Origin of the sequence: Streptomyces sp. NBC_00005 (assembly GCF_045160215.1) — a bacterium.
Classification (GTDB): domain Bacteria; phylum Actinomycetota; class Actinomycetes; order Streptomycetales; family Streptomycetaceae; genus Streptomyces.
Genome location: NZ_CP108316.1, coordinates 4,443,819 through 4,499,559 on the forward strand (window position 1 = coordinate 4,443,819; position 55,741 = coordinate 4,499,559).

The 55,741-nt window shown below is 71.3% G+C and carries 54 protein-coding genes and 1 riboswitch (2 of these 55 only partly in view); of the genes, 26 read left to right on the plus strand and 28 right to left on the minus strand.

Going from position 1 to position 55,741, the window contains the following annotated elements; genetic code table 11:
- Window positions 1–775, minus strand: the beginning of a protein-coding gene (locus OG303_RS20295; protein ID WP_405869831.1) for a DUF4132 domain-containing protein. 1,715 nt of this gene lie to the left of the window's left edge; the window shows 775 of its 2,490 coding nt (coding positions 1–775); its start codon is at window positions 773–775; the stop codon falls past the left edge of the window.
- Entirely contained in the window at window positions 775–1,167 is a 393-nt protein-coding gene (locus OG303_RS20300) for a hypothetical protein (RefSeq protein ID WP_405869833.1), read from the minus strand. The genes OG303_RS20295 and OG303_RS20300 overlap by 1 nt, the downstream gene beginning before the upstream one ends.
- A gap of 68 nt (window positions 1,168–1,235) precedes the next feature.
- Here OG303_RS20300 and OG303_RS20305 point away from each other — a divergent pair, with 68 nt between their 5' ends.
- The 4 genes from OG303_RS20305 to OG303_RS20320 all read left to right on the plus strand — a co-directional run bounded on the left by OG303_RS20305 (window position 1,236) and on the right by OG303_RS20320 (window position 3,410).
- Complete coding sequence (locus OG303_RS20305) at window positions 1,236–1,646, plus strand: VOC family protein (RefSeq protein ID WP_405869834.1); 411 nt, start codon at window positions 1,236–1,238, stop codon at window positions 1,644–1,646.
- A gap of 143 nt (window positions 1,647–1,789) precedes the next feature.
- On the plus strand, window positions 1,790–2,185 hold the full coding sequence (locus OG303_RS20310) for a hypothetical protein (RefSeq protein WP_405869836.1): 396 nt from the start codon (window positions 1,790–1,792) through the stop codon (window positions 2,183–2,185).
- A gap of 5 nt (window positions 2,186–2,190) precedes the next feature.
- A complete protein-coding gene (locus OG303_RS20315; RefSeq protein WP_405877386.1) occupies window positions 2,191–2,667 on the plus strand; it encodes a thiol-disulfide oxidoreductase DCC family protein in 477 nt (158 codons plus the stop codon).
- Between the two features lie 11 nt (window positions 2,668–2,678).
- Window positions 2,679–3,410: a TetR/AcrR family transcriptional regulator gene (locus OG303_RS20320; protein ID WP_405869838.1), complete on the plus strand. Its 732-nt coding sequence runs from the start codon at window positions 2,679–2,681 to the stop codon at window positions 3,408–3,410.
- A gap of 10 nt (window positions 3,411–3,420) precedes the next feature.
- Here the strand turns inward: OG303_RS20320 and OG303_RS20325 are convergent, their stop codons facing one another.
- A complete protein-coding gene (locus OG303_RS20325; protein WP_405877388.1) occupies window positions 3,421–5,823 on the minus strand; it encodes an MMPL family transporter in 2,403 nt (800 codons plus the stop codon).
- 166 nt (window positions 5,824–5,989) lie between these two features.
- Here OG303_RS20325 and OG303_RS20330 point away from each other — a divergent pair, with 166 nt between their 5' ends.
- Both OG303_RS20330 and OG303_RS20335 read left to right on the plus strand, forming a co-directional pair.
- Entirely contained in the window at window positions 5,990–6,679 is a 690-nt protein-coding gene (locus OG303_RS20330) for a response regulator transcription factor (RefSeq protein WP_405869839.1), read from the plus strand.
- The gene (locus tag OG303_RS20335) at window positions 6,676–8,133 is read left to right on the plus strand and encodes an ATP-binding protein (RefSeq protein ID WP_405869841.1); all 1,458 of its coding nucleotides are present in this window, start codon (window positions 6,676–6,678) and stop codon (window positions 8,131–8,133) included. Before OG303_RS20330 ends, OG303_RS20335 begins: the two co-directional genes overlap by 4 nt.
- Before the next feature lie 15 nt (window positions 8,134–8,148).
- On the opposite strand, the gene OG303_RS20340 is transcribed toward OG303_RS20335, so the two are convergent.
- The 4 genes from OG303_RS20340 to OG303_RS20355 form a co-directional block, all read right to left on the minus strand.
- Window positions 8,149–8,550 (minus strand): ATP-binding protein, encoded by a 402-nt coding sequence (locus tag OG303_RS20340; RefSeq protein WP_405869843.1) that lies wholly within the window; start codon window positions 8,548–8,550, stop codon window positions 8,149–8,151.
- A 95-nt stretch (window positions 8,551–8,645) separates the two neighbouring features.
- The gene (locus OG303_RS20345; protein WP_405869844.1) at window positions 8,646–10,202 is read right to left on the minus strand and encodes an ABC transporter substrate-binding protein; all 1,557 of its coding nucleotides are present in this window, start codon (window positions 10,200–10,202) and stop codon (window positions 8,646–8,648) included.
- Between the two features lie 217 nt (window positions 10,203–10,419).
- Window positions 10,420–11,658 (minus strand): metallophosphoesterase, encoded by a 1,239-nt coding sequence (locus OG303_RS20350; RefSeq protein ID WP_405869846.1) that lies wholly within the window; start codon window positions 11,656–11,658, stop codon window positions 10,420–10,422.
- A 51-nt stretch (window positions 11,659–11,709) separates the two neighbouring features.
- Window positions 11,710–11,949 (minus strand): SCO4848 family membrane protein, encoded by a 240-nt coding sequence (locus OG303_RS20355; RefSeq protein WP_405869848.1) that lies wholly within the window; start codon window positions 11,947–11,949, stop codon window positions 11,710–11,712.
- A 91-nt stretch (window positions 11,950–12,040) separates the two neighbouring features.
- Between OG303_RS20355 and OG303_RS20360 the strand changes: the two genes are divergently transcribed.
- Window positions 12,041–13,318 (plus strand): D-alanyl-D-alanine carboxypeptidase family protein, encoded by a 1,278-nt coding sequence (locus tag OG303_RS20360; protein WP_405869849.1) that lies wholly within the window; start codon window positions 12,041–12,043, stop codon window positions 13,316–13,318.
- On the opposite strand, the gene OG303_RS20365 is transcribed toward OG303_RS20360, so the two are convergent.
- On the minus strand, window positions 13,266–14,183 hold the full coding sequence (locus OG303_RS20365) for a YihY/virulence factor BrkB family protein (protein ID WP_405869851.1): 918 nt from the start codon (window positions 14,181–14,183) through the stop codon (window positions 13,266–13,268). The genes OG303_RS20360 and OG303_RS20365 overlap by 53 nt on opposite strands.
- Window positions 14,184–14,365: 182 nt before the next feature.
- Between OG303_RS20365 and OG303_RS20370 the strand changes: the two genes are divergently transcribed.
- Together OG303_RS20370 and OG303_RS20375 are read left to right on the plus strand one after the other, a co-directional pair.
- Entirely contained in the window at window positions 14,366–15,739 is a 1,374-nt protein-coding gene (locus OG303_RS20370; RefSeq protein WP_405869852.1) for an FAD-binding protein, read from the plus strand.
- 8 nt (window positions 15,740–15,747) lie between these two features.
- Window positions 15,748–16,503 (plus strand): decaprenylphospho-beta-D-erythro-pentofuranosid-2-ulose 2-reductase, encoded by a 756-nt coding sequence (locus tag OG303_RS20375; RefSeq protein ID WP_405869853.1) that lies wholly within the window; start codon window positions 15,748–15,750, stop codon window positions 16,501–16,503.
- On the opposite strand, the gene OG303_RS20380 is transcribed toward OG303_RS20375, so the two are convergent.
- Together OG303_RS20380 and trpS are read right to left on the minus strand one after the other, a co-directional pair.
- Window positions 16,504–17,079, minus strand: coding sequence for a 2'-5' RNA ligase family protein (locus tag OG303_RS20380; protein ID WP_405869854.1), 576 nt, complete (start codon window positions 17,077–17,079; stop codon window positions 16,504–16,506).
- Between the two features lie 137 nt (window positions 17,080–17,216).
- On the minus strand, window positions 17,217–18,230 hold the full coding sequence (gene trpS, locus OG303_RS20385; protein ID WP_405869856.1) for a tryptophan--tRNA ligase: 1,014 nt from the start codon (window positions 18,228–18,230) through the stop codon (window positions 17,217–17,219).
- Window positions 18,231–18,361: 131 nt separating this feature from the next.
- Here trpS and OG303_RS20390 point away from each other — a divergent pair, with 131 nt between their 5' ends.
- The 4 genes from OG303_RS20390 (at window position 18,362) to OG303_RS20405 (ending at window position 21,583) form a co-directional block, all read left to right on the plus strand.
- Window positions 18,362–18,922, plus strand: a complete 561-nt coding sequence (locus OG303_RS20390; protein ID WP_405869858.1) for an RNA polymerase sigma factor — start codon at window positions 18,362–18,364, stop codon at window positions 18,920–18,922.
- Complete coding sequence (locus OG303_RS20395; protein WP_405869859.1) at window positions 18,909–19,850, plus strand: hypothetical protein; 942 nt, start codon at window positions 18,909–18,911, stop codon at window positions 19,848–19,850. The genes OG303_RS20390 and OG303_RS20395 overlap by 14 nt, the downstream gene beginning before the upstream one ends.
- A 95-nt stretch (window positions 19,851–19,945) precedes the next feature.
- Window positions 19,946–20,701 (plus strand): hypothetical protein, encoded by a 756-nt coding sequence (locus tag OG303_RS20400; RefSeq protein WP_405869861.1) that lies wholly within the window; start codon window positions 19,946–19,948, stop codon window positions 20,699–20,701.
- A gap of 63 nt (window positions 20,702–20,764) precedes the next feature.
- Window positions 20,765–21,583, plus strand: coding sequence for a hypothetical protein (locus OG303_RS20405; protein WP_405869863.1), 819 nt, complete (start codon window positions 20,765–20,767; stop codon window positions 21,581–21,583).
- A gap of 116 nt (window positions 21,584–21,699) precedes the next feature.
- Here the strand turns inward: OG303_RS20405 and OG303_RS20410 are convergent, their stop codons facing one another.
- Window positions 21,700–23,151 (minus strand): glycine hydroxymethyltransferase, encoded by a 1,452-nt coding sequence (locus OG303_RS20410; protein WP_405869865.1) that lies wholly within the window; start codon window positions 23,149–23,151, stop codon window positions 21,700–21,702.
- Between the two features lie 43 nt (window positions 23,152–23,194).
- Window positions 23,195–23,283, minus strand: a riboswitch (ZMP/ZTP riboswitch).
- A 104-nt stretch (window positions 23,284–23,387) separates the two neighbouring features.
- Between OG303_RS20410 and rocD the strand changes: the two genes are divergently transcribed.
- Window positions 23,388–24,593 carry an ornithine--oxo-acid transaminase gene (gene rocD, locus OG303_RS20415; protein WP_405869866.1) on the plus strand — a complete coding sequence of 402 codons (1,206 nt, stop codon included), beginning with the start codon at window positions 23,388–23,390 and terminating at the stop codon, window positions 24,591–24,593.
- 7 nt (window positions 24,594–24,600) lie between these two features.
- On the opposite strand, the gene OG303_RS20420 is transcribed toward rocD, so the two are convergent.
- Complete coding sequence (locus OG303_RS20420) at window positions 24,601–25,785, minus strand: glutathionylspermidine synthase family protein (RefSeq protein ID WP_405869868.1); 1,185 nt, start codon at window positions 25,783–25,785, stop codon at window positions 24,601–24,603.
- Window positions 25,786–25,840: 55 nt separating this feature from the next.
- Entirely contained in the window at window positions 25,841–26,191 is a 351-nt protein-coding gene (locus OG303_RS20425; protein WP_405869869.1) for a hypothetical protein, read from the minus strand.
- Window positions 26,192–26,349: 158 nt separating this feature from the next.
- Here OG303_RS20425 and OG303_RS20430 point away from each other — a divergent pair, with 158 nt between their 5' ends.
- A complete protein-coding gene (locus tag OG303_RS20430; RefSeq protein WP_405877390.1) occupies window positions 26,350–27,189 on the plus strand; it encodes a DMT family transporter in 840 nt (279 codons plus the stop codon).
- A gap of 351 nt (window positions 27,190–27,540) precedes the next feature.
- Here OG303_RS20430 and OG303_RS20435 read toward each other — a convergent pair whose 3' ends face one another.
- Window positions 27,541–28,299, minus strand: coding sequence for a DUF3050 domain-containing protein (locus OG303_RS20435; RefSeq protein ID WP_405869871.1), 759 nt, complete (start codon window positions 28,297–28,299; stop codon window positions 27,541–27,543).
- A 240-nt stretch (window positions 28,300–28,539) separates the two neighbouring features.
- Here OG303_RS20435 and OG303_RS20440 point away from each other — a divergent pair, with 240 nt between their 5' ends.
- From OG303_RS20440 to OG303_RS20465, 6 genes are all read left to right on the plus strand, one after another.
- Window positions 28,540–29,118: a hypothetical protein gene (locus OG303_RS20440; protein ID WP_405869872.1), complete on the plus strand. Its 579-nt coding sequence runs from the start codon at window positions 28,540–28,542 to the stop codon at window positions 29,116–29,118.
- A 29-nt stretch (window positions 29,119–29,147) separates the two neighbouring features.
- Window positions 29,148–31,340 carry an aminodeoxychorismate synthase component I gene (pabB, locus tag OG303_RS20445; RefSeq protein WP_405869873.1) on the plus strand — a complete coding sequence of 731 codons (2,193 nt, stop codon included), beginning with the start codon at window positions 29,148–29,150 and terminating at the stop codon, window positions 31,338–31,340.
- A complete protein-coding gene (locus OG303_RS20450) occupies window positions 31,337–32,860 on the plus strand; it encodes an AMP-binding protein (protein WP_405869874.1) in 1,524 nt (507 codons plus the stop codon). The genes pabB and OG303_RS20450 overlap by 4 nt, the downstream gene beginning before the upstream one ends.
- A gap of 88 nt (window positions 32,861–32,948) precedes the next feature.
- Window positions 32,949–34,517, plus strand: a complete 1,569-nt coding sequence (locus OG303_RS20455) for a class I adenylate-forming enzyme family protein (RefSeq protein WP_405869875.1) — start codon at window positions 32,949–32,951, stop codon at window positions 34,515–34,517.
- Window positions 34,514–35,692: an FAD-dependent monooxygenase gene (locus OG303_RS20460; protein WP_405869877.1), complete on the plus strand. Its 1,179-nt coding sequence runs from the start codon at window positions 34,514–34,516 to the stop codon at window positions 35,690–35,692. The genes OG303_RS20455 and OG303_RS20460 overlap by 4 nt, the downstream gene beginning before the upstream one ends.
- A gap of 52 nt (window positions 35,693–35,744) precedes the next feature.
- Window positions 35,745–36,539 (plus strand): aminotransferase class IV, encoded by a 795-nt coding sequence (locus OG303_RS20465; RefSeq protein ID WP_405869878.1) that lies wholly within the window; start codon window positions 35,745–35,747, stop codon window positions 36,537–36,539.
- A gap of 97 nt (window positions 36,540–36,636) precedes the next feature.
- Here the strand turns inward: OG303_RS20465 and OG303_RS20470 are convergent, their stop codons facing one another.
- Together OG303_RS20470 and OG303_RS20475 are read right to left on the minus strand one after the other, a co-directional pair.
- Complete coding sequence (locus tag OG303_RS20470) at window positions 36,637–37,122, minus strand: carboxymuconolactone decarboxylase family protein (protein ID WP_405869879.1); 486 nt, start codon at window positions 37,120–37,122, stop codon at window positions 36,637–36,639.
- A 49-nt stretch (window positions 37,123–37,171) separates the two neighbouring features.
- On the minus strand, window positions 37,172–38,587 hold the full coding sequence (locus OG303_RS20475; protein ID WP_405869881.1) for a PLP-dependent aminotransferase family protein: 1,416 nt from the start codon (window positions 38,585–38,587) through the stop codon (window positions 37,172–37,174).
- Between the two features lie 46 nt (window positions 38,588–38,633).
- On the opposite strand from OG303_RS20475, the gene OG303_RS20480 reads away from it, so the two are divergent.
- The 3 genes from OG303_RS20480 to OG303_RS20490 are packed head-to-tail and all read left to right on the plus strand — an operon-like array spanning window position 38,634 to window position 40,359.
- Window positions 38,634–39,167, plus strand: a complete 534-nt coding sequence (locus OG303_RS20480) for a carboxymuconolactone decarboxylase family protein (protein WP_405869883.1) — start codon at window positions 38,634–38,636, stop codon at window positions 39,165–39,167.
- Window positions 39,164–39,613 (plus strand): carboxymuconolactone decarboxylase family protein, encoded by a 450-nt coding sequence (locus OG303_RS20485; protein WP_405869884.1) that lies wholly within the window; start codon window positions 39,164–39,166, stop codon window positions 39,611–39,613. The genes OG303_RS20480 and OG303_RS20485 overlap by 4 nt, the downstream gene beginning before the upstream one ends.
- Before the next feature lie 23 nt (window positions 39,614–39,636).
- Window positions 39,637–40,359, plus strand: coding sequence for an isocitrate lyase/phosphoenolpyruvate mutase family protein (locus OG303_RS20490; protein ID WP_405869885.1), 723 nt, complete (start codon window positions 39,637–39,639; stop codon window positions 40,357–40,359).
- A gap of 3 nt (window positions 40,360–40,362) precedes the next feature.
- Here OG303_RS20490 and OG303_RS20495 read toward each other — a convergent pair whose 3' ends face one another.
- The 6 genes from OG303_RS20495 to OG303_RS20520 all read right to left on the minus strand — a co-directional run bounded on the left by OG303_RS20495 (window position 40,363) and on the right by OG303_RS20520 (window position 48,238).
- Window positions 40,363–41,304, minus strand: a complete 942-nt coding sequence (locus tag OG303_RS20495) for an ABC transporter substrate-binding protein (protein WP_405877392.1) — start codon at window positions 41,302–41,304, stop codon at window positions 40,363–40,365.
- A gap of 55 nt (window positions 41,305–41,359) precedes the next feature.
- Window positions 41,360–43,297, minus strand: a complete 1,938-nt coding sequence (locus tag OG303_RS20500; RefSeq protein ID WP_405869887.1) for an ABC transporter permease — start codon at window positions 43,295–43,297, stop codon at window positions 41,360–41,362.
- A complete protein-coding gene (locus OG303_RS20505; RefSeq protein ID WP_405869888.1) occupies window positions 43,297–44,358 on the minus strand; it encodes a glycine betaine/L-proline ABC transporter ATP-binding protein in 1,062 nt (353 codons plus the stop codon). The genes OG303_RS20500 and OG303_RS20505 overlap by 1 nt, the downstream gene beginning before the upstream one ends.
- Window positions 44,355–45,887 carry a GMC family oxidoreductase gene (locus tag OG303_RS20510; RefSeq protein ID WP_405869890.1) on the minus strand — a complete coding sequence of 511 codons (1,533 nt, stop codon included), beginning with the start codon at window positions 45,885–45,887 and terminating at the stop codon, window positions 44,355–44,357. Before OG303_RS20510 ends, OG303_RS20505 begins: the two co-directional genes overlap by 4 nt.
- 48 nt (window positions 45,888–45,935) lie before the next feature.
- Window positions 45,936–47,465, minus strand: a complete 1,530-nt coding sequence (locus OG303_RS20515) for an aldehyde dehydrogenase family protein (protein WP_405869892.1) — start codon at window positions 47,463–47,465, stop codon at window positions 45,936–45,938.
- Window positions 47,466–47,686: 221 nt separating this feature from the next.
- Window positions 47,687–48,238: a DinB family protein gene (locus OG303_RS20520; protein ID WP_405869894.1), complete on the minus strand. Its 552-nt coding sequence runs from the start codon at window positions 48,236–48,238 to the stop codon at window positions 47,687–47,689.
- 95 nt (window positions 48,239–48,333) lie between these two features.
- Here OG303_RS20520 and OG303_RS20525 point away from each other — a divergent pair, with 95 nt between their 5' ends.
- Window positions 48,334–49,251, plus strand: a complete 918-nt coding sequence (locus OG303_RS20525; RefSeq protein ID WP_405869895.1) for a GNAT family N-acetyltransferase — start codon at window positions 48,334–48,336, stop codon at window positions 49,249–49,251.
- 91 nt (window positions 49,252–49,342) lie between these two features.
- Window positions 49,343–50,065: a siderophore-interacting protein gene (locus OG303_RS20530; protein WP_405869896.1), complete on the plus strand. Its 723-nt coding sequence runs from the start codon at window positions 49,343–49,345 to the stop codon at window positions 50,063–50,065.
- Window positions 50,066–50,068: 3 nt separating this feature from the next.
- Here the strand turns inward: OG303_RS20530 and OG303_RS20535 are convergent, their stop codons facing one another.
- The 6 genes from OG303_RS20535 to OG303_RS20560 all read right to left on the minus strand — a co-directional run.
- Window positions 50,069–51,034: a hypothetical protein gene (locus tag OG303_RS20535; RefSeq protein ID WP_405869898.1), complete on the minus strand. Its 966-nt coding sequence runs from the start codon at window positions 51,032–51,034 to the stop codon at window positions 50,069–50,071.
- 143 nt (window positions 51,035–51,177) lie between these two features.
- Complete coding sequence (locus tag OG303_RS20540; RefSeq protein ID WP_405869899.1) at window positions 51,178–52,167, minus strand: malate dehydrogenase; 990 nt, start codon at window positions 52,165–52,167, stop codon at window positions 51,178–51,180.
- 327 nt (window positions 52,168–52,494) lie between these two features.
- The gene (locus tag OG303_RS20545; RefSeq protein ID WP_405869901.1) at window positions 52,495–53,745 is read right to left on the minus strand and encodes a DUF2690 domain-containing protein; all 1,251 of its coding nucleotides are present in this window, start codon (window positions 53,743–53,745) and stop codon (window positions 52,495–52,497) included.
- A 365-nt stretch (window positions 53,746–54,110) separates the two neighbouring features.
- A complete protein-coding gene (locus tag OG303_RS20550) occupies window positions 54,111–54,578 on the minus strand; it encodes a helix-turn-helix domain-containing protein (RefSeq protein WP_405869902.1) in 468 nt (155 codons plus the stop codon).
- A gap of 266 nt (window positions 54,579–54,844) precedes the next feature.
- Window positions 54,845–55,324: a DUF3017 domain-containing protein gene (locus OG303_RS20555; protein ID WP_405869904.1), complete on the minus strand. Its 480-nt coding sequence runs from the start codon at window positions 55,322–55,324 to the stop codon at window positions 54,845–54,847.
- Window positions 55,314–55,741 carry the 3' portion of a bifunctional methylenetetrahydrofolate dehydrogenase/methenyltetrahydrofolate cyclohydrolase gene (locus tag OG303_RS20560; protein WP_405869906.1) on the minus strand. 427 nt of this gene lie beyond the right edge of the window, so 428 of the gene's 855 nt are visible here — the last part of the coding sequence; the start codon falls outside the window, past its right edge; the stop codon is at window positions 55,314–55,316. The genes OG303_RS20555 and OG303_RS20560 overlap by 11 nt, the downstream gene beginning before the upstream one ends.

Sequence of the window (55,741 nt, forward strand, 5' to 3'; positions counted from 1 at the left end):
TCGGGTCGGCGCCCCAACCCCGGTCGAGCAGGGGGCGCGTGCGGGCCCGGCCCACCAGCGGCAGCCAGGCGGTCAGCCGCTCACGCACGTCCTCGGCACCGACCGTCTCGATCAGCGCGCGTCCCGTCTGCTCCCACTTGGCGGAGGGACGGGCGGCGGTGGCGGTGGCCGCGTGGGCGAGCAGGTGCCGCCACTGCTCGCCGAGCCCGGACACCTCGTCCAGGGCGCGGTCCGCCCAGGCCTCCCCCGGGTTCAGGACGGGGTCGCTCAGCTGTCCCACCACAGCGGCCAGCTCCTTCTTGCCGTTCCACAGCGTCAGGTGCGAGCGGCGGATCACGGCGACGAACTCCCCGGGCAGCTCACGGCCGTCGGCCAGCTCCAGTTCGACGAGCCGGACCAGTTGCCCCATGTCGTAGTGCACGTCCTGCTCGCCGGCCAGGCGGATCAGCACGGAGCGCGTGTCGAGAGGCTGTCCTTCGGTCGAAGGCCGCATCTCCCGGAGGCCGGCGAGCAGGGCGACGATGCTGCGCCGCTCACGGGCACCGTGCTCCAGCTCGTGGTACCGGGCGGCGAGGGCGTGCAGCAGCCGGGCCTGGAACCCGCCGTCCGCAGCGCACAGCGCGTCGGTCACCTTGCGGTGCTCCCAGCCCCAGTGGTCGTCGATCATCTCGGCGTGCGCGAGCAGTTGGGGTACGAGGCGCTCGGTGTCCTCGGCGGCGACCAGACCGAGGATGTCGCGGACCAGCCCGGCGTATGCGGAAGGCGACGTGATCATCAGCCACCCACCAGCGGTACGAGCTTCAGGAACGTCACCTCGGTACCGAGCGGCAGCTCGATCTCCTCGGCCGGGTCGGTGATCTGGCGGTCCCCCACGAGCACCAGGAAACCGTTGCCCGCAAAGGCCTTGAGCGCCAGCTCGGTCTGCGCCTGCGGGTCCATCCGGCGGGACGTCCGCAGCGCATACCCGTTCAGCACGCGCTCCGCGTCCTCCGGCTGCACGAGCCCCTGGAACACCCCCGGCGTACGCGCGTTGTACTCGGCGACCTCCTGGAACACCCGGCGCCGGATCAACTCACCCACCGTGAGCCGCTCCTCGGCGACCTCGAGCTCCCAGCCCGCGCCCCGCTCCCCCGCAGTCGTCTCGTCGACGAACGTCACGTTTCCCATGCCGACGACAGTACGAGGCACCACTGACAATCACCGGTTCCGGCCGGTCGGGCACCTATTCTGACGGTATGTCAGATGACCAGTCGTACGAACTGCTCGGATTCGACAACGTCCTGCTGCCCGTCGGGGACCTCGGCGCGGCGGTCGACTTCTACGAACGCGCAGGGTTCGCGGTGGGCTTCCGGTTCGACGAGGCCGGGATCGCGCTGCTCAAGGTCGGGGGCGAGACGCCCGGGATCCTGCTGCGACAGGAGGACGAGCTCGGGCACCGCCCGCCGCCGTGGCCCTCCCCCCGGGTGTGGATCGAGGTGGCCGACGCCCGCACGGCGGCCGCGTCCCTGCGCGCGGCCGGCATCCCCCTGCTCGACGAACCCTTCCCCATCGCCACCGGCTGGACCGTCGAGATCGCCGACCCGTGGGGGAACGTCGTCGGATTCACGGACTACTCCAAGCGACCCGAACTCGGGCGCAGATCCTGACCATTTCAGCTCCCTGGCGGCACAGATCCTGACGTCCGCGCGCGCGTGACGTACGCCCCACCCCTTCATGTTGAACGCGTTCAAATATGGGTCTAGAGTCTCCCCTGTCAGCGTTTTGAACGCGTTCAAGAAGGGGTGGGGGCATGGACCGCACGGTCATCGCCTACGTCATCTACCTGCTGGTCAGCATCGCGCTGACCATCTGGGTGGCCCGCACGCTCAGCCGCAACGGCCGGATCTTCCTGGCCGACGTGCTGAAGGGGAACGAGAAGCTCGCCGAGGCCGTCAACCACCTCCTGGTGGTGGGCTTCTACCTCGTGAACCTCGGCTTCGTCGCCCTGTACCTGAGCGGCGACTCGACCATCGAAGACACCCGCGGGATCTTCGAGGCCCTGTCGACCAAGCTGGGCGTGGTGCTGCTGGTGCTCGGCGTGATGCACCTGGGCAACGTGTACGTCCTCAACCGGATCCGGCGGCGCGGAGTGATGGAGCGGGAGCAGGTGCCGCCGATCGCGCCCCAGGACTGGGTCGGGGCGTGAGGGAGATGCGCGCGGCCGTGGCGGACCGGACCCCGGTCCGCCGGCTCACCATCCTGTACGACGCCGAGTGCTCGCTGTGTGCCTTCCTGCGCGACTGGCTCGTACGGCAGCCGCAGCTCGTGCCGCTGGAACTCGTGGCCGCGGGATCGGAGGCGGCCAGGCAGCGCTTCCCCGGCCTCGACCACAGCGCCACCCTCGACGACATCACCGTCGTCGGCGACGCCGGGCAGGTCTACCGGTCCACCGCCGCCTGGATCGTCACCCTGTGGGCGCTGCGCGAGCACCGGCCGCTGGCCCACCGGCTCAGCACGCCGTCGGGGGCGAAGCTCGCCAAGGGGGCGGTGCTGGCGGCCGCGAAGTGGCGGGGCGCGCAGTGGGGCGGGCAGGTGTACCGCCGCACCGACGGGTGGTCGTACGACCCGCGGACGGGCTGGACGTACAACGCTCCGGGCTGCGGCAGCGGCTCCTGCGTCACCCCGTAGGCTCTCGTTCCGTGCCTGCGAAGAACGACGGCCCCGACGAGGGCGGCAACCCGAGCAAGTCCGAGCAGACCCGTGCGCTGATCCTGGAGACCGCGATGCGGTTGTTCCAGGAGCGCGGCTACGACAAGACGACGATGCGGGCCATCGCCAAGGAGGCCGGGGTCTCCGTCGGCAACGCGTACTACTACTTCGCGGGCAAGGAACATCTGATCCAGGGCTTCTACGACCGGATCGCCGCCGAGCACCGGGTGGCGGTCCGGGAGGTCCTGGACCGGGAGACCGACCTGGAGGCGCGGCTCGCGGGCGTCCTGCGGGCATGGCTGGACATCGCCACGCCCTACCACGAGTTCGCGGTGCAGTTCTTCAAGAACGCGGCCGACCCGGACAGCCCACTCAGCCCGTTCTCCCCCGAGTCGGAGCACGCGCGCGTGGAGGCCATTTCCGTCCACCGGGAGGTGCTGGCGGGCGCGACGAAGACCAAGGTGCCGGACGAACTCCGGGACGTGCTGCCCGAATTGATGTGGCTGTCCCAGATGGGGCTGGTCCTGTACTGGATCTTCGACCGCACCGAGGGGCGCGAGCGGAGCTACCGGCTGGCCGAGCGGGGCGCGCGACTGACGTCTCGCGGAGTGTCACTGGCACGGTTCCGGGTGCTGAGGCCGCTGGTGCGGGAGGTGCACGAGCTGTTCACGGACTTCTTGCCGGGGATGACCAAGGTGCTGCCCAGCCCCGGCAAGTCCTAGGCGGACGCGGTCAGTTCACCGCGTCCACCTCCCCCTCCGCCAGCTCCACGTCGTAGACCAACGGCCCGTCCGCCACGATGACATGCGCCGCACGCGAGCCGTACGACGACGCCGTCGTCGCCAGCAGATACGTCCCCGGAGCCGGCACCGACACGATGTACGAGCCGTCCGCCAGTGACGTCACGCGGTCCAGCTGACGCCCGCCCTTCGTCAGCAGCGTCACCGAGGCACCGTCCACCGGATCACCGTCGGCGGTGCGGATGAAGCCGTGGACGGCCGACGCGGGGCCCTCCTCCAGGGCGGGCTCCGCCTCCTCCTTCGGCTCGACCGCCAGGTGCGGCAGACGCTTCTCCAGCCACGTCGGCAGCCACCAGTTGGAATTGCCCAGCAGGTGCATCGCGGCCGGCACCAGTGCCGTACGGAGAATGAACGCGTCCAGTGCCACCGCGGCCGCGAGACCCACGCCCGCCATCGCCGCGCCCGAGTCGCCGCTCAGGACGAAGGCGAGGAACACGCAGACCATGATCAGGGCGGCGGAGTTGATGACCCGGCTGGTCTCCGCCAGGCCGACGCGCACCGCGCGCGCGTTGTCCCTGGTGTGCACCCACTCCTCGTGCATCCGGCTCACCAGGAACACCTGGTAGTCCATCGAGAGGCCGAAGAGGAGCGAGAGCATGATCACCGGCAGGAAGGCGTTGATCGGGCCCTCCTTGCCGAGGCCCAGCAGGTCAAGCCCCCAGCCCCACTGGAAGACCGCGACGAGGACGCCGAAGGAGGCGGCCGCGGCGATCAGGTTCATCAGGGCGGCCGTCAGCGGCACCACCAGGGAGCGGAAGGCGATCAGCAGGAGCAGGAAACCGAGGCCGATGATCGTCGCGACGAACAGCGGCAGGCGGTCGCCCGTGACCGACGCGAAGTCCTTCGAGACGGCTGTCACGCCGCCCACGTGGGCCTTCGCGCCCGCCTGCGGGATCACCGTGTCCCGGAGTGTGTCGATGAGTTCGTCCGTCTGCCGGGACTGCGGTGAGGTCGTCGGGACGACCTGGATCACCGTCACGCCGCGCGCGGGCGGCAGCGCGGCGACCCGGGCGACCCCGGAGGTCGACTCGATGCCCTTGACCAGGGTGGCGGTGTCCCCGCCCTCGGTGACGACCTGGAGCGGCCCGTTGAAGCCGGGTCCGAAGCCCTCGGCCAGCAGGTCGTACGCCTTCCGGGTGGTCGTCGAGGCGTCGTCGTTGCCCTGGTCGGTGGCGCCGAGGCGGAGCGACAGCACGGGGATGGCCAGTACGGCCATGACGACCAGGGCGAGTGCGGCGATCCGGCGCGGGCGCGTCTGGACGTTCGACGACCAGCGGGCCGCGAGGCCGCTCGCCTTCTCCGACTCGGCACCGTTCGCGGCCAGCCGGCGGCGCTGGCGGCGGCTGAGGACCCGCGGGCCCAGGAAGCCGAGCAGAGCCGGCAGAAGCGTCGTGGCCGCCAGCACGCTCAGCACCACCGTCAGCGAGGTACCGACGACCACGCCGTCCAGGAAGCGCAGTTGCGTCACGAGCATGCCCGCGAGTGCGATGCAGACCGTGCCGCCCGCGAACAGCACCGCGCGGCCCGAGGTGTTGAGGGCCGTGACCGCCGCCTCCTCGGGGTCCATGCCCCGTTGGATGCCGCGCCGGTGCCGGGTGACGATGAACAGGGCGTAGTCGATGCCGACGCCGAGGCCGATCAGGGAGGCCAGCAGCGGGGCGATGTCGGGGATGTCGGTGGTGTGGCTGAGGAGCTGGGTGGAGAACAGGCCCATGCCGACGCCGAAGACCGCGATGGCGATCGGCAGCAGCATCGCGAAGAGCGAGCCGAAGGCCAGGAACAGCACGAGGGCCGCGGCGATGACGCCGACCATCTCCGACAGACCCTGCGGCGGCTCCTGGATGCGCTGGATCGCCTGGCCGCCCAACTCGACCTGCAGGCCGCCGCGTTCGGCGTCCTGCGCGGTGTCGAGGACGTTCTGGACGAGGTCCTTGGGCACCTCGTTCGCACGCTGGGTGAAGGTCAGCTGGGCGTACGCGATCCTGCCGTCGCCGCTGATCTGCGCCGCTCCCCGGGCGTCGGCGTAGGGGCTCGTGACCGCGCCCACGCCCTTCATCTTCGCGATCTTGTCGAGGGCCGGCTGAACCCGGTCCTGGACCGCCTGGTCCTTCACCGAGCCCTGGTCGACCTTCCACACCACCGTGTCCGTGTCGCCCGAGGTGTTCGGGAAGGCCTTCTCCATCAGGTCGTACGCGCTCTTGGAGTCCGTGTCGGGGAGGGAGAAGACGTTCGCGTAGTTCGTACCCGCCGTCGAGGCCCCGAAGCCCAGCCCGAACAGCGCCCCCACCCACAGCAACAGGACCACCAGCCGGTGCCGATAGCACCACCGTGCCAATGCCGCCACGATCAACGCTCCTTTGTCGTCGTCGGTTGGTCCCCCAGGTCCTGGGCAACAGGATTGGCGGCGCCACGCGTGCATGGACACGGGATGACCATGACTCTCAAGGAACTCCAAAGACCGATCCGGCCCCGCTGTCAGTGGCCCGGCCGATACTGGGGGCATGACGACGGCTCCAGGCACCGTGCTGGTGGTGGAGGACGAGCCGAGCATCGCGGACGTCCTCGCCATCGCCCTGCGCTACCACCGGTTCGAGGTGATGATCGCGGGCTCCGTCCGCGAGGCCCTGGCGCTCGCCGAGCGCACCCGGCCCGACGCGGCGCTGCTCGACGTCATGCTCCCGGACGGGGACGGGCGCGCGCTGGGACGCGAACTGCGGGACAGACAGCCGACGTTGGCGCTGGTCTTCCTCACCGCACGCGACTCGCCCGCCGAGATAGTCGGCGCGCTCGGCTTCGGCGACGACTACATCACCAAGCCGTTCAACATCGACGAGGTCGTCGCCCGCGTCAGCGCGGTGCTGCGGCGCACGCGCACGGCCGACGTCCTGCCGCAGCGGCCGCCGCTGACGTACGGCGACCTGGAGCTGGACGACACGACGTACAGCGTCCACCGCGCCGGGCGCAGCGTCGAGCTCACCCCCACCGAGTACGCCCTGCTGCGCTTCCTGGTGCGCAACGGCGGCCGGATCGTGCCCAAGGAGCAACTCCTGCGCCATGTCTGGCAGTACGAGCACACACCGCCCGAGTCGACCGTCGTGGAGACCTACATCAGCTATCTGCGGCGCAAACTGGACGTGCTGGGACCGCCGATGATCACCACGCGGCGCGGTGTGGGATACGGGCTGGCATGAGGCTTCCCCGGGCGAACTGCAAGCGGGGCATCCACTCGCTGCGCGCCAAGCTGACCCTGGCCAACGTGGCTCTGCTCGCCCTCGGCATCGTGGCGACCACCGCCGTCAGCCTCATGGGGATGCGGTACTACCTGCTCGACCAGGTCGACAGCCAGCTGACCAAGATGCGGGACTCGCTGGGCGGTTCCCAGCTCACGATCCGGCAGATCGACTCGCTCAGCGCCCTGGCCTTCGTCCACGACCGTCTGGTCCCCAGCGACACGGACAAGGAGCGGTCGACACCGGACTCGATCTACACGGCCGTCAACGGGAGGGGCACCGCCGTCGGCATCCTCGGCGTCAGACCCACCCATGCGCAGCTCGGCCTGGCCCGCGCGGTCGGCGACGCCCCGGCGCTCGCCCGGGACACCGATCCGCACGACGTGAAGGTGCACGGCGACTCGTACCGGGTCACCGCCGTCCGTCTGTCGGACGGCACGTACATCCTCATGGCCGCCTCGACCGAGGCCCTGCACATGGGCATGAGCAAGGCGCTCCGGCTCGACTTCGCCGTCGGCGGTCTGCTGCTGGCGCTGCTGGCCTGTCTGACGCTGTTCAGCGTGCGGCGCCGGATGCTGCCGCTGGAGGACATGGTGGAGACGTCGTCGGCGATCGCCGAGGGCGACCTCACCCGGCGCGTGCCCTCCAGTCACCATCCGACACAGGAGGTCGAGCAGTTGCGGCTCGCCCTCAACTCCATGCTCCACCAGGTCGAGTCGGCGTACCGCACGCGCGAGGACACCGCGGCCCAGCTGCGCCGCTTCGTCGCCGACGCCTCGCACGAGCTGCGCACCCCGCTGTCCGCGATACGCGGCTACCTCCAGCTGTACGACAAGGGCATGCTCAGCGACCCGGACGAGCGCAAGCGGGCCTGGGAGCGGGTGCTGGCGGAGACGGACCGCATGGGGCGGCTGGTGGACGAGCTGCTCACCCTGGCCCGGCTCGACCAGCAGCCCGAACTGCGCTTCCGGAACGTCGACGTGAGCCGCCTGGTGCGGGACGCGGCCGAGGACCTGCGGGTGCAGCAGCCGGACCGGCCCATCAAGGTCGCCGCCGACGGCTCCCTGCTGGTGCACGCCGACGAGTCGGGGCTGAGGCAGGTGCTCGGCAACCTGGTGGGCAACGTACGCACGCACACGCCCGCGGACGTACCGGTGCGGCTGGGTGTGGAGCGGGAGGACGGGCTCGTACGGCTGTGTGTCGCGGACGAGGGTCCGGGGCTCTGCGACGAGGACGCGGCGCGGGTCTTCGACCGCTTCTTCCGGGCCGGCGGGGGCGCGGGCAGCGGCCTCGGCCTGGCGATCGTGCAGGGCGTCGTGCAGGCGCACGGCGGGGAGGTGGCGGTGCGCACCTCACCGGGCGAGGGTCTGGCGGTGACGGTCACGCTGCCGGCGCGGACGGCCGTACGGTCGTAACTCCCCTGTCGCCGCTCAGGTGTTGGCGAGGACGAGCGCCCATATGGTCTTGCCGTGGCGCCCTCGGTTCCACACCCCCCAGGCCGCCGCGATGTGCTCCACCAGATGCAGACCGCGGCCGGCCTCCTCCCACTCGGTGACGATCCGCAGCCGGGGCTCCACCTGGCCCTCGTCCGACACCTCTATGAGGCAGGAACCGTCGGCGAGCGCGGTCACCGCGACCTCGAACTCCCGCTCCAGCAGCGGCCCGTGACGTACGACGTTGGTGGCCAGCTCGGACACGAGCAGCACCGCGTCCGCCAGCGCCGAATCGTCCGGCGAGTGTCCCCAGTCGGCCAGATGGTCCCGGACCCGGCGCCGGGCGAGACCGACGGAAGCCGGATGCCGGGGCAGCCGGAAGGAGTTGCGTCTCAACACGTTTGCTCCTCACCCCACGCACACCTCCGTCACATCGTCCTGCGTCGGGTGAGCGTCCGGCGTCACTCGGGCGAATGCAATGCCACGAGTTCGCGTCAGATCCAGGTGAGACTCCAGAGCCGGAACACGCCGGTGCCGTCGTCCAGATACTGGCCACCGCCGACATCCTCGCTGCTGAGGACGTACTCCTTGCCCTGCCACAGCGGGATGACCGGCACATCGCGGGCGACGTCCTGCTGGACCGTGCTGAAGTCCGACGCGGCGTCGCTGCGGTCGGCGTACTTCTGACTGGCCTGAATCAGCTGATCGACGGCCTTGTTGCTGTATCCGGTGTTCATGGTGCCGTCGGTGCCGACGAGCGGGGCGCCGAAGGTGTCCGCGTCCGGGTAGTCGGCGACCCAGCCCACGGCGTACGCGTCCAGCTTGCCCTTGGCCCAGCGCTGCTGGAAGTCGGACCACTCGTAGCCCTTGACGTTCACCTTGAACAGGCCGCTCGCCTCCAGCTGCTTCTTGATGGCCCCGGCCTCCTGCTCGGCGGCGCCGCGGCCCTTGCCGTAGCCGTAGGTGAACCGGACCGGCAGCGTCACGCCGGCCTGGGTGAGCAGGGCCCGCGCCTTCTTCACGTCCTGCTTCGGGTAGGCGTCGAAGAACGACGTGGTGTGGCCGGTGATGCCCGTCGGGATCAGCGAGTACAGCGGGTCGACGGTCCCCTCGTACACCGTGGCGGCCAGCTGCTCGCGATTGATCAGCCAGGCCATCGCCTGCCGGACCCTGACGTCGTGCAGAGGCGAGCTCGCACGGGTGTTGAGGTACAGGTTGTGGGTCTCGGAGCTGTCCGACTCGGAGAGGCGCTGATCGGGATCGCTCGCGGAGAGCCCGGACAGGACCTTGGGCGGCAGCTGACGCGTGGCCACGTCGATCCGCTTCCCGCCCCAGGCGCTGTCGAGAGCCTCCGAACTGGCGTAGTAGAGCAGGTCGATGGGCCGGCCGGTGTGTTTGAGGGCGCCCCTGTAGTGCGCGTTGGGCGTGAGAACGGCCTTCTTGCCCTTCTTGTACGACGTCAGCTCGTACGGCCCGGTGCCGTCCGCGCCGGTGTCGGTGCGCAGGCCGTGCTTCGGGTACGTCTCGCTGTCGACGATCGAGCCTGCCCCGGTGGCCACCTTGAACGGGAAGGTGGCGTCGGGCGAGGACAGGTGGAAGGTGACGGTCAGACCGTCCGCGCTCACCGAGCGGAGCGTGCTGAGCAGGGCGGACGGGCCGACGTCGGACTTGATCGCCTTGACCCGGTCGAAGGAGTACTTGACGTCCTGGGCGGTCATCGCGCGGCCGCTGGGGAAGGTGAGCCCCGCCCGCAACCGGCAGCGGTACGTGGTCAGTCGGCTGCCCACGAAGCCACAGCTCTCGGCCGCGTCCGGCACCGGCGAGGTGCCGCCCGGCTCGAAGGTCAGCAGTGACTGGAAGACGTTGCTGAACAGCGCCCAGGAGCCGGCGTCGTAGGCGCCGGCCGGGTCGAGCGACGTGACCTGGTCCGTCGTGCCGACCGTGATGGTCTTGTCGTTGTCCTCCTGCGACGGCAGCAGCTGCCAGCCGCCGACTCCCACGCCCGCCAGCACGAGCAGCGTCGCGAGAATCCGCATGCGAACCGAGCGCATCGGTTGCCCTCCCCGGGCCCGATGGGCCCCACCCCACAGGCCACTCCCCTAGTGGCGCGGCTCACCTAATCACAGGTGTTTCACCTCGGGGAAGAGAGATTTGTTGAGTTGAGAAAGAAGTTACCGCAAGGGGTTTCCATCAGATTTCACAGCGCCCCCACAGGGTCTGCCGCGAATGGTTTCCGTCTGCGATCTCCCTCTGGGTCCGCGGGTCCCATCAGGCCCGCGTCGACGCCAGTTCGATCACCGTGATGTCCGACGGTGCGCCCACGCGCGTGGGCGGCCCCCAGGCGCCCGCGCCCCGGCTGACGTACAACTGCGTGTCGCCGTAGCGCTCCAGGCCCGCGACGGTCGGATTCGCGGCCGCCGCGACGAAGTTGCCGGGCCAGAGCTGGCCGCCGTGGGTGTGGCCGGAGAGCTGGAGGTCGACGCCGTGCTCGACGGCGTCGTGGATCTGGACCGGCTGGTGGGCGAGGAGCACGCACGCGCGTGCCGTGTCCCGGTCACCGAGCGCCTTGCCGAAGTCGGGGCCCTGGCCCTCGCTCTCGCCCGCGATGTCGTTGACGCCGGCCAGGTCGAACCAGGGCAGCTCCGTGCGGGCGTTCTCCAGGGGACGCAGCCCGAGCCGCCGCACCTCCTCGACCCACTGCGCGGCGCCGGAGAAGTACTCGTGGTTGCCGGTGACGAAGTAGGCGGGCGCGTTCAGCTGCGTGAGCGGTGCCGCCGCCGGACCCAGGTCCTTCACGCTGCCGTCGACCAGGTCGCCGACGACCGCGACGATGTCCGGCTGGGTCGCGTTGACCGTGTCGACGACCTTCTGCGCGAAACCCCGGCCGAGGACCGGGCCCAGGTGGATGTCGCTGACCACCGCGATGCGGTAACCGTGCGCCGCGCGCGGGAGTTTGACGAGCGGCACGGTGACGCGCTTCACGCTCGGGCCGCGCAGGACGCCGTACGTGCCGTAGCCGACGGTTCCCACGGCGGCAGCGGCGGCGGCGCCCGCGACGACGCGGGAGACGAAGAGGCGGCGCGACGGATCCGGGGCCGGTGCGGACTCCCGCTCGGACTCCGGTGCCTTCGGCGGCAGGGATCCCGCCGGTACCGGCTCCGGCTGCGCCTGCGGTACGGCCGCGGCGGCGCGCGCCCGCCGCTCGAGCAGGCGGCGCAGCAGGGGCCGTACGACCTCACCCGCCACCACGGCCAGCAGCAGGTATATCGACAGCGCGAGCCACAGGAAGCCCGGCCAGGCCAGGACCTGCTGGAGCCAGAAGGGTGCGCCGGCGCGCTCGGCGACGAGGGCCCCGACCGCCAGCACCCAGCCGCCCGCGACGACCGCCGCACCGGCTCGGCGCGCGAGGCCCGGGCTCCGGGTCGTGTCGCGGAACAGGCGGCGCCACAGGTACCAGTTGCCCGTGACGAGGACACCTAGCGCGAGCAGGGCGAAGACGATGACCACCGTGCTGTGACCCCCCGTTGCCGGATCTGTCGTTTTATCCAGCTTTGCCGGTTATGTCGTCTGGCGCAAAGCGCGCAGTCCGCGCAACCCGATGCCCCCGACGACCGTCCCCAATACGAAGGAGACGACAGCGAGCGTCAGATGCACCCAGAAGTACGCCGTCGGGTGGCCGTCGTCGAAGGCGAGGCCGCTGCTGTCCTTGATCAGGTTCTTGACGAAAGTGACCCAGATGATCCAGCTCCACACCCCGAAGGCGAGCAGGAACCAGGAGACGGGGCGACTGAGCTTCATACGTTCAGTATCACCGCCGCCTCTTGCGTTCCGTTTCCGGGGTGGGGTGGGAGGCGGGACTTCACGCCCTGTGGCATGTACGTTCTCGTCCGTGCCCGCACCCAAGAAGGCCATCAGGCGATCCCTGCTGGTCACCTCCGCCGCCCTGTCCTCGCTCGCGCTGACCGCGCCCGTCGCCCTCGCGGACCCCAGCCCCTCCGCCAGTCCGTCGGCCACTCCCCCGGCGAACATGTCGAGCGTGGGCGGCAGCCGTCTCGGGCAGCCGGGAACCCAGGTCGACCTCGGCAGCGGCGCCCCGGTGCTCCCCAAGGACGTGACGGCGCGCTCCTGGATCGTCACGGACGCCGAGTCGGGCGAGGTGCTCGCCGCGCACAACGCGCACTGGCGGCTGCCTCCGGCGAGCACGATGAAGATGCTGTTCGCGGACACGGTGCTGCCGAAGTTCCCGAAGACCCAGAAGCACAAGGTCGTGCCCTCCGATCTGGCGGGCATGGGGTCCGGTTCCAGCATGGTCGGGATAAAGGAGGGCGAGACGTACACGGTCAGCGACCTCTGGCTCGGCGTCTTCCTGCGCTCCGGCAACGACGCCGTGCACGTGCTGTCGGCGATGAACGAAGGCGTCGACAACACCGTCAAGGAGATGAACGAGCACGCCGAGGAGCTCCAGGCCCTCGACACGAACGTGGTCACGCCCGACGGCTACGACGCCCCCAAGCAGGTCTCGTCCGCGTACGACCTGACGCTGTTCGCCCGCTCCGGGCTGCAGAAGAAGGACTTCCGCGCGTACTGCTCGACGGTGCGCGCCAAGTTCCCCGGCGAGACGACGAAGGGCAAGAAGGGCAAGTCGGTCCGCGAGTCCTTCGAGATCCAGAACACCAACCGCCTGCTGACCGGCGACTCCGACGTCGACGTCTACCAGGGCATCGCGGGCGTCAAGAACGGCAACACGACGAACGCGGGCGCGACCTTCACCGGTGTCGCCGAGCGGGGCGGCAAGGTGCTGCTCGTCACCGTCATGCACCCGGAGAAGAACCAGCACAACGAGGTCTACAAGGAGACCGCCAAGCTCTTCGACTGGGGCTTCAAGGCAGCCGGGAAGGTGACGCCGGTCGGCGAGCTCGTGGCGCCGAAGAGCGCCGCGCAGGCGAGCGCCCAGCCGGGTGCGAACCCGTCGGCGGGCCAGGCGGGCGGGGCCGGTGACGGGTCCGGCACGCAGGCGGCGAGCGACTCGGCCGAGGGCCGCTCCGGCGGCATGGGGGTCGCCTTCGCCATAGCGGGTGGGGTGCTGGTGCTGCTCGCGGCGGGCGCCTTCCTGGTCAACCGCCGCTGGCCGCTGCCGGATCTGGTACGTCGCCGGACTCGTCCGTGACCTCCGGCTCCTCGTCCTCCTTGCCCTGCGTCGCGGTCCACGCGGCGCAGAACAGGACGAGTTTCGCCGTGAAGTTGATCCACAGCAGCAGGGCGACGGGGACGCCGAAGGCGCCGTACATGCTCTTCGTTGCCACGCCCTGTATGTAGCCGCTCAGCAGTGCCTTCAGCAGCTCGAAGCCGACCGCGCCGATCAGCGCGGCGACCATCAGGCGGCGGCGCGGCGGTTCGACGCCGGGCAGCAGCGTGAGGACGTACAGAAGCAGCAGGAAGTCGGCGAGTACGGCGACGGCGAACGCGGCGACATACAGCAGGACTCCGCCCCAGCCGTCCTTGTCGATGCCCGCCTGCTTGGTGATCCAGCCGACCATCGCGGACGCGACGGTGGACGTCGCAAGCGTGAAGAGTACCGCGCCGCCGAGACCGACGAGGATGCCCAGGTCCTTGGCCTTGCGCAGGACGGGGTTCTCCTCCGCGTCGGGCAGCTCCCACACCGCGCGCAGGCACTCGCGCAGCGAGCCCGCCCAGCCGATGCCGGTGAACAGCAGCGCGGCGCCCGCGATGAGGCCGATGGCGCCGGCGTTCTGGACCAGGCCCTCGATGTTGAGCTGGTCGGAGATGCCGGGGACCTGTTCGGCGATCTTGTCCTGCAGGTCGTTCTGCTGGTCCTTGCTGAGCGTGGCGGCGGCGATCGCGGCGGCCACGGTGAGCAGCGGGAACAGCGCGACGAAGCTGGTGAACGTCATCGCGGCGGCCAGCCTGGCCCACTTCACCCGGTCCAGACGCTCGTACGACCGCCACGCGTGCGTGGTCATCAGGCGCGCCACGAGCGACCCGACGACGGGGAGCTTCTTCAGCCAGTCCATGATCCAACTCTGCCCTCGGTACGGAAGACCAATGTGCAAGTACCCCGAAAGCGCAGGGCTGTGGCGAGCACCCTGCCGATTCCGGCGGCAATATTCAACGACGTCCCATTAATCACCCATTTCGGGGAGGGGATTCATGTTTCCAAACCAATCGCCCATATAGGGACGATACGGTCGCCGACATGTCCGCCGACGCCGTTCCCGTCCCCCTCACCGGTTGGGCCCGCACCGCTCCCACCGCGGCCCGTGTGACCCGTCCACGGACGTACGAGGAGGCCGCGGCCGCCGTCCGGGGCTGCGGGGTCCGCGGGGGCATCGCCAGGGGCCTGGGCCGGGCGTACGGGGACGCGGCGCAGAACGCCGGCGGGACGGTGCTCGACATGACGGGCCTGGACCGCATCCACGCGATCGACGCCACCGGCGGCACCGTGCTGTGCGACGCGGGCGTCTCGCTGCACCGGCTGATCGAGGTGCTGCTGCCGCTGGGCTGGTTCGTGCCGGTGACGCCCGGCACCCGCCAGGTGACGGTCGGCGGCGCGATCGGCGCCGACGTCCACGGCAGGAACCACCCTGCCTCGGGCTCCTTCTCCCGCCACGTCCTGTCGCTGGAACTCCTCACCGCCGACGGCGAGATCCGCACGGTGAGCCCCGGCACGCCCCTGTTCGACGCCACCGCGGGCGGCCTGGGCCTGACCGGCGTGATCCTGACGGCCACCGTGCAGCTGCTGCCGGTCGAGACCTCCCTGATGTCGGTCGACACCGAGCGCGCCACGGACCTCGACGACCTGATGGCGCGGCTGACGGCCACCGACCGCCGGCACCGCTACTCGGCTGCGTGGATCGACCTGCTGGCCCGCGGCGCGGCGACGGGCCGCGGGGTCCTCACCCGCGGCGACCACGCCCCGCTCGACGCGCTGCCCGCACGCGCGCGTAGAGCCCCGCTTGCCTTCCGCACCCCGCAGTTCCCGGCCGCGCCCGCCTTCGTCCCGGACGGTCTGCTCGGCCGCCCTGCCGCGGACCTGTTCAACGAGCTCCGGTACCGGCGGGCGCCACGCGCGCGTAGTGGCCGGCTGCAGCGGATCTCCGCCTTCTTCCATCCCCTGGACGGCATGCCCCACGGGAACCGCGTCTACGGCCGCGGCGGTTTCGTGCGGTACCAGTTCGTCGTCGGAGACGGCCAGGAGGACGCCCTGCGCCGGATCGTGCGGCGCGTCTCCGAGCGCCGCTGCCCGCCCTCCCTCGCCGTCCTCAAGCGCTTCGGGGAGGCCGCCCCGGGCTGGCTCTCCTTCCCCGTGCCCGGCTGGACGCTCGCCCTCGACCTTCCGGCGGGTCTGCCCGGTCTCGGCGCCTTCCTCGACCGGCTCGACGAGGAGGTCGCCACGGCCGGCGGCCGCGTCTGCCTCGCCGAGGACTCCCGGCTGCGCCCCGACCTGCTCGCCTCGATGTGCCCGCGCCTCGACGACTTCCGGGCCCTGCGCTCGGAACTGGACCCGCGCGGCGTGTTCACCTCCGACCTGTCCCGCCGCCTCAACCTCCAGGCAACCGGCAACCTCTAGGAGCTGTCGTGAAGGACGCCTTCGGCCTCCCCCAGTCCCTGCTCGTCCTCGGCGGTACGTCCGAGATCGCGCTCGCCACCGCACGCCGTCTGATCGCGCGCCGCACGCGCACGGTGTGGCTGGCGGGACGCCCCTCGCCCGCCCTGGAACAGGCCGCGGAGCAGCTGCGCGGCCACGGTGCCGACGTGCACACGGTCGCCTTCGACGCGCTCGACCCGGACGCCCACGAGACGGCCCTCGGCAAGGTCTTTTCGGACGGCGACGTCGACATGGTGCTGCTCGCGTTCGGGATCCTCGGCGACCAGGCACGCGACGAGCGCGAACCGGCCTCGGCGGTGCGTGTCGCGCAGACCAACTACACGGGCGCGGTGTCGGCGGCCCTGGTGAGCGCACGCGCGCTGCAGGCACAGGGCCACGGCTCGCTGGTGGTGCTCTCCTCGGTCGCCGGAGAGCGGGCCCGCCGCAGCGACTTCATCTACGGCTCCAGCAAGGCCGGCCTGGACGCCTTCACCCAGGGCCTGGGCGACGCGCTGCACGGCACGGGCGTGCACGTCATGGTCGTACGGCCCGGGTTCGTCCGCTCGAAGATGACCGCCGGCCTGCCGGACGCACCGCTCGCGACGACACCGGAGGCGGTCGCCACAGCCATCGAACTGGGGCTGCGGCGACGCTCGGAGACGGTGTGGGTGCCGGGCGTGCTGCGCGTGGTGATGTCGGTGCTGCGGCATGTGCCACGGGGGGTGCTGCGACGGCTGCCCGTCTAGTCAGTGGCTGGGGATCGTGCCCCGCACATGACCGGCCTGGGGCGGCACCACTGTGCCCCCGAAGGCGTATTCGCGCAGCTTGCGCCACACGCCGTCGGGGCCCTGCTCGTACAGCGCGAAGCCGGTGCACGGCCAGTCGGCCTCGTAGTCGGCGAGGCCCTCGAAGGCGCGGTCCATAGCCTCCTCGTCGATGCCGTGCGCGATCGTGACGTGCGGGTGGTACGGGAACTGCAGTTCGCGCGGCACCGGGCCGGAGGCGTCGCGGAGCTGCTGCTGCAGCCAGGTGCAGGCCTCGGCGCCCTCGACGACCCGCACGAAGACGACGGGTGACAGGGGCCGGAACGTGCCGGTGCCGGACAGCCGCATCGGGAACGGGCGGCCGGTCGCGGCGACCTCGGTCAGATGTGCCTCGACGGCCGGCAGGTCGCCGCCGTCGATCTCCGTCGGCGGCAGCAGGGTGACGTGCGTGGGGATGCCGTGGGCCGCGGCGTCACCGAAGCCCGCGCGCAGCTGTTGGAGCAGGCTGCCGTAAGGCTCCGGGACCGCGATCGACACGCCGATCGTTACGGTCCCCACGTCGTCTCCTGTCGTCGTGACGGATTTGTTCTCAGCCGTCGGCTATCGACTGTAAGGCCCCGGCTGTGTCGCGGGCAGGCGCAACCGTAGTGATGTGCAGCGCTCTGCCCAGTGGTACGTGCGTGCGGTGGTGCGCGTCAGTGCTTGGCGGGCAGGAAGCCCACCTTGTCGTACGCCTCGGAGAGGGTCTCCGCGGCGACGGCGCGCGCCTTCTCCGCGCCCTTCGCCAGGATCGAGTCCAGCGTCTCCGGGTCGTCCAGGTACTGCTGGGTGCGCTCCCTGAAGGGCGTCACGAAGTCGACCATGACCTCGGCGAGGTCCGTCTTGAGCGCGCCGTACATCTTGCCCTCGTAGTCCTGCTCCAGCTCGGCGATCGACTTGCCCGTGAGGGTCGAGTAGATGGTGAGCAGGTTGCTGACGCCCGGCTTGTTCTCGGCGTCGTAGCGAATGACGGTGTCGGTGTCGGTGACGGCGCTCTTGACCTTCTTCGCCGTGGCCTTGGGGTCGTCGAGAAGGTTGATGAGGCCCTTCGGCGTGGAGGCCGACTTGCTCATCTTGATCGACGGGTCCTGCAGGTCGTAGATCTTCGCCGTCTCCTTGAGGATGTACGGCTTCGGGATCGTGAAGGTCTCGCCGAAGCGGCCGTTGAAGCGCGTGGCGAGGTCGCGGGTGAGCTCGACGTGCTGGCGCTGGTCCTCGCCGACCGGGACCTCGTTGGCCTGGTAGAGCAGGATGTCGGCGACCTGGAGGACCGGGTAGGTGAACAGGCCGACGGAGGCGCGGTCGGCGCCCTGCCTGGCGGACTTGTCCTTGAACTGGGTCATGCGGGACGCCTCGCCGAAGCCGGTGAGGCAGTTCATGACCCAGGCCAGCTGGGCGTGCTCGGGGACATGGCTCTGGACGAAGAGCGTGCAGCGCTCGGGGTCGAGACCGGCCGCGAGGAGCTGGGCGACGGCCAGCCGGGTGTTCGCGCGCAGCTCCGCCGGGACCTGCGGAACCGTGATCGCGTGCAGGTCGACGACCATGTAGAACGCGTCGTGGGACTCCTGCAGGGCCACCCACTGGCGGACGGCGCCGAGGTAGTTGCCGAGGTGGAACGAGCCTGCGGTGGGCTGGATCCCGGAGAGCACGCGGGGACTGTCAGAGGCCATGTTCACCATTCTCTCAGGTGTCCCGGCCCGATCCGGAACTGGTCGGAAACAGATGGGAACCGATCCCTCTCCCGCGGTGTAACAAGAGTGTGAGAACGCGGGAGGGGGGCCGCATCGTCGATGAGGCCGCGGTGATCGCACGCGTACGCGCCGGAGAACCGGAGGCGTACGCGGAGCTGGTGCGGGCCCATACGGGCATCGCGCTCAGGGCGGCCGCCGCGTTCGGGGCGGGTGCGGACGCGGAGGACGTGGTGCAGCAGGCCTTCGTCAAGGCGTACTGCGCGCTGAGCAGGTTCAAGGACGGCTCGGCGTTCAAGCCGTGGCTGCTGTCGATCGTCGCCAATGAGACGAGGAACACAGTGCGGACGGCGGCGCGGCAGCGCACGCTCGCCGGCCGGGAGGCAGCTTTGGCGGAGGCGGAGCCGCTGATACCGGAATCGGCGGACCCGGCGGTGGCGACGCTGGAGACGGAGCGCCGGGCGGCCCTCCTCTCCGCTCTGGAGAAGCTGAGCGAGGAGCACCGCCTGGTCGTCACCTACCGCTATCTCCTGGAGATGGACGAGTCCGAGACGGCCCAGGCCCTGGGCTGGCCTCGCGGGACGGTCAAGTCCCGCCTCAACCGCGCCCTGCGCAGGCTGGGCCGCCTGCTGCCGGATTTCCAGCCTCGGGAAGGGGGTGATGAGGGTGAGTGAGGGACGCGATGCGTACGACGGTGAGGGCGGACGTGGTCCGGGGGGCACCGGTGCTTCTCGGCTGCCGGAGGAGCTGCGGGCGCTCGGGCGGTCACTGGATGCGCCCGGGGACGCCGGTTCCGTCGGTTCCGTCGGTTCCGAGACGATGGTCGAGCGGGTGCTGGGACAGATACTGGCCGAGCAGCTGCCGGTCCCGGTGGCAGAGCCCGGGGGCGCCCGTGAGCGGCTGCGTACGGTCCGGCGCTGGACACGCGTGCGGTGGCGTTCGCTGACCGCGGTCCTGTGCGGCCTGCTGACGGTCCTCGCGCTCACGCCCCCGGTGCGGGCCGCGGTCCTGGACTGGTTCGACTTCGGCGGTGTCGAGGTGCGGTACGACCCCTCGGCGGTGCCCTCGCCGGGGGCCGAGGTGCCCGGCTGCGGGAGGTCGGTGTCGCTCGGGCAGGCCGAGCGCCGGGCCGGCTTCGAGCCGCTGGTCCCGGACGCGCTCGGTCTGCCGGACACGGTGGCCGTGGCGAGCGAGCCGCACGGGCGGTTCCTGGTCAGCCTGTGCTGGCGGGAGGGCGGGCACACGGTGCGGCTGGACGAGTTTCCGGAGCGGCTGGACCCCGCCTTCACCAAGACCGTGCGCGAACCCCCGGAGTGGATCGAGCTGGGCGAGGAGCCCTCGGCCGACGGCGTGCAGAACTACGCCCTGTGGTTCCCCCGCCCCCACCTGCTGAGCTTCTGGCTGGTGGACGCGGACGGCAACCGCTTCACCCGCAAGGAGCGGACCGCCGGGCCGACGCTGCTGTGGAGCCACCGGGTGGGGGACGGGGAGGTGACGCTCCGGCTGGAAGGGCTGGCGTCGAGGAGCCGGGCTTTGGAGGTCGCGAAGTCGCTCGCAGCGCCGTCGGAGCTTTCCGGGGAGTCCGGGGAGTCCTTCAAATAGTTCGCGGGAGGTGGGAACCCCGGCGGGTCGGGCGGTGTACCAGAAGTGACACGCGGCCGCGGACGGGCCGCAGGGACCGACCGTTGGGGGACGGAATGCCTGGATGGCGGTACAGGGCTCGTGAACTGGCCGGGCTGGTGGGGGCGTTGGCGGCGACACTTGCCCTGATGGTGTGGGGCGCGTCGTCGGCTTCGGCCGGTGGACCGACGAGCGTGCTGGTGACATCGCCTGCGAGCGGGGAGGCCTCCGCCCTCTCCTACTCGGACAAGGCGTACGACGAGTTGCAGCAACTCCTGGGCCCGGAGAACACGGGCGCCCGGGAGGAGCCTCCGAAGTCCGATCTGGCCGGTGCCCGCCAGATCAACGTGACCTGGCTGGCGCACGACATATCGCCGTGGCGGATGGACCGCGTCTTCCCGGTCGAGGCCAAATCGCAGGCCGTCTGGATCCACACGGCGGCCGACGTGCCGGAGAACGCGAACGGCTACTGGCACCGCGCCGACCACCCCGCCCAACTCCGGGCCCTGCTCAAGAAACTGGGCGTGATGGGCAGGGCCAGGGGTGAGGGGTACACCGGCATCTTCCCTGGGCCCTGGCAAACGGAGGGGCCGGACACGGCGGCTGTTCCGGACACGGACGCGGGGACGGCCACGGTGACGGTCGGCGCGCCCAAGGCCGACGACGACACCGGCTGGTGGGCGAACCGGTGGTGGGCGCTGCCCGGCGCGGCGACCGGGGCAGCGCTGGCACTGGCACTGCGGCCGGTCGCATCGCGGGAGCGGCGGGACCGGTGGCGGCGGGGGCGGCGGGGGCGGGAGCTGGGCCCCCGGCAGGAGCTGCGGGATGTGTGAGCCGACGCCGGAGAGGAGAACCGGCGAGGAGAACCGGAGAAGAGGCGAGGGGGGAGGGGACTGATGGCAGGGCTGAGCGGACGGGCAAGGGTACGGCTGGCGGCTCTCTTGCCGGCGGTGATGCTGGCCCTGTGCGCGGTGCCGGCGGCCGACGCGGCCGGAGGGACCGAGGACGCCGGCACCGAGGGACGGTCGTCGACAACGCAGGCCTTGAGAACACAGGCGTTGAGAACTCAGGCACAGGAGCAGCAGGAGCAGGAGCAGGACGTCCCCGACATGGCGATGGTGATCGCGGGCGGCTCGGGGCAGACGACGGTACTGCGCTCCAGAGAGGCGTCCTTCGCCCGCCTGAAGCAGCTGCTGCGGCCGACGTACTTGGGAACCGAGCGGGTACCGGAGGCCTGGACCGAGGGCCGCTATCCGCCGGTGGACATCACCGTGATCTGGGGACTGACGGGAATCGGCGGCTGGCCCCGGACGAACCGGCCACCGGGCGGTGACGTGGCCGTCGAACGCCAGGACCAGCTGTTGGTGGCGGCGGACGGCACGCCCTGGATACGGACGGATCCGGCGCCGGACGTTCAGGACGACGACATCCGCTGGCACCGGGCGCCGCGCTCGATCTTCGTGCAGTTGGAACGGGAAAAGGTGCTCGCCGGGCTCGGCGAGGGGGCGGCTGCGGCAGGGCCTGCCGAGGGCGCGGCCGGGGGGCATGGGGCCGGCTGGGACGCGGGCGGCGTCGGGTGGGCGGTCTCGGGGCTGGCCCTGGGGCTCGTGCTCGGTGCCGGCGGCACGCTGCTGATACGCCGCGCGGCGGCCCGGCAGGGAGCCGGACCGCCGCGGGAGGAACCACGACAGGAACTGTTCGACCTCGACCTCTGAGGTCCGCCGAGACCACGGAGCCCACTGAGACCGCTGAGATCCGCCTTGTCGTCCACCGAAGGCGTCAGACCAAGGCTTCAACCCAAGACGTCAGCCCAAGGTGTCAGACCAAAGCGTCAGCCCAGGTCGATCTCCGGGTACAGCGGGAAGCCGGCCACGAGGTCGGTGGCGCGGTGCGAGATCTCGTCCGCGATCTTCGGGTCGAGGACGTGCTGGGCCTTGGAGGGAGCGCCCGACTTGGTGGTGCCCGCCTCGGCGGTGGTGAGGACGCGGTCGATGAGGCCCGCGACCTCGTCCATCTCGGCGGTGCCCAGGCCACGCGTGGTCAGGGCGGGGGTGCCGATGCGGATGCCGGAGGTGTACCAGGCGCCGTTGGGGTCGGCCGGGATGGCGTTGCGGTTGGTGACGATGCCCGAGTCGAGCAGGGCCGCCTCGGCCTGGCGGCCGGTGAGGCCGTAGGAGGAGGTGACGTCGATGAGGTTGAGGTGGTTGTCGGTGCCGCCGGTGACGAGGGTGGCGCCCCGGCGCATCAGGCCGTCCGCCAGTGCGCGGGAGTTGTCGACGATGCGCTGGGCGTAGTCCTGGAAGGAGGGCTGACGGGCCTCGGCGAGGGCGACGGCCTTGGCGGCCATGACGTGCGGGAGCGGGCCGCCGAGGACCATCGGGCAGCCGCGGTCGACCTGGTCCTTGAGGGAGTCGTCGCACAGGACCATGCCGCCGCGCGGGCCGCGCAGCGACTTGTGGGTGGTGGTGGTGACGATCTGGGCGTGCGGGACCGGGTCGAAGTCGCCGGTGAGGACCTTGCCGGCGACGAGACCGGCGAAGTGCGCCATGTCCACCATGAGCGTGGCGCCGACCTCGTCGGCGATCTCGCGCATGATGCGGAAGTTCACGAGACGGGGGTAGGCGGAGTAACCGGCGACGATGATCAGCGGCTTGAACTCGCGGGCGGAGACGCGCAGGGCCTCGTAGTCGATGAGGCCGGTGGCCGGGTCGGTGCCGTAGGAGCGCTGGTCGAACATCTTGCCGGAGATGTTCGGGCGGAAGCCGTGGGTGAGGTGGCCGCCGGCGTCCAGGGACATGCCGAGCATGCGCTGGTTGCCGAAGGCCTGGCGGAGCTCGGCCCAGTCGGCCTCGGTGAGGTCGTTGACCTGGCGGACGCCGGTCTTCTCCAGGAAGGGGGCCTCGATGCGGTCGGCGAGGACGGACCAGAAGGCGACCAGGTTGGCGTCGATGCCGGAGTGCGGCTGGACGTAGGCGTGGCGGGCGCCGAACAGCTCCTTGGCGTGCTCGGCGGCGAGGGACTCGACGGTGTCGACGTTGCGGCAGCCGGCGTAGAAGCGGCGGCCGATGGTGCCCTCGGCGTACTTGTCGCTGAACCAGTTGCCCATCGCGAGAAGGGTGGCCGGGGAGGCGTAGTTCTCGGAGGCGATCAGCTTGAGCATCTCGCGCTGGTCGTGGACCTCCTGGCCGATGGCGTCGGCGACTCGCGGCTCGACGGCGCGGATCACGTCGAGGGCGGCGCGGAAGGCGGTGGACTCGGTGGAGAGGGGCTGCTGCTCTGACATGTCGTCGGCCTCCGGGTGGCGTGGCTTGGAGCATTCACGGTTCACGGCTGGCCCAGGCGCACGGCACTCGTCCTACGAAGGCCGCTCCCCGATGGTCGGTCCCATCCCAGCGCGCCAGTCACGGCCCGCCGGTCAGCCTACCGGGCGCGCCGGGAGGCAGAGGTCCCGCATCCACCATGCGAGCGACGATAGGAAAGGGGGCCCATCCTCAGCATCTGGCACCTTCTGGAGATCCCGTGACTGCTACGGAGACCCTCATCGCCGCCGCCGACGCGCATACCGCGCACACCTACCACCCGCTGCCCGTGGTCATCGCGTCCGCGGACGGGGCGTGGATGACCGATGTGGAAGGGAGGCGGTACCTGGATCTGCTGGCCGGTTACTCGGCGCTCAACTTCGGCCATCGCAACCGGCGGCTCGTGGAGGCGGCGAAGGCGCAGCTGGAGCGGGTGACGCTGACGTCGCGGGCGTTCCACCACGACCGGTTCGCGGCGTTCTGCTCCGAGCTCGCCGAGCTGTGCGGGATGGAGATGGTGCTGCCGATGAACACGGGCACGGAGGCGGTGGAGACCGCGGTGAAGACGGCCCGGAAGTGGGGGTACCGGGTCAAGGGCGTGCCCGCGGAGATGGCGAAGATCGTGGTCGCGGGCAACAACTTCCACGGCCGTACGACGACGGTCATCAGCTTCTCCACCGACGCGGAGGCGCGGGCGGACTTCGGGCCGTACACGCCGGGCTTCGAGATCGTGCCGTACGGGGACCTGACGGCGATGCGGGCCGCGATGACGGAGAACACGGTCGCCGTGCTGCTCGAGCCGATCCAGGGCGAGGCGGGGGTGCTGGTGCCGCCGGCCGGTTATCTGCCGGCGGTGCGGGAACTGACGCGGGAGCGGAACGTGCTGTTCGTGGCGGACGAGATCCAGTCGGGGCTGGGGCGGACGGGCGCGACCTTCGCGTGCGAGCACGAGGGGGTCGTACCCGATGTGTATGTGCTCGGGAAGGCGCTGGGCGGCGGGATCGTGCCGGTGTCGGCGGTGGTGTCGAGTGCCGAGGTGCTCGGGGTGTTCCGGCCCGGGGAGCACGGGTCGACGTTCGGTGGGAATCCGCTGGCCTGTGCGGTGGCGCTGGAGGTGATCGCGATGCTGCGGACGGGCGAGTTCCAGGCTCGGTCGGCGGAGCTGGGCGGCCATCTGCACCGGGAGCTGGGGGCGTTGAAGGGCGCCGGGCGGGTGACTGCGGTGCGCGGGCGGGGACTGTGGGCGGGCGTCGACATCGGTCCGGCGTTCGGGACGGGGCGGGAGGTGTCGGAGAAGCTGATGGAGCGGGGGGTACTGGTGAAGGACACGCACGGGTCGACGGTGCGGATCGCGCCGCCGTTGGTGATCGGGAAGGAGGATCTGGACTGGGGGCTCGCTCAACTGCGGGGCGTGCTCGGCGGCTGAGGCGGCCTCACCGGATCACATGCGGCAGGAAACGGGCGTACTCGTCGGTGACCGGTCCGGACGACTCGCGGATGCCGAGGCCGGCCGACTCGTCCTCGACGACCCAGGCGCCGAGGACGACGCGGTTGCCGTCGAAGTCGGGCAGCGGGGCCAACTCCTGGTAGCAGCAAGCCTCTTCGCGTACGACGGGCGCGGTGCCGGGCTCGTGGATCGTCACGCCGGCGCCCTCACGGCCGAGCAGCGGCTTGGCGACGTAGCCCGTGGTTCCCGTCAGTTCTCGCGGGCCGTCGAGATAGGAGGGTAGGAGGTTCGGGTGGTCCGGGTAGAGCTCCCAGAGGATCGCCAGGAGAGCCTTGTTGCTGAGGAGCATCTTCCAGGCCGGTTCGATCCACAGGGTCGTGCCCGTGCCGCCGCCGTTGTCGAGGGTGTCCAGGACGTGGTCGGCGAAGGCGTCGGTGGTGAGCCACTCCCAGGGGTAGAGCTTGAAGCAGCTGCGGATGAAGCGGAGTTGGTTGTCGACGAAGCGGCCGGAGAGGGAGTCCCAGCCGATCTCCTCCATGGAGATCCAGTCGGTGTCCAGGCCGGCCTGTTCGGCGGTCTCCTTGAGGTAGGCGACCGTCATCAGGTCCTCGCCGAGTTCGTCGTCCGAGGAATGCGCGAAGTACAGGGGGCTGCCGGGCGGGAGGAGGGCGGACTGTTTCTTCCAGGCGGCGACGAGGCGTTCGTGGAGGGAGTTCCACTGGTCGGCGCCCGGGAAGCGTTCCTCCATCCAGAACCACTGCGGGGAGGCCGCCTCGACCAGGGATGTGGGAGTGTCGGCGTTGTACTCCAGGAGCTTGGCGGGGCCCGTGCCGTCGTAGCGGAGGTCGAAACGGCCGTAGACGGAGGGGAGTTCGGCGCGCCGGCGCCAGGACTCGGTGACCGCCTCGGCCACCCGCGGGTCGGTGATGCCGAGGTCGGCGAAGCGGCCGACGGTGACCATGTGGTCCGCCGCCGCCAGGCACATGCGGTGGAGTTCCTCGACGGTCTCCTCCAGCGCCTCCACCTCGTCGAGGGTGAAGGAGTAGTAGGCGCTCTCGTCCCAGTAGGGGCGCAGGGAGTCGTCGGGGTGGCGGGTGAGGGGGTAGATCAGGCCCTGTTCCTCGACGGTCTGCTGCCAGCCGGGGCGGGGGGTGAGGGTGTGGCGTTGCATGGCCGTACGAGTCCTGGTGACGAAGTTCTGGTGACGGGTCCTGGTTACGGGCCCGTCAGCCGCCGGAGCTTCCCTTGCCGCTGCCGAAGCCGCCGCGGGAGACGCCGTGGCCGCCGCCGGAACCGCCCGAACCGCTGGAGGCCTTGCGGGGCTTGGTGAAGGAGCCGTCCTCGACCCAGGAGCCCTTCTTGCTGCCGCCGTAGTACCAGACCCCGTTGGCCGAGGCCTTCGTGGACTTGCAGTTCTGGTCGGCGACGACCTTGTAGCCCTTGGCGAGGTTGTAGCTGTCGCGGTCGACGCAGCGCTTGTCGGGGTCAGAGGAGCAGGCGGTGAGGGTCGCCGCGAGAAGTCCCATGCCACCGAGCACGACCGTGCCCGAGCGAAGTTGCCGGCGTGCGTCCGCCATGTCCGTGTCTCCCCGTTGATGTGCTGCCCGACGTGCTGTCGTGCGGTGTCTGTGCTGTCGTGCGGTGTGCGGGGGTCAGCCTAAAGATCGGTGAGAGGGCACGCCCAGGCGCCCCGCCCGTTGCGTGCCTCCCCTACAGTCCCTTTGTGATCTTTGGCATGGTGTGCGCTCTTGGCGCGGCGGTCTGCTTCGGTACGGCGACGGTGCTGCAGGCGGTCGCCGCGCGAGCGGCGAGTGCGGGCGGGGGCGGGGAGGCGGCGCTGCTGCTCCGGGCGCTGCGGCAGTGGCGGTATCTGGCCGGGCTGGCGCTGGACGGGCTGGGGTTCCTGCTGCAGATCGTCGCACTGCGGTCGATTCCGATCTACGCGGTCGCGGCGGCGCTCGCGTCCAGCCTGGCGGTGACCGGAGTGGTCGCGGCCAGGCTGCTGCATGTGCGGCTGAGCGGGATGGAGTGGGGTGCGGTCGGGGTGGTGTGCGCCGGGCTCGCGATGCTGGGGCTGGCGTCCGGGGCCGAGGGGGATCGCGAGGGGCCGACGGCATTGAAGTGGGTGATGCTCGCGATCGCCGTGGTGGTGCTGCTGCTCGGGCTGGTCGGCGGGCGTTGGTCCGGGCGGGGGCGGGCGCTGGTGCTCGGATTGGGGGCCGGGTTCGGGTTCGGGGTGGTGGAGGTGTCGGTACGCCTGATCGACTCGCTCGTACCGTCGGAACTGCTCACCAACCCGGCGACGTACGCCCTCCTCCTCGGCGGAGGTGCTGCCTTCCTGTTGCTGACCTCCGCCCTGCAGCGCGGCTCGGTCACCACGGCGACGGCCGGAATGGTGATCGGCGAGACGATCGGCCCGGCGTTGGTGGGCGTGGTGTGGCTCGGGGACCGCACCCGCGAGGGGCTCGCCTGGCTGGCGGTGCTGGGGTTCGTCATCGCCGTCGCGGGCGCACTGGCGCTGGCGCGATTCGGAGAGGCGCCGACATCGGAGGGGACTACGGAGACGGCGACGTGACCGGCGCGGAGATGACGACGGGACGGCCGGTGGAGACGGTGGCGTAACCGACGTGAAGGCGGCGACGTGATGGACGTGGACGGGGCGGCGTAACCGACGTGAAGGCGGCGACGTGATGGACGTGGACGGGGCGGCGTAACCGACGTGAAGGCGGCGACGTGATGGACGTGGACGGGGCGGCGTGACCGACGGGGATACCGCCGCATGACCAGCGTGGACTCGCTGCCGCGATCGACGTCGACACCGACGTAGAGACACCGACGTGACCGACCGGGAAACCTCGGCGTGACCGCCGTAAAGACGGCGACGTGACCGGCGCGGAAGCCGTGGCGCGAGCGACCCTTCGTCGCCTCAGCCCATCGCCTCCGTGATCCCGTCCCACAGTCGGGACCTGGCCTCCAGGGCGAGGATTGCCGTCTCGGCGGCCTCCTGCCAGCGGGTGTCGTCCGTGCCGCACAGGTCGGCCACCATCTGCATGGCCATGGGGGTGTGTTCCTCGCCGTCGACCTCGATGTGGCGGGCGAGGTAGTCGCAGAAGAGGGGGAAGCGTTCGGTGCCCTCCTTCTTGATGACCTGGTCGAACATGTCGGGGATCAGGTCCTCGCGGGAGAAGGCGAAGGCGGCGGCCCGGCAGTGCAGGGGCCGGTCCTCGATGATCGAGAAGGTGGTGCGGACGAACTCGTTGGCGGGGGCGGGGACTTGGGCGGCGCGCAGGGCCGCCGGGACGCCGTGGCCCTCCGTGAGCAGGGCGAGGAACGCGTCGAGCCGGGTGGTGTCGGCGCCCGCCTCGTGCATGGCGGCGCGGTACAGCTCGAAGTGGCTGCTGAAGCCGCCGTTCAGCTCGTCGCTCTCCTCGACGAGCACGATGTCGTTGATGAGCCGCCGGCTCACCTGCGAACCGCGTGGCACCCAGGGGACGTCGACACACGTCAGCTCCCGCTGCAGCGACTTGAGCAGGGACATGAAGTCCCACACCGCGAAGACGTGGTGCGCCATGAACGTCGCCATGTCCGCCCGGCTGTTGATCCGCTGGTAAATCGGATGCGCGGTCACTTCTTTCCGCGCCGGCTCGATCACGGAACGGGCCTGGTCGATTCCCTCGTGGCTCATATCCCAGTCGTACCTGGACATGGATCTCCTTCGGTCGGGGAATGTCGAGGAAAGCGATCGTGCAGCCGTTTAGACCCGCCCGGCAAGCGCTTCCCCGAATTTGCTGGAAGTTACCCCCAGTAGAAGTCGACAGAGTGCGCCAAGGCGGACGAAAGATGGATGAAGAGTCACGATCCGGACAGTCGAAAGAACTTCGTTTAATATTTGAACGTGCTGTGGAGGTTTTGCGTACCAATCCGCGTGACCAGCAATCCCGTCACCGTCACCGTGGCCTATCAGGTGGTGCCGGGCCATGAGCCCGACTTCCACTCGTGGGGGTGGGCCATGCTCGGCGCGAGCTCGCAGCAGCCGGGCTTCCTGGGGGGTGGCGTCCTTGTCGACCAGGAGGCGGAGTGGCATGTGGTCTATCGCTTCGCAAGCGAGGGCACGGCCCGGGCCTGGGAGGAGTCAACCGCCCGCGCCCAGTGGGACGTTCGGGTGGCGAGCGTCGCCCGGCAGACCGAGCGCAGGAGCGTGCGGGGCTCCAAGGTGTGGTTCGACTCCCAGACCACCGCACCGAAGGCGCCCACCCCGCCGCCGAAATGGAAACTGTGGTTCATCAACATGAGCGCGGTATTTCCGCCGGTGCTCCTGTTCAATCTGATCGTCATTCCCTATCTCGGCGGCCTCAATCCGCTCGTCCGCACGCTGCTGTTATGTCTCTGTGTCACTGCCCTCGTCACCTGGATTCTCATGCCGCGGCTTCAGCGTTTCTTCAAGAAATGGCTGTATCCGCCGCTCCAGGCATTCCGTGGACGGCACAAAAGACGGACCGCATAGGCCCGGAACGAACCGAGGGAGGTGGGCGGGTGAAGACCCTGCTCATCGACAATTACGACTCGTACACCTACAACCTGTTCCAGCTGATCGCCGAGGTCAACGGCGAGGAACCGGTTGTGGTGCTGAATGACGCCGCCGGCGGAGTTCCCGATCTCGCGGAATTCGACAATGTCGTGGTGTCGCCGGGGCCCGGGCACCCGGCCGAGCCGCGCGACGTCGGCCTCGGTGCCGCCGTGCTCGCCGAGTCCCCGATCCCCGTGCTCGGCGTCTGCCTGGGCCACCAGGGCATCGCGCTCGGGGAGGGCGCCCGGGTCCGGCCGGCCCCGGAGCCCCGGCACGGACATCTGTCCACGGTCCGCCACCACGGCCGGGACCTGTTCCGGGGGCTGCCGCAGGAGTTCACCGCGGTCCGCTATCACTCGCTGGCCGTGTCCGAGCCGCTCCCGGACACCCTGGAGGCCACCGCCTGGGCCGAGGACGGGGTCCTGATGGCGCTGCGGCACCGCGAACGGCCGCTGTGGGGGGTGCAGTTCCATCCGGAGTCCGTGCTCACCGAGTACGGCCACCGGATGCTGGTCAACTTCCGTAATCTCACGGCGGAACGGGCCCGTAGGACCCGTACGAAGAACACCGCCGTCACCCCCGACGCGGCGGCGATCCCGGTCCCGGCCGCGGCCGTCCCCCGCCCCCGGCGGGCGGCCCCCGCCTACCGACTGCACACCCGGCGCATCGCCGGCGCCGTCGACGCGGAGGCCGCGTTCACCCGGATGTACGGGGCGTCGCGGCGGGCGTTCTGGTTGGACAGTTCGCTGGTCGAGGAGGGGCTGTCGCGATTCTCGTTCTTCGGTGACGACAGTGGTCCGCTCGCGGAGTTCGTGCGCTACGACGTCGAGAGCGGGCGGTGCGAGATCGAGCGGCCCGGACGGCCGCCGCGCAAGGTCTCGGCGAGCGTCTTCGACTATCTCAGGCGGCAGTTGACGAGCCGTCGGGTGGACGCCGCCGGGCTGCCCTTCGACTTCACCGGGGGCTATGTCGGCTACTTCGGCTACGAGATGAAGGCCGACTGCGGCTCACCGAACCGGCACTCGTCCGACATCCCGGACGCCTGCTGGCTGTTCGCCGACCGTATCGTCGCCGTGGACCATCTGAAGGGGTTCACCTACGCGGTCTGTCTGGCCGAGGACACCCCGCAGGGCGCGCGGGAGGCCGACGACTGGCTCGAGAGCGCGCTGGCCCAGCTCAGCTTCGTCTCCGCCGCCCCCGAACGGCCCTCGCCGCGCGGGCGGACCGAGCCCGACCTCACCGCCGCCGAACCGTGGCTGGTGCGGGACCGGGCGACGTATCTCGCGGACATCGAGTCGTGCGGGCGGGAGTTGCGCGCGGGCACGAGCTACGAGATCTGTCTGACCAACGCGGCCCGCTTACCCGCCCCGCCGGACCCGTACGACTTCTATCGCGTGCTGCGCCGGATCAACCCGGCCCCGTACGCGGCCTTTCTGAGGTTCGGGGAGGTCGACGTGGCCGGTTCCTCCCCCGAACGGTTCCTGCGCATCACCCGGGACGGGGTCGCCGAGGCCCGGCCCATCAAGGGCACCGCGCCCCGCAGGGACGGGCCCGAACAGGACGCCCGGCTCAGGGACTCCCTCGCGGCGGACGCCAAGACGCGCGCCGAGAACCTGATGATCGTCGACCTGCTCCGCAACGACCTCGGCCGCGTCTGCCGGACGGGATCGGTGCGGGTGACCCGGCTGATGGCGACCGAGACGTACGCGACCGTGCACCAGCTCGTCTCCACCGTGGAGGGCCGGCTGCGGCCGGGCACGGACACGGTGGACTGCGTGCGCGCCTGCTTCCCCGGCGGATCGATGACCGGGGCGCCGAAGCGGCGCACGATGGAGATCATCGACTCCCTGGAGACCGAGGCCCGCGGCGTGTATTCCGGGTCGATCGGCTACCTCGGGTGCAGCGGGGGCGCGGACCTCAACATCGTCATCCGTACGGCCGTGTTCGCGGACGGGCTGATGCATCTGGGCGCCGGCGGCGCGATCGTCCTCGACTCCGATCCGGTCGCCGAGTACGACGAGATGCTGCTGAAGACCGCGGCCCAGATGCGGGCCCTGCGGGAGCACACCGTGGAGCGGATCCGGGAGCAGCGGGAGACCACGGCGGCCCGCGCCGACGTCCGCCAGGAGCGCGCGGCGAACGAGGAGCCGGTGCGATGACGACTCCGCAGATCACGCTGACGCCGGCCGAGTCCCAGGCTCCCGGCAACCTCGCCGCGCAGCTCGCCGGCCTGGCCGAGCGGCGCGGGTGGGTGGACCGGGCCGCCTTCCACCAGGGCCACCGTGCCTGGACCCACGGCGAGGTGCACACGCTCGCGGCCCGTGCGGCCGGCGTGCTCGCCGGTCACGGGGTGCGGCCGGGCGACCGGGTGCTGCTCGCGCTGCCCGACGGGATCGCCTGGGTGACGACCTTCCTCGCCGTCGCCCGGCTCGGGGCCGTGGCGGTGCTGGTCAACCCCGAACTCCCGGCGGCCGAGCACGCGTTCATGGCCCACGACACCGGGGCCGTGCTGTGCGTCACGGGGCCGGGTCTCGAGGACCGGTTCGCCGACCGGGCCTGTCTGGGCGCCGATCAGCTGGTCGCGCTCACCTCGGTCGCCGAGCCGGCCGACGCCTGTCCGGTCGACGCGCACACTCCGCTGTACGTGCAGTACACCTCCGGCACCACGGGCCGCCCCAAAGGGGTCGTGCACGGTCACGGCGACCCGAAGGCGTACCACGACCTCATCGGACGGCGGCTGCTGCGGATCACCCAGGACGACGTCACCCTGTCCGTGTCGAAGCTGTACTTCGCCTACGGCTTCGGCAACGCCTTCGTCTTCCCGCTGTTCTCCGGCTCCTCCGCCGTACTGGTCGACCGGCGGCCGGCCCCGGCCGCCGTCGACGAACTCGTCGCCCGGCACCGGGTGACGCTGCTCTACTCCGTGCCGTCCGCCTACGCGGCGCTGGTGGCTGACCGGGGCAGCGGGCACGAGGCCTGCTTCGGCTCGGTGCGTGCCGCGGTGTCGGCCGGCGAGGGTCTGCCGGACGGGCTCGGGGGGCAGGTCACCGAGCTGCTCGGCGCGCCGGTGCTGGAGCAGATCGGTTCGACCGAGGCCGGGCACGCCTTCTGCGCCAACAGCTTCGACCACAACGCTCCGGGCACCGTGGGCCGTCCCGTGCCCGGCTTCGAGGTGGAGCTGCGCGACCGTGCCGGGTGCCCGGTGGAGGAGGGCGCGGAGGGCGAACTGTGGGTGCGGGGGCCGACGGTGACGCCCGGCTATCTCAACCGCCCCGAGGAGACCGAGCGCACCCTGGTCGGCGGCTGGCTGGCCACCCACGACCGGGCAGTGCGCCAACCGAACGGCGCCTACCGCCACTTGGGCCGCACCGACGACCTGGAGATGGTCGGCGGCATCACCGTCTCCCCGCTGGAGGTGGAGGCGGTGCTGCGGCTGCACCCGGCGGTGCGGGAGGTCGCGGTCGCGGCCGTCACCGACGGGCGCGGTGTCGGCCGGCTGCGCGCCTTCGTCGTTCCCGTCGCGCCGCTGACGGCGGGTCTGGAGGACGACCTCGTCGGGCTGGCCCGCGAGCACCTGGCCGCCTTCAAGGTCCCCCGCAGTGTCAGTTTCGTCCCCTCGCTCCCCCGCACGCCCACCGGAAAGCTCCGCCGCCATCTGGTCCGCCAGGGCGCCTGGTGACCGCGTCAGCCGATGACCACGTAAGCCAATGACCGCATCAGCCAGTGACCACCGGGCCGGTGACCTCACGACAGAAAGGAACGGCCCCATGCGACAGCAGGATCCTCTGCTCGCCGACCGCGGCTTCTATCTGGGGCCGGTGTTCCGGCGGGCGGCCGACCGCCACGGAGCCGTCTTCGTCACCCTCGACCGGCCGCTGGACGTCAACCCCTCGCTCGGCGTCGACCTCAGCTACCCGGTGCTGGCCGAGGTCGTCGAGGAGCTGTCGGGCCGGTTGTGGGAGGCCGGCGTACGGCCCTCGGAACAGGTGGCCGTCCACAAGACGGACAACGTCGACATCATGCTGCTGACCTGCGCGCTCTCCCGCATCGGCGCCGTCCCCGTGCTGCTCTCGCCGGGGCTGGCCGGCCCGGTGGTCGGGCAGTTGCTGGGGCGGCTGCGGCAGCCCTGGCTCGTCACCGACCGGGCCAAACTGGAGGGCCCCCTCAAGGACGTCGACCTCTCCTCCCTCGTCCGGCGGACCCTCTCCGTGGACGACGCGCCCGGCGCCGAACCCCTGGAGAAGTACGCCGGCGCCGAACCGCCCGCCTCCGTACGGCTGCACCCGCGCGAGCCCGCCCTGATCACCCACAGTTCGGGCACCACCGGCGTCCCCAAGCTCGCCGTGCACTGCGCGAGCACCATGTGGAACCGGCTCGTACCGCAGAAGGCGATGGGCTGGCCCACCCGCGCCGAGACCGCGGCGGTGCACATGTCCTTCGTGCACTCGCGCTTCTACCATCTGCTCGGCGTGCTGCTGCACTTCGGCAGCCCGCTCGTACTGATCACCGACCCGGACCCGGCCGCGGTGGGACCGCTGCTGGTGCGGCACCGGCCCGGCATCGTCGAGACCCACCCCAACACCTTCGTGCTGTGGGAGGAGTTGGCCGACGCGCCCGGCGCCCCCCTGTCCCGGGTCAGGTCGTACGGCTCCACGTTCGACGCGATCCACCCGCGCACCGTACGGCGGCTGCTGGGCGCCTCGAAGCGCCGTACGCCCTGGCTGATCCAGCTGTACGGGCAGAGCGAGACGGGGCCGGTCGCGTTCCAGTGGTTCACCCGGCGCAGCGCCGCGCGTGCGGACGGACGGCGGGTGGGGATCGGGATACCGGGATTCACGCGCGTCCGCGTGACCGGCCCCGACGGGCGACCCGCGGCCCCGGGAACACCCGGCCGGATCGAGGCCCGCACCCGGGGCCGCATCCTCACCTACCTCGGCGCCCGCGAGCAGTACGAGCGTCAACTCGACGGCGCCTGGTGGCAGATGGGCGACATGGGCTACCAAAGCCGCCTGGGCGCGCTGTATCTGATCGACCGTGAGATCGATCAGATCGACTCCGTGCACAGCAATCTGGAGGTCGAGGACACGCTGATGGACCGGTTGGAGGAGCTGCGCGAGGTCGTCATCGTGCCGGGCGTGGACCGGGAGCCGGTGCCGGTGGTGTGCGTGCGGGGCGAACGGCCGCTGGACCAGGATCGCTGGCGGGAGGCCACGGCCGATCTGCCCGCGATGGCCGAGCCGCGGCAGTGGCGGTTCGAGGAGCTGCCGATGACCGCCACCTGGAAGGTGAAGCGGGTGGAGATCACCCGCATGCTGGCCGAGGGCGCCCGCACGTGAACCCTGTCGTGGTGGTCGGTGCCGGGCCCGTGGGCCTGTCGGCCGCGCTCGCCCTGCGGGCGCACGGACTGCCGGTCCTCCTGCTGGAAGCCGACCCCGAGGACCGCGAACGGCCGGGCAGCCGCGCCCTGTTCGTGCACCGGGAGACCCTCGGCCTGCTCGACGGGATGCAGCCGGGACTCGCCGCCGAGATCACGTCGTACGGCCGGACCTGGCAGACGAAGCGGACCCTCTACCGGGGGCGCGAGGTGTACTCCCGCACCTTCCCGCCCCCTTCGGGCCCGCCGCCCTTCACCAGCCTGCGCCAGGTCGACACCGAACGCTTCCTGCGCGCCGCCTGCGCACACGCCGGGGTGGACTTCGAGTGGGACGCCCGCGTGAGGGACGTACGCACCACGCGGACCGGCGTTCAACTGACCGGCGAGGACGGGCAGATGTGGACCGGCGGGTACGCCGTCGCCGCAGACGGTGCCCGCTCCACACTCCGGCACGGTCTCGGCATCGCCATGGAGGGCACGCGCGGGGAGGGCTTCCATGTCGTCGTCGACGTGGCCGACGTCCCCGGCGCCGAGCTGCCGCTCGAGCGGGTCTTCCACTACGAGCATCCGGGCGTCGGCGGGCGCAGCGTGATGCGGGTGCCGTTCACCGGGGGCTTCCAGGTCGACCTGCAGTGCCGGGACCAGGACACGCAGGAGGCGTACGGCACCGAGGAGGCCGTACGGCGCTGGCTGCCCGCGGTGGTGGGTGAGGGGTACGCCGAGCGGATCCTGTGGGTGTCGACGTACCGCTTCCTGCGGAAGGTCGCCGCCTCCTTCACCGATCCCCACCGGCGGGTGCTGCTCGTGGGTGAGGCGGCGCATCTGTTCCCGCCGTTCGGGGCGCGCGGCATGAACAGCGGGATCGCGGACGCGGCGGCGGCCGCGGAGGCGATCGCGGCGGGGACGACCGAGGCGGTCGCCGAATTCGCCGAAGTCCGGCGCGCTGCGGGCCTGTTCAACAGTGCGGCCGCCGGGGCCGCACTGGACCATCTGCGGCCCCGGCGGCGGACCGTACGGCTGAGGCAACGCGCGGCGGCGGCGCTTGCGCCGGTCCTGCCGTCCTGTGGATCGTGGCTGGAGCACGCGCCGTACGGGCCCCGGGGTGGGGCATCGGCAGTGGCCGCGGGAAAGTACTGAGGCCACTGTGGGAATCAGCCATGGCACGACCGACGGTGAGAAAGGCGCAGTCATGACACAACCGGCAGTGGCAGAAGGCCTGTGGGGATGGTCGCCGGCCGCCGGGCTGCGCCCCGTCGAGGAGGCGGGAACCGGCGGGCCGCTGCTGGTCGCGGACTCCTGGCTGGTGCGGGACGGCAGGGTGCGCGGCCTCGACCGGCACCGGGAGCGCTTCGTGCGCTCCTGCGGCGAGTGCGGAGGGCCGCCGCTCCACCGGATGCTGGAGTTCTGGAAGGCCATGACGGACGCGCTGCCGCGCACCGGCGAGTGGTTCCCGCGGGTCGAACTCACGCCCCATCATGTGCGGTTGCGGCTGCGGCACGCGCCACCCCTCGGTTCGGAGATCGAGGTCTGGGCGGTCGGCCAGTCGGATCCGCGTGCCGTGCCCCGCCGAAAGGGGCCGGACCTGGACACCCTGGCCAAGGTGCGCGGGCGGGCGGTCGGGGCGGGCGCTCAGGAGGCGGTGCTGATCGCGCCGTCCGGTGTGGTGCTGGAGTCGGCCACCGCCAGCGTGCTCTGGTGGGAGGACGACACCCTGTGCCTGCCTCCGCCGCTGCTGCCCGTCCTGCCCGGAGTCACCGTCGCCCTCATCCAGGAACGGGCCCGGCGCCTCGGCATCCGCGTCGCCCACCGCGAGCGGACGGTCGCCGAACTGGACGGCCGCGAGGTGTGGCTGGTCAACGCGCTGCACGGGATCCGGCCGGTCACAGGCTGGACGGACGGCCCGCTGCAGGCGGCACCCGCGGTCCGCGCCCCGGAATGGCGGGCCTGGCTGGACGACACCATGGAGCCGCTGCCGGAGAAATAACGCGGAAAGAAGAACGAGCACCGGCGACCACCGCCGATGCCCGCATTCCGCATTCCCCTATTCCGCACACCCATATTCTGCGGGTCCTTGTGCGACGCTACTTCTTCACCGGCTGATAAGCCCCCGGCGCCATTCGCGTGGCAATGGCGATCCGGTTGTACGCGTTGATGACGGTCGCCGCCCAGATCAGTGCCGCGATCTGCTGCTCGTCGAAGACCTCAGCGGCCTCGGCGTAGACCTCGTCCGGGACGCGGCCGTCGTGGACCAGGGTCACCGCCTCGGTCAACGCCAGTGCGGCGCGCTCCCGTTCGGTGAAGAACGGGGTCTCCCGCCAGGCGTTCAGGGCGTAGACGCGCTGCTCGGTCTCGCCCTGGGCGCGGGCGTCCTTGGTGTGCATGTCGAGGCAGAACGCGCAGCCGTTGATCTGCGAGGCACGGATCCTGATCAGTTCCAGCAGTTCCGGTTCGACCTTGGCGTCCTGGGCCGCGGAAACGGCGGCGGCATGCAGGGAGCCCATCGCCGCGGACACGTCGGGGGTGACTTTCTTCAGGGCCACACGGGATATCGAGTCGTCATTGCTCATGGGGCGACTCTATCCGTGCGTCCGTATTCGAGAATGGGAAACAGTGCGATTACGGCTCCGGGAATTCCGGCAGCGCCGCGCACAACGCGTCCAGCGCTCCCGCCCATGCGCTGTCCGGCGGTGTCCCGTAGCCCACCACCAGCGCGTCGAACCGCTCGGCGGCCGCCTCCGGGTGCCGGTAGCGGTGCAGGCCGTGCACCGCCAGCCCTTGCCAGGCCGCCGAGCGCAGGGCCGCCTGCTCGGTGCCCGGTGGCAGCCGCAGGACCACGTGCAGGCCCGCGGCGATGCCGGTGGCGTTGACCTGCGGGGCCCTGCGCGCGAGTTCCGCCACGAGCGCGTCCCGGCGGCGGCGGTAGCGCAGGCGGACGGCGCGCACATGGCGGTCGTACGCGCCGGACGAGATGAACTCGGCGAGCGTCAACTGGTCCAGGGCGCCGCAGGAGTCGACGCCGCCCTTGGCCTGCGTCATCTCCTGGGCGAGGTCCGGCGGCAGCACCAGCCAGGCCAGTCTGAGGCCGGGGGCGAGGGACTTGCTGGCCGTGCCCGCGTACACGACGTGGTCGGGGTCGAGGCCCTGGAGGGCGCCGACGGGCTGGCGGTCGTAGCGGAACTCGCCGTCGTAGTCGTCCTCGACGAGCAGGCCGCCGGTGCGGCGCGCCCAGTCGACGACGGCCGCCCGCCGGTCGGGGTGCAGGGTGCCGCCCATCGGGAACTGGTGGGCGGGGGTGAGCAGGACCGCGGCCTCGTCCGTCAACTCCCCGGGATTCGTGCCCCGTTCGTCGAAGGGCAGCGGGACCGTCCGCAGACCGGCGTCCGCGAGCAGCCTCCAGTGCACGTCGAGGCCGTACGACTCGACGGCGACCGTGCTCGCGCCGCGCGCCCGCAGCACCGCGCCGAGCATGCGCAGGCCATGCGAGATGCCGGCGCACACCAGGATGCGTTCGGGGTCGGCGCGCACGCCCCGCGCCCGGGCGAGGTAACCGGCGAGCGCGGTGCGCAGTTCGATCCGGCCGCGGGGGTCGCCGTAGTCGAGGGCCCGGTACGGGGCCGCGGTGAGAGCGCGGCGGGAGGCCCTGAGCCACTGGGCACGGGGGAAGGAGCCGAGGTCCGGGAGGCCGGGGGTCAGGTCGTGGGCGGGGCGGGCGCGGGCGCGCGGGCGGGGTGCCGGGGCGGAGGGCCGGCCGACGCTCCCCCTGGAAGGGGCCCCCATGGCCACCCGGGTGCCCGAGCCCTGCCGCGCCGTCAGCCAGCCCTCCGCCACCAGGTCGGCGTACGCGTCGGCGACGGTGTTGCGGGCGATGCCCAGGTCGGCGGCGAGCGTGCGGGAGGAGGGCAGCCGGATGCCGGGGGCCAGACGGCCGGTGCGCACCGCCTCGCGCAGGGCGTCGGTCAGGCCCCGGCGAAGATGCGGGCCGGCCGGCTCCAGGTGCAGGTCGACGCCCCAAGTGGCCCATGATTTCGCCATGGAAGTGGACCATACTCCTGGGCTGCTTCGCTTCTAGGGTCGAGGCATGACCACAGAGCAAATCACCGAGGAAACCATCGACGAAGCCACGGACGGGACCGGCGAATACGCCGGCGAGCAGCCGGCCCGGATGCGCTGGGCCAAGCACGCTCCCGAGGTCTACAAGGCGATGGTCCGCCTCGACACGGCCGCCAAGCAGGGCCTGGACCCCCGGCTGGTGGAGCTGGTGCGACTGCGCGCCTCCGCGCTCAACCACTGCGCGTTCTGCCTCGACATGCACACCAAGGACGCCCTCGCGGCGGGCGAGAGCGTCCAGCGGATCGTGCAGCTGACCGCGTGGGAGGAGTCGAAGCACTTCTACACGGAGAAGGAACTCGCCGCGATCGAGCTGACGGAGGCCGTGACCGTCCTCACCGATGGGTTCGTGCCGGACGAGGTGTACGAGACGGCCGCCCAGCACTTCGAGGAGGCCGAGCTGGCCCAGCTGATCGCCACCATCTCGGTGATCAACGCGTGGAACCGGTTCGGGGTGACCACGCGCGCGGTGCCGGGTCACTACCAGGCGGGTGACTTCGGGTGACGGCCCGTACGCAGCTGCTCGACCGTGCGGTGGGGCAGGCGATGTCCGCGGTCAGCGCGGCGGCCAAACGAGGCCTCGGCGACCCCGCCCTCGCCGAGCTGGTCGTCATCCGGGCCTCGCAGCTCAACCACTGCGCGTTCTGCCTGGACATGCATCTCACCGTCGCCCGGAGGCACGGGGTGAGCGAGAGGCAGCTGGACCTGCTCGCCGCCTGGGAGGAGGCCGGGGGCGACGTCTTCGACGAGCGGGAGCGGGCGGCGCTCGCGCTGACGGAGGCCGTCACGGTGCTGACCGACCGGTTCGTGCCGGACGAGGTGTACGAGACGGCCGCCAAGCACTTCGAGGAGGGTCAACTCGCCCATCTCATCGGGCTGATCGTCGCCATCAACAACTGGAACCGGGTGATGGTCGGCCGCCGGATCCCGCCGGGGGGTTACACGCCGTGAACACCGCGACCACCATGAAGGCCATGAGCAAGATGGAGATCTTCCGCTCGCTGCACAAGGCCCGCCTGCCGGACGACCCCCTCGTCCTGCCCGGCCCCTGGGACGCGGTCAGCGCCCGGGTCTTCGAGAAGGCCGGGTTCCCGGCGCTCGCCACACCCAGTGCGGGGGTGGCCGCCTCGCTCGGGTACGAGGACGGTTCCACGCCGGCCGACGAGATGTTCGCTGCGGTGGCGCGCATCTCCCGGGCCGTGGACGTGCCCGTGTCGGCCGACGTCGAGGACGGGTACGGGCTGGCTCCCGAGGAGCTGGTGGAACGGCTGCTGGAGGCGGGCGCCGTGGGCTGCAACCTTGAGGACTCCCACGGGGGTGGTGTCCTCAAGGACCCGGGGGAGCACGCCGACTGGCTCGCCGAGGTGCGGCACGCGGCCGGCGACGAGCTCTTCGTCAACGCCCGCGTCGACGTCTTCTCGAGCGGCGACGGCAACCCCGAACGGGCCATCGAGCGGGCCGCGTTGTACGTCGCCGCGGGCGCCGACTGCATCTATCCCATCGGCGCCCCGGCGAACGTACTGCCACTGCTGCGGTCCGGGATCCAGGGGCCGATCAACATGTACGCCAAGCCGGACGGCAGCGGCCCCTCGCCCACCGAACTCGGTGAACTCGGGGCCACTCGCGTCACGTTCGGGCCGGGGCTGCTGCGCAGTACGGCGCGGGCGCTGCGGGAGATCTCCGAGCAGCTGAGGTGACGGTCAGGACAGCCACGCCTTCCATGTGACCGCGTGGCTGTCCACCCACTTCTTCGCCGCCTGCTCGGGGGTGAGCTTCTGGTCGGCGATCATCAGGGAGACCTCGTTCTGGTCCTCGGTCGTCCACCTGAACTTCTTCAGGAAGGCCGCCGCCTTGCCGCCCTTCTTCGAGAAGTCCGCGTTGAGGTACTTCTGCAGCGGGGTGTGCGGGTAGGCGCAGGTGATCTTCGCCAGGTCCGCGTCGCAGCCCTCCTTGTAGGGCGGCAGCTTCACCTCGGTCATCGGGACCTTCTTGAACAGCCACTGCGGGGCGTACCAGTACGTCAGGAAGGGCTTCTTCTCCTTGGCGAACTGCTTCATCTGCGTGATCTGCGCGGCTTCCGAACCGGCGAACACCACCTGGTAGTCGAGCTTCAGGTTGTTCACCAGCGCCTTGTCGTTGGTGACGTAGGACGGGGAGCCGTCCATCAGCTGGCCCTTGCCGCCGCTCTCCGGGGTGCGGAACAGCGACGAGTACTTGTTGAGGTTCTTCCAGTTCGTGATGTCGGGGTGCTGCTTGACCAGGTAGGTCGGCACGTACCAGCCGATGTGGCCGGTGACACCGAGGCCGCCGCCGCGCGCGATCGTCTTCTTGTCGTCGACGTACCGCTTCTCCTGCTCGGGGTGGCCCCAGTCCTCCAGGATCGCGTCGACCCGGCCCTGGCTGAGCGCGTCCCAGGCGGGGACCTCGTCGACCTGGACGGTGTCGACGCGGTAGCCGAGCTTGTGCTCCAGGAGGTACTGGGCGACGGCGACGTTGGACTGGGCGCCGACCCAGGACTGGACGGACAGGGTCACGGTCCTGGAGCCCTGCGCGTTGGCGAAGGGCGAGGCCTGCTTGGTCATGTCGGCGGCGCCGCAGCCGGTGAGCAGGGAGAGGGCGGCCACCGAGGAGGCGATGAGCATTGTCCTGCGGCTCAGTGCCATGTCACACACCATCCGGTTCGGGTTCAGTGCCATGTCACACACCACCCTTCGTGCGGCGTTCCGTCGGCTGCGTCACCCGGTCGAGCATCAGCCCCAGGCAGACGATCGCCGCGCCCGCCACCAGACCGGTCGCCAGGTCGCCCTGGGCCAGCCCGAACACGACGTCGTAGCCGAGCGCGCCGCCGCCGACCAGGCCGCCGATGATGACGACGGCGAGGACCAGGACCACGCCCTGGTTGAGGGCGAGGAGCAAGGACCTTCGGGCGAGCGGGAGTTGGACCTGACGCAACTGCTGGGCGCTGCTCGCGCCGAGCGAGCGGGCCGACTCCAGGGCCGCCGGGTCGACCTGGCGCAGGCCCTGCGCGGTGATGCGGACGACGGCGGGCAGCGCGTAGACCACGGCGGCGGCGACGGCGGGCGCGCGGCCCACGCCGAACAGGGCCACCACCGGGATCAGGTACACGAACTGCGGCATCGTCTGGAAGACGTCCAGGACCGGGCGCAGAGCCCGTTCGAAGCGGTCGCTGCGGGCCGCCGCGATACCGGTCGCGAAGCCGAGGACGAGTGTGACGGCGACGGCGGCGAGGACCTGGGAGAGCGTGTCGAGCGACGGCTTCCACACCCCGAGCACGCCGATCGCGGTCATCGCGAGGACCGCGGTGAGCGCGGTGCGCCAGGTGCCGATCAGCCAGGCGAGCGCGGCCACCAGCAGCAGGACCGACCACCAGGGCAGCCACTGCAGTCCGCTGCGGACCGGATCCAGCACCCAGGTGGTGAAGTGGCCCGCCCAGTCGGCGGTGCCGCCCACGACGGGCACGCCCGAGTACAGGTGCGCGGTCATCCAGTCGACGGCCCGGTCGACCGGGTCGGCGATGTTCACCGTCCAGGCGTCGGGCCAGTCGAGGCGGCCGGCCAGGCGGCCGACGACGGCCACGACCACGGCCGCGACGAGCGCGTACGCCCATGCGGCGCGCCGGGGCTCGCCCGTGCCCTCTCCCGCCGCGCCGGTGATGCGGTCCAGTACGACGGCCAGCAGCACGATCGGGATGCCGGCCGCGAGTGCCGCGCCCACGTCGACCGAGGCCAGCGCCTGGTAGACGCGGTCACCGAGGCCGCCCGCGCCGATCACGGAGGCGATGACGGCCATCGACAGCGCCATCATGATCGTCTGGTTCAGGCCCAGCAGGAGTTCCTTGCGGGCCAGCGGGATACGCGCGGTCAGCAGGCGCTGGGGTGCGGTGGCGCCGAGCGACTCGACCGCCTCCAGGACCTCCTTGTCGGCGCCGCGCAGGCCGAGCGCGGTGAGCCGGGCCATGGGCGGGGCGGCGTAGACGACGGTGGCGAGGACGGCCGCGGGGACGCCGATGCCGAAGACCAGCACGACGGGCAGCAGATACGCGAACGCCGGCAGCACCTGCATGGTGTCGAGGACCGGGCGCAGGGCTCGGTCGAGACGGTCGGAGAGACCGGAGGCGAGGCCGAGCACGGTTCCCACGACGACCGACGCGAGCACGGCGACCACCATGAGCGCGAGCGTCTGCATGGTCGGCACCCACATGCCCAGCAGTCCGCAGGCGAGGAAGGCGGCGGCCGTGCCGAGGGCCAGCCGGAGCCCGGCGACGCGCCAGGCGACGAGGGATCCGAGGGCCGTGACGCCGGCCCAGCCCGCGGCGAGGAGCAGCAGATACACGGCGCGTACGGAGATCACGACCGCGTTGCTGATGTAGCCGAAGAAGTAGAGGAACAGGGGGTGGCTGTCCCGGTTGTCGATGATCCAGTCGCTGGCGTCGGCGAGCGGCTTGGACAGGTCGACGGTGAGTGCGTGAGGCCAACTGCCGCTGGCCCAGCGTGCGTTGGCGAGGGGAACGAGGATCGCGGCGGCGAGCGCGAGGAGCAGGAGCTTTTGGACCGCGCGATGCCTCAGCAGGCCGCTGGGAAGTATCCGCGGGGCGGTTGCGGTGGCCGTGGCCATCAGACCGCCTCCTTCTTCGGCTCCGTTCCGGCGACGACGCCGATGAGCCTTTCGTGGTCGACGACTCCGAGACAGCGACCGTCCTCCACGACGCAGGCCGCCCTGCCGCTGCGGGCGACGGCCTTGATCGCGTCGGCGACGACCTCGCCGGGAGCGAGCGCGTCGGGATGCTCCGTCGCGTCGCAGCCGCCGGGCCGCATGGCGGTGCGGACCGTCATGACCTGCTCGCGGGGCACGTCCCGGACGAACTCGCGTACGTAGTCGTCGGCCGGGCTGCCGACGATCTCCTCGGGGGTGCCGAGCTGCACCACGCTGCCGTCGCGCATCAGGGCGATGCGGTCGCCCAGCTTCAGCGCCTCGGAGAGGTCGTGGGTGATGAAGACCATCGTGCGGCCCTCCTCGCGGTGCAGTCGGACCACCTCCTCCTGCATGTCCCGCCGGATCAGCGGGTCGAGCGCGCTGAACGGCTCGTCGAAGAGCAGGACTTCGGGGTCGACCGCGAGCGCCCGGGCCAGGCCCACCCGTTGGCGCTGGCCGCCGGACAACTGGGCCGGGCGGCGCTGCTCCATACCCTCCAGGCCCACCTTGTCGACGACTTCCTGGGCGCGGGCCCGGCGCTCGGACTTGCTGACGCCCTGGATCTCCAGGCCGTACGCCACGTTGTCGAGGACCGTGCGGTGCGGCAGCAGGCCGAAGTGCTGGAAGACCATCGCGGCGCGGTGGCGGCGCAGTTCGCGCAGGCGGGACTTGTCCATGGCGCGGACGTCCTCGCCGTCGATGGCGATCGTGCCCGCGGTCGGCTCGATCAGCCGGGTCAGGCAGCGCACCAGGGTGGACTTGCCGGAGCCGGACAGGCCCATGACGACGAAGACCTCGCCCTTGCGCACGTCGAAGGAGACGTCCCGGACGGCGGCGGTGCAGCCGGTGCGGGCGCGCAGTTCGGCGCTCTCCAGCCCGGCCAGTTCGGCGTCGCCGGGGATCCGGTCCGCCTTCGGGCCGAAGACCTTCCACAGGCCCTGGACGGAGAACACAGGGGTACTCGGGTCACTGGAGGCACTCATCGCGCATCATCTCCCATCAGGTCGACGGCCTTCTCCCCGACCATCAACACTCCGATCATCGGGTTCACCGCGGGCATCGTCGGGAAAACGGAGGCGTCGGCGATCCGGATGCCGTCCAGGCCGCGGATCCTCAACTCCGGGTCCACGACCGCGAGTTCGTCGTCGGCGGCGCCCATACGGCAGGTGCCCGCCGGGTGGTACACGGTGTGCGCGACGCTGCGGGCGTACACGCCGAGCTCCTCGTCGCCCGTGATGTGGGGGCCGGGCGCCACCTCGCGCTTGAGCCAGCTCGCCAGCGGCTCGGTGCTCGCGATCTCGCGGGCGATGCGGATGCCGTCGACGAGAGTGCGGCCGTCGTAGTCGTCCTCGTCGGTGAAGTAGCGGAAGTCCAGGGCGGGCTTGTCGGACGGGTCGGCGCTGGTGAGGTACACGCGGCCGCGGCTCTTCGGCTTCGGGATGTTGGGGGTCATCGAGACGCCGTACGTGGGCCGTTCGTAGCCGATGCGCTCCGGGTTGTCCGTGAACGGCACCTGGTAGAAGTGGAACATCAGGTCCGGGCCCGCGTGTTCGGGGTCGCGGCGCACGAACAGGCCGGCGTCGGAGTCCATCGCGGAGTTCTCCGGGAGCGGGCCGTGGGTCTCCCAGACGATCACCGACTCGGGGTGGTCGAGCAGGTTCTCGCCGACGCCCGGCAGGTCGTGCGCCACGGGTATGCCGAGCGCCTCCAGGTCCTCCTTCGGGCCGATGCCCGAGTGCAGGAGAAGCCGGGGGGAGTCGACGGCGCCGGCGCAGAGCAGGACTTCGTTGCGGGCCCGGACGAGGATCTCCTCGCCGTCCTTGCGGCGGACGTGCACACCCTCGGCCCGCGTGCCGTTCAACTCCAGCCTGTACGCCCAGGTCTCGAGGAGGATCGTCAGATTCTCGCGCTCGTCCATCACCGGGTGCAGATACGCCACCGACGCCGACGACCGCTTGTTGTCCTCGGGGTGGTAGGCGAGGTCGAAGAAGCCGGCGCCCTCGGTGAACGGCGAGCGGTTGAAGCCCTCGATCCGGGGCACGTCGGTCGCGTTCTGCGCGGCGTCGACGAAGTCGCGGGCGATGGCGTTGCGGTCCTTCTCGTCGACCGGGACGATGTTGTTCTTCAGCCGCGCGTAGTACGCCTCCATCTGCACCGCGCCCCAGCCCTTGGCGCCGGCCTCCTCCCACTCGTCCCAGTCGGACGGCAGCGGCTTGAAGGCGATGAGGGTGTTGTGCGAGGAACAGCCGCCGAGGACGCGGGCGCGGCTGTGCCGGATGTGGGAGTTGCCGCGGGGCTGCCGGGTGATGGGGTAGTCGTAGTCCAGCTCGCCGCCGAGCAGGCCCATCCAGCGGCGCAGGGTCAGCACGTCCTCGCGGCCGACGTCGCTGGGGCCGCCCTCGATGACGGCGACGGTGACGTCGGGGTTCTCGGTGAGGCGGGAGGCTATGACGGAGCCCGCGGTGCCGCCGCCGATGACGACGTAGTCGTAGACCTGAGTGTTCTCGGACATGGGGGTGGTGCTCCAACGGGGGTGGGGGGATCGGTCGTGGGGTGCGGCTCAGCCCGCGAACCAGCGCACCGGCTTCGGCGCGAGGTTCTGGTAGACGTGCTTGGTCTCGCGGTACTCGGCGAGTCCGGCGGGGCCGAGCTCGCGGCCCACCCCGCTCTTGCCGAAGCCGCCCCACTCCGCCTGCGGCAGGTAGGGGTGGAAGTCGTTGATCCAGACGGTGCCGTGGCGCAGCCGGGCCGCGACCCTGCGGGCCCGGCCGGCGTCGGCGGTCCAGACGGCGCCCGCGAGGCCGTACTCGGTGTCGTTGGCGAGGGCGACCGCCTCGTCCTCGGTGCGGAAGGTCTCGACGGTGAGGACGGGGCCGAAGACCTCCTCGCGTACGACGCGCATCTCGCGGTGGCACTGGTCGAGGACCGTCGGCTCGTAGAAGTAGCCGGAGGCGGGCCTTTCCGGCGCCGGTTCGGGCCGCCTGCCGCCGGTCCGCAGCACCGCGCCCTCCTCCAGCGCGGAGGCGACGTACGACTCGACCTTGGTGCGCTGCTGTGCGGAGACGAGCGGTCCGCACTCCGCGCCGTCCGCGGTGCCGCGGCCTATGCGGATCCGGGCCGCCCGGCGGGCGAGTTCGGCGACGAAGCGCTCCCGGACGGACTCCTCGACGATGAGGCGGGAACCGGCCGAGCAGACCTGGCCGCTGTGGATGAACGCGGCGTTCAGGGCCTGGTCGACGGCGGTGTCGAAGCCCTCGTCCGTCGCGCAGGCGTCGGCGAAGACGACGTTCGGGTTCTTGCCGCCGAGTTCGAGGGCGACCTTCTTGACGCTCGGGGCGGCGGCCTGCGCGACCTTGGTGCCGCTGACCAGACCGCCGGTGAAGGAGACCAGGTCGACGTCGGGGTGCTCGGCGAGCCGGGCGCCGACCGAGTGGCCCGCGCCGGTGACGACGCCCGCGACGCCGGCCGGGAGCCCAGCCTCGGAGAGCAGGTCGATCAGGGCGATCGTGGTCAAGGGAGTGATCTCGCTCGGCTTGACCACGAAGGTGTTGCCGGCCGCGAGGGCCGGGGCGATCTTCCAACTGGCCTGCAGGAGCGGGTAGTTCCAGGGGGTGATCAGCGCGCAGACGCCGACGGGTTCGTGCACGACGACGCTGTGGATGTCGGGCGAGCCCGCGTCGACGACCCGGCCCGGGGCCTCGCCGGCCACCAGGTCGGCGAAGTAGCGGAAGGCGTCGGCGACGCAGTCGATGTCGATCCGGCCCTCTTCGACGGTCTTGCCGGCGTCACGGCTCTCCAGCCGGCCGAGCGGCTCGCGGTCGCGCACGAGGAGGTCGGCGACGCGGCGCAGCAGGGCGGCGCGCTCGGCCACCGAGGTGCGGGGCCAGTCGCCGTGGTCGAAGGCGTGGCGGGCGGCCGCCACCGCCAGGTCCGTGTCCTTCTCGTCCCCCTCCGCGACCAGGGCGAAGGCCTGACCGTCCGCGGGGTCGAGAATCTCGCGCGTGGCGCCGGAGACGGCTTCTCGCCACTCCCCCGCCACGTGGATGGTCGCCTGCGCGTCCAGCCCCTGGGTTTCCGCTCTGTCCGCCATGATCCGTATTGCCTTCCGTTCCTGTTCAGTACCCCTGAGTGACACACGTGTCACTCACGAGGACCGTGATCGCCTGCCCCCCGCCCCCGGATGCATGCGCGATCCGCACCTAAAGTGCGCTGCATCACTGAACATGCGGGCAAACAGGGCGAAATGCATCCCGGATGGCAGGCTGGTCGAGGTCTCGGAAGGGCGCGCCGCGACGGATCTTCGGACGGGCTTCAGCAGGGCGGATCCTCGCCCACCCGCCCGTCGACCGACTCGCGGATCAGGTCCGCGTGGCCCACGTGGCGGGCGTACTCCTCGACGAGGTCCACCAGGATGCGCCGCAGGCTGGGGGCACGCCCATCGGGCCAGGAGTGGCGGGCGAGTCCGTCGAGGCCGCCGTCGGCCAGCGCCTTTCGCAGGTTCGCCCGGGAGCGGGCCACGGCACCCGCCCACAGCGCGTACAGCTCCTCGGGGCTGTCGGACGCGGCCGAGTGCCACTCCCAGTCGGGGTCGGCGTCCCAGTCCACCGTGTTCCACGGCGGGCCGAACTCCTCGTCCAGCAGCCGCCGGGAGAAGTAGTCCTCCTCGACCAGGGCGAGGTGCTTGAGCAGCCCGCCCAGGGTGATCGTCGACGGCGCGAGCCGTGCACCCAGGCCGACCGCGTCCAGGCCCGCGCACTTCCAGGCGAAGGTCCTGCGCTGACGCTCCAGCGAGCCGATCAGGGTGTCGGTCTCGTCGCCCGCGACGGGCGGCTCCAGCAGCACGGGTTCGGTGTCCTCACTCATGACTCGGAGGCTACGACCCGGCACTGACAACGCACCGTCCTGCCTGCCGCCCGGGCATGGACTCCCGCGGATCCTTTGACTAAAGTCAAAGAAATATGGAGCCAGGACACACACAGCCGGTGCCGGCGGAGCAGGTGGCGGCCCTGCGCCGGTTCAACCGCTACTTCACGCGCCGTATCGGCGCGCTGGACGACCACTATCTCGGCCAGGACCGCCCGCTCGGCGAGGCCCGTCTGCTGTTCGAGATCGCCGAGAATCCGGGCGGGATCTCCCTGCGCGAACTCAGAGGCCGCCTCGGGCTCGACGCCGGATACCTGAGCCGGATGGCGAAGGCACTGGAGGCGCAGGGCCTGGTCCACGTCAGCGTCCACCCCGACGACAACCGGCTGCGCATGATCGAGCCGACCCCGGCCGGACGCATCGAGGTCAAGGAGCAGAACCGCCGGGCCAACGTGCTCGCGGCCGGGCTCCTGGACACCCTCGGGCCCCGCCGGCGCGAGCAGCTCATCGAGGCGATGGCCACCTCGCAGCGCCTGCTGCGCCTGGCCGCCATCACCGTCGAACACGTCGACGGCGCCTCCCCGGACGCCCGCGCCTGCCTGGACGCGTACGCCGCCGACATCGACGAGCGGTTCCCGGAGGGCTTCGACAAGTCCGACCTGGTGGGACCGGCGGAGGTGTCAGGGCAGGCCGGCGCGTTCTTCGTCGCGTACGAGGAGGGGCGCGCGGTGGGCTGCGGGGCGCTGCGCCGGCTGGAGCCCGGCGTGGGTGAGATCCGGCATGTGTGGGTGCACCCGGAAGCCCGGCGGCTCGGCCTCGCGCGCCGGATCCTCGGCGCCCTGGAGGGCGAGGCCCGCGCCCGCGGCCTCACCGTCGTACGCCTGGACACGCACGCGGCCCTCACCGAGGCGCAGGAGATGTACCGGGCGTCCGGGTACACGGAGATCCCCGCGTACGTCGACCACGTCTACGCCCACCACTGGTTCGAGAAGCGGCTGGGACCGGTCGCCTGACCGGCTGGGGCCGGTCGCCCGACCAGTCGGCCAGCACCTGCCGCATCGTCCGCCGCAGCCAGGCGTGCGCCGGGTCCGCCTCGTGCCGCGGATGCCAGGCCAACCCGAGGCTCAGCGGCGGGAGTCGCAGCGGTACGTCGAAGGCGACCAGGTCAAGGGCGGACGCCGGCGGCAGCGCCCAAGAGCTGATCAGGCCGACCAGATCGGTGTCCCGGACGACGAAGAGCGACACCAGCTCGCCGGACTCTCCGTCCACTCCGGCCGGCAGGTGCGGGTCCTGGTGAGCGGTGCACTGACCCGCCGTACGTACTCCGTGTGGCACTACGACCCCGCCGGCGCCGTCGAGTTGTGCGTGCTGGACCACGGCGGGGCGGGGCCGGGGGCGCGCTGGGGACGGGACGTCGGGGTCGGTGAACAGGTGCGCCTGGGCAGGCCGGAGGGGTCGTTCACGCTCCGGCCCGAGACCGCGCACCACGTCTTCGTCGGGGAGGAGACGGTGTCCGTCGCCTTCGGCGCGATGCTGGCCGCACTGCCGAAGGGGGCCCGGATCTCGGGCTGCGTGGAGACGCGGACACCGGCGGACCGGCTGCCGCTGGAGCACGCCGACGCCCTCGACTGGCTGACCAGAGGCGGCACTTCGCTCCCGGACGCGACCCGCAGGCTCGCTCCGGCGCCGGGTGGGATCACCTACGTCGCCGGAGAGGCACGGACCGTGCAACAGGTACGGCAGGTGCTCGTACGGGAGTTGGGCTGGGACCGGCGCGCCGTACTCACCAAGCCGTTCTGGGCGCCGGGGAAGAAGGGGCTGGAGTAGGGCCTACGTGCACTGCGCCCCCGCCGGGCAGAACGACCGCACCGCCATCGCCAACGGCCCCCGCACCAGGGCGGCATCCAGGCCCGCCGGACCGCTGGAGCGGATCGCGTACAGCGTGCCGTCGGCGGCCCGGAAACGGTGGTCGACGACCTGGCGGGCGCCCTTGTCCTCGTCGTTGTAGCGGTACGACAGTTCCGCCCAGGTGTCGCCGCGGTCGCGGTCGAGGACCTGGTACCCGGGCTGCCGCGCGAAGCCGTAGCCGGGGTCGCTCTCGGCGAGGGTCAGGGAGTCGTAGGGGGTGGCCTCGGTGACCTCGAAGATCTGCAACTGGCGGTCGCCGCCCGGGGCGTCGTAGTAGACGATCGGCGCGAGCTTGCCCTCCTTCTCGCGGCGGGTCCAGCCCTGCGGGACGTCGATCGTGTAGCCGAGGGGGTCCTGGGCGCGGCGGTAGCCGACCGCGGAGGACGAGGAGGAGGACGGGGCCGAGGACGCCAGGGGCGATGCCGACGGGGTGGTCGGGGAGGTCGCCGTCGGCGTGGTGGTGGCGGTGACGCTCATGCTCGTCGCGGGCGTGGCCCCGGTGCCGGTCGAGGCGTCGCGGGTGAGGTACCAGACGCCGGCTCCGGCGCCCGCGCCGATGACGGCGATGGCGGTGAGGGCGAGCAGCGTGCGGCGGGCGCCGTGGCGCGGGGCGGGCGCGGGTGCGTGCATCGGGCCGGTGGTGAAGCCGGGGCCCGGGGGCGGTGGCGGTGGCGGCCAGTTCGGGGGCGGGGTGCCGCCCACGTGGGTCTCGGCGGACGCCCAGGGCGGCGGCGTCTGACCCGTCTGCGTCTCGGCCGAGGACCACGGCGGCACGGTTCCCGGCGGTGGAGTCGGCGGCGGCTGGGCGGCCCAGGCCGCCTGGCCTCTGTCCTCGCTCGGCTCGTGCCCGGCTCCGGAACCGGAGCTGTAGCCGTCCCATCCGTTCATGACACACCCCCCGAATCACCCCATTGGGTACCGCTCTTGACGGTAGCGGCGGAAACGGCAAACGGGCCCCGTTCCGGAGAGAACCGGAACGGGGCCCGTGCAGGGTCGTGACAGAACCGTAAAGCCGTGCAGGCTCAGTGGGTTCAGATGAGGCCGAGACCGCGGACCGCCTCGCGCTCCTCCTCGAGCTCCTTCACGGAGGCGTCGATGCGGGCACGCGAGAACTCGTTGATGTCCAGGCCCTGGACGATCTCGTACCGGCCGTCCTTGGTGGTGACCGGGAAAGAGGAGATCAGGCCCTCGGGGACGCCGTACGAACCGTCCGACGGGATGCCCATGGAGGTCCAGTCGCCGTCCGCGGTGCCGTTGACCCAGGTGTACACGTGGTCGATCGCGGCGTTGGCGGCCGACGCGGCGGACGAGGCGCCACGGGCCTCGATGATCGCGGCGCCGCGCTTGGCGACGGTCGGGATGAACTCCTCGGCCAGCCACTTCTCGTCGTTCACGGTCTCGGCGGCGTTCTTGCCGGCGACCGTGGCGTGGAAGATGTCCGGGTACTGGGTGGCGGAGTGGTTGCCCCAGATGGTCAGGCGCTTGATGTCGGCGACCGTGGAGCCCGTCTTCTTCGCGAGCTGGGTCAGCGCGCGGTTGTGGTCGAGGCGGGTCATCGCGGTGAAGCGGTCGGCCGGTACGTCCGGGGCGGCGGCCTGCGCGATGAGCGCGTTGGTGTTGGCCGGGTTGCCGACGACGAGGACCTTGATGTCGTCCGCGGCGTTGTCGTTGATGGCCTTGCCCTGCGGCTTGAAGATGCCGCCGTTGGCGGAGAGCAGGTCGCCGCGCTCCATGCCCTTGGTGCGGGGGCGGGCGCCGACGAGGAGGCCGACGTTCGTGCCGTCGAAGGCGACGTTCGGGTCGTCCGTGATGTCGATGCCCTGCAGGAGCGGGAACGCGCAGTCGTCCAGTTCCATGGCGGTGCCCTCGGCGGCCTTCAGCGCCGGGGTGATCTCCAGGAGGCGCAGCTTGACCGGCACGTCCGCGCCGAGCAGCTGGCCGGAGGCGATGCGGAAGAGCAGGGCGTAACCGATCTGGCCGGCCGCGCCGGTGACGGTGACGTTCACGGGAGTGCGGGTCATGGCGTTCTCCGTATGACAGCTGACGGTGGGCGTCCTTGCCCTGGGGTGCGGACGTACAAATGATCGATCTCTTGGTATCAAGAGAGATCCACCGGTCAGGCTATCGCGCATCCGGGATGCCGGACGTCCGGGTCCGTGTGGCCCGCCCCACAGAGGTGATCCGGTGCGGAAAAAAGGGCGGCCGCCCGTCCGGGAGAGGGGGGACTGAGGCGGCCGCCGCCGGGGGGTACCGACCGTGCCGGACTCCCGTGGGGGTACGGTTCGCGTGCCCGGGATGGGGGCGACTATTCCTGCCGCCCCCACACTTTCTTCCGGACCCCGCCTCCCCTAGTTGGTGCAGCCCTTCTGGCCCGAGGCCAGCGTCGCGCACGCCTTCGCCTCGCCCGCGTCCTTCACGGCGACCATCGGGGTGTAGGCGATGTTGTCCCCGGCCGCGGTGATGCTGTCGTCCGCCTTGGCCTTGCCCGCGGTCACCTGGACGGAGTCCCCCTGCGTGGCCTGGGTGATACGACCCCACGCCGCGCCGCACGTCTTGCTGTACCGCACCTCGACCGTGGTCGTGCCGACGACGGCGGTCTTGGCCGTCGTCACCGCGGCGGCGTCCTTGGTGCAGCCCATCGCCTCCGCGTCCTTGCCCGTGCAGGAGGCACCGGCGCACTTCACCCCGGCCGGCAGGTCGGTCTGGGCGCTGACGGACGGGGACGGCGAGGCGCCGCCCTCGTTCTTCTTGTCTCCGCCCCGGTCGGTCAGGAAGAACACGCCCGCGATCACCACCAGCACACCGACGACGCCCGCGAGGAACATCGTCAGCCTGCGCCTGCCACCGCCGGAGGAGGAGCCCCCGCCGGGCCGCGGGCCCTGCGGCGGCTCACCGAAGGGGCTCGGTGTCCCCGGCGTCCAGCCCGGACCGTCGGCCGCCGGCTCCGGTGTCGGCACCGGCTCCGGTGTCGCGGCTCCGGGCGTACGGGCGCCGGTCTGCCCCGGGCCCTTGTACCCGGCCAGCCCCCACGAGTTGGGGCCGGAGGAACTCACGGCGGCCGAAGAACCGGAGGAACTCTTCGCCGGTGCAGCAGCGGAGGAGCTCCCCGCGGGCGAAGAGGCGGGCGCGGAGCCCGCCGAGTCCCGCGCGTCCGCGCCCGTCGGCTGCGGCGGCACCGTCGGTGCCACTCCCGCCGGTCCCGCGATCCCCGGCGTGGCCGTCGCGCTGCCGGATTTACGGGCCGTCCGGCTTCCCTTGGCGCCCGCGGGAGGCGCACCGAACTCCCCGAGCGCGGCGCGCGCCTGGGAGATGCGGATGGCCTCCATGGTCATGTCGTGGCGCATCTCCGAACGGCTCCAGGCACGTTCGGCGAGCTCCCACATGGTTGTCAGATGGATCGGGTTGGTACCCGTGACCTCCGCCAGCGCCACGATCGCGCCCTTGGGCGCGAGCAGCCGGCCGTTCAGATACCGCTCCCAGGACGTCTTGCTGTAGCCCGTACGGTCGGCCACCGACGCGATACTCAGGCCACTGCGGTCCACGAGCCGGCGCAGCTGGCTCGCGAACTCCCTGACCTGCGGATCCAGTTCGTCCGGCAAGGCCCTCCAACGAGGCATTGCTTCCCCCCTCTTCCCCCGGTTGGTACTGGTCTTCCTCGCGTTTCCCCCGCGCGTGGTGCCCGTTCTGGCTACCCACAGGGATGCGCCCAGTAAGGATCTCAGTTCCCGGGATGGGGGCGCACGGGAGCGTTTGGGCCGATCGGCATGCACCGTTGCACGCCGACCCGGCCGCGGTCCAGTGTCCCACCGGCGGCCCCCTCCGCCGCCCGGCCGGACCCGCACACGCTAGCTCCCGTTTCGAACAACCCCGTATCAAATCCGCAAACTTGTCAATACATCGACACCGCAGACACACATGGACAACCACACATGTCACGGGCGTATCCACCCCACCCACGGGCAACTCACCGGCGCGCGAGGACACCCACGACGGCGAGCACCAGCATGAGGAGCAGCAGCAGCCCGGCGTACCGCAACAACCGCCCGCCCGGCCGGCGTTCGGTCTCCTCGGGCGCGTCCCACCACGGCAGGGTGGGGTCGTCCTCGTACTCGTCGCGCCCGGACGCCCCGTCGGGCTTCGCGGGGACCGTGGCCGGGCGGGGCCAGGCCTGGACCGCCAGTTCCCAGCGCACGGCGAAGCGCTCGGCCTCCGTGTCGGCGAGGCCCGCGATCCGGCACAGGGCGGTGACCGCCTGCCGGGGCGGCGGCTGCGTGGCGTTGAGGTAGCGGTGCCAGGAGGACTTGCTGTACGCGGTGCGGGCGCCGAGCGAGACGAGGCTGAGGCCCGTACGGTCCTTGAGGAGCCGCAACTGCTCCACGAAGTGCCGCACCTCCGGCGGCAGATCGTCCGGCAGCGACTGCCAGGCGCCCATGCTCCCTCACCTCCACGGCGTCTTCAGCGTTGCCCGCTCGGTCCGATGGACGGACGTCACAGGGTCGTTGGTTCCCGCATCCGTGGCAGGGCGCGGACACCGTAGCGGAACGGTCACCTCCGTGCCACAGCGCTCTGACAGCCGTTGAACAGGCAGTTCACCGTGCAGGAGTGTGGGTCTCGGCGACGGCCCGTCCTTACTCGGGGGAGAGGACGGGCCGTCGTTCTCGGTCGCTCACCATGCGGCTCGGCCGCTCACCGTGAAGCTCAGCTGCTCACCGTGAAGTGCAGCGTGTCCTTCAGGAACGGGATCTGCAGCCACGGGTTCGGCTGCACCATCATCGCCAGCAGCACGATCGCCAGGCCCAGCACGCCGTACGTGACGATGTCCGTGAAGCGGGAACGGACGGCGAGCATGCCCACGTCGGGCAGGAGCCAGCGCAGCACGGCGCCGGCCACCAGGGCGACACCGATCAGCAGGGTGCCGTAGCGGAAGACGTCGAGCGCGGTCAGCAGCAGGCCGAGCGCGACCGTGCCCAGGACGGCGAGGATCGGCCACTGCCGGGCGGGCGCGGGGGCGTCGCCCGGGGCGGCCCGGCCGCCGCCCTCGGGGCGTGCGGTGTCCTTGGTGAACAGCGGGAAGCGGCGGGTCGTGCGGCGCGGCTTCCCCTCGGCGTCGGGAGCGCTGATGGCGTCCCGGACGCTCTCCTCCGCCTGCTCCTGGGGGTCCTTCGCCTCAGCCGGCACTGCGCTCCGCCGCCTCGACCACGTTGACGAGCAGCTGGGCGCGGGTCATCGGGCCGACACCGCCGGGGTTCGGCGAGATCCAGCCGGCGACCTCGGCGACGCCCGGGTGGACGTCGCCCACGATCTTGCCCTCGGCGCTGCGCGAGACGCCGACGTCGAGGACGGCGGCGCCCGGCTTGACGTCCTCGGGCCGGATCAGGTGGGCCGAGCCGGCGGCGGCGACGATGATGTCCGCCCGCTTGAGGTGGGACGACAGGTCACGCGTCCCCGTGTGGCACTGGGTGACGGTCGCGTTCTCGCTGCGGCGGGTGAGCAGCAGCGGCATCGGGCGGCCGATGGTGACACCGCGGCCGACGACCACGACCTCGGCGCCCTTGATCTCGACGCCGTACCGACGGAGGAGGGTGAGGACGCCGT

Coding starts and splice junctions, on each gene's coding strand:
- OG303_RS20410 (WP_405869865.1), bottom strand. CDS start 23,151: ATGTCAGAGCAGCAGCCCCTCTCCACCGAGTCCACCGCCTTCCGCGCC.
- OG303_RS20465 (WP_405869878.1), top strand. CDS start 35,745: ATGACACAACCGGCAGTGGCAGAAGGCCTGTGGGGATGGTCGCCGGCC.
- OG303_RS20435 (WP_405869871.1), bottom strand. CDS start 28,299: ATGAGCCACGAGGGAATCGACCAGGCCCGTTCCGTGATCGAGCCGGCG.
- OG303_RS20540 (WP_405869899.1), bottom strand. CDS start 52,167: ATGACCCGCACTCCCGTGAACGTCACCGTCACCGGCGCGGCCGGCCAG.
- OG303_RS20425 (WP_405869869.1), bottom strand. CDS start 26,191: ATGGCGGACGCACGCCGGCAACTTCGCTCGGGCACGGTCGTGCTCGGT.
- OG303_RS20495 (WP_405877392.1), bottom strand. CDS start 41,304: ATGCTCATCGCCTCCTCGGTGGCCGCCCTCTCCCTGCTCACCGGCTGC.
- OG303_RS20515 (WP_405869892.1), bottom strand. CDS start 47,465: ATGGCGGACAGAGCGGAAACCCAGGGGCTGGACGCGCAGGCGACCATC.
- OG303_RS20475 (WP_405869881.1), bottom strand. CDS start 38,587: ATGGCGAAATCATGGGCCACTTGGGGCGTCGACCTGCACCTGGAGCCG.
- OG303_RS20370 (WP_405869852.1), top strand. CDS start 14,366: ATGTCCGCCGACGCCGTTCCCGTCCCCCTCACCGGTTGGGCCCGCACC.
- OG303_RS20365 (WP_405869851.1), bottom strand. CDS start 14,183: ATGGACTGGCTGAAGAAGCTCCCCGTCGTCGGGTCGCTCGTGGCGCGC.
- OG303_RS20550 (WP_405869902.1), bottom strand. CDS start 54,578: ATGGGCGCCTGGCAGTCGCTGCCGGACGATCTGCCGCCGGAGGTGCGG.
- OG303_RS20355 (WP_405869848.1), bottom strand. CDS start 11,949: ATGAAGCTCAGTCGCCCCGTCTCCTGGTTCCTGCTCGCCTTCGGGGTG.
- OG303_RS20535 (WP_405869898.1), bottom strand. CDS start 51,034: ATGAACGGATGGGACGGCTACAGCTCCGGTTCCGGAGCCGGGCACGAG.
- OG303_RS20305 (WP_405869834.1), top strand. CDS start 1,236: ATGTCAGATGACCAGTCGTACGAACTGCTCGGATTCGACAACGTCCTG.
- OG303_RS20345 (WP_405869844.1), bottom strand. CDS start 10,202: ATGCGCTCGGTTCGCATGCGGATTCTCGCGACGCTGCTCGTGCTGGCG.
- OG303_RS20450 (WP_405869874.1), top strand. CDS start 31,337: ATGACGACTCCGCAGATCACGCTGACGCCGGCCGAGTCCCAGGCTCCC.
- trpS (WP_405869856.1), bottom strand. CDS start 18,230: ATGGCCTCTGACAGTCCCCGCGTGCTCTCCGGGATCCAGCCCACCGCA.
- OG303_RS20430 (WP_405877390.1), top strand. CDS start 26,350: ATGGTGTGCGCTCTTGGCGCGGCGGTCTGCTTCGGTACGGCGACGGTG.
- OG303_RS20500 (WP_405869887.1), bottom strand. CDS start 43,297: ATGGCCACGGCCACCGCAACCGCCCCGCGGATACTTCCCAGCGGCCTG.
- OG303_RS20405 (WP_405869863.1), top strand. CDS start 20,765: ATGGCAGGGCTGAGCGGACGGGCAAGGGTACGGCTGGCGGCTCTCTTG.
- OG303_RS20315 (WP_405877386.1), top strand. CDS start 2,191: ATGCGCGCGGCCGTGGCGGACCGGACCCCGGTCCGCCGGCTCACCATC.
- OG303_RS20300 (WP_405869833.1), bottom strand. CDS start 1,167: ATGGGAAACGTGACGTTCGTCGACGAGACGACTGCGGGGGAGCGGGGC.
- OG303_RS20400 (WP_405869861.1), top strand. CDS start 19,946: ATGCCTGGATGGCGGTACAGGGCTCGTGAACTGGCCGGGCTGGTGGGG.
- OG303_RS20470 (WP_405869879.1), bottom strand. CDS start 37,122: ATGAGCAATGACGACTCGATATCCCGTGTGGCCCTGAAGAAAGTCACC.
- OG303_RS20505 (WP_405869888.1), bottom strand. CDS start 44,358: ATGAGTGCCTCCAGTGACCCGAGTACCCCTGTGTTCTCCGTCCAGGGC.
- OG303_RS20420 (WP_405869868.1), bottom strand. CDS start 25,785: ATGCAACGCCACACCCTCACCCCCCGCCCCGGCTGGCAGCAGACCGTC.
- OG303_RS20520 (WP_405869894.1), bottom strand. CDS start 48,238: ATGAGTGAGGACACCGAACCCGTGCTGCTGGAGCCGCCCGTCGCGGGC.
- OG303_RS20480 (WP_405869883.1), top strand. CDS start 38,634: ATGACCACAGAGCAAATCACCGAGGAAACCATCGACGAAGCCACGGAC.
- OG303_RS20395 (WP_405869859.1), top strand. CDS start 18,909: ATGAGGGTGAGTGAGGGACGCGATGCGTACGACGGTGAGGGCGGACGT.
- OG303_RS20330 (WP_405869839.1), top strand. CDS start 5,990: ATGACGACGGCTCCAGGCACCGTGCTGGTGGTGGAGGACGAGCCGAGC.
- OG303_RS20530 (WP_405869896.1), top strand. CDS start 49,343: ATGCCAGGCCAACCCGAGGCTCAGCGGCGGGAGTCGCAGCGGTACGTC.
- OG303_RS20490 (WP_405869885.1), top strand. CDS start 39,637: ATGAGCAAGATGGAGATCTTCCGCTCGCTGCACAAGGCCCGCCTGCCG.
- OG303_RS20525 (WP_405869895.1), top strand. CDS start 48,334: ATGGAGCCAGGACACACACAGCCGGTGCCGGCGGAGCAGGTGGCGGCC.
- OG303_RS20310 (WP_405869836.1), top strand. CDS start 1,790: ATGGACCGCACGGTCATCGCCTACGTCATCTACCTGCTGGTCAGCATC.
- OG303_RS20510 (WP_405869890.1), bottom strand. CDS start 45,887: ATGTCCGAGAACACTCAGGTCTACGACTACGTCGTCATCGGCGGCGGC.
- OG303_RS20335 (WP_405869841.1), top strand. CDS start 6,676: ATGAGGCTTCCCCGGGCGAACTGCAAGCGGGGCATCCACTCGCTGCGC.
- OG303_RS20455 (WP_405869875.1), top strand. CDS start 32,949: ATGCGACAGCAGGATCCTCTGCTCGCCGACCGCGGCTTCTATCTGGGG.